54 protein-coding genes, 1 pseudogene and 1 riboswitch (2 of these 56 only partly in view) are annotated in these 57,020 nt (G+C 73.3%); of the genes and pseudogenes, 8 read left to right on the top strand and 47 right to left on the bottom strand.

Going from position 1 to position 57,020, the window contains the following annotated elements; genetic code table 11:
• Both ACN265_RS20145 and ACN265_RS20150 read right to left on the bottom strand, forming a co-directional pair.
• Positions 1-2,055 carry the 5' portion of a hypothetical protein gene (locus ACN265_RS20145; protein WP_421408952.1) on the bottom strand. It extends 228 nt beyond the left edge of the window, so the window shows 2,055 of its 2,283 coding nt (coding positions 1-2,055); its start codon is at positions 2,053-2,055; its stop codon lies off the left edge, out of view.
• Complete coding sequence (locus ACN265_RS20150; RefSeq protein ID WP_421408953.1) at positions 2,052-2,870, bottom strand: hypothetical protein; 819 nt, start codon at positions 2,868-2,870, stop codon at positions 2,052-2,054. The genes ACN265_RS20145 and ACN265_RS20150 overlap by 4 nt, the downstream gene beginning before the upstream one ends.
• 171 nt (positions 2,871-3,041) lie before the next feature.
• On the opposite strand from ACN265_RS20150, the gene ACN265_RS20155 reads away from it, so the two are divergent.
• Positions 3,042-3,920: a Crp/Fnr family transcriptional regulator gene (locus ACN265_RS20155; protein WP_357930629.1), complete on the top strand. Its 879-nt coding sequence runs from the start codon at positions 3,042-3,044 to the stop codon at positions 3,918-3,920.
• A 54-nt stretch (positions 3,921-3,974) separates the two neighbouring features.
• Here ACN265_RS20155 and pheT read toward each other — a convergent pair whose 3' ends face one another.
• From pheT to ACN265_RS20200, 9 genes are all read right to left on the bottom strand, one after another.
• A complete protein-coding gene (gene pheT / locus ACN265_RS20160; protein WP_421408954.1) occupies positions 3,975-6,521 on the bottom strand; it encodes a phenylalanine--tRNA ligase subunit beta in 2,547 nt (848 codons plus the stop codon).
• A gap of 40 nt (positions 6,522-6,561) precedes the next feature.
• The gene (gene pheS / locus ACN265_RS20165) at positions 6,562-7,641 is read right to left on the bottom strand and encodes a phenylalanine--tRNA ligase subunit alpha (protein ID WP_421408955.1); all 1,080 of its coding nucleotides are present in this window, start codon (positions 7,639-7,641) and stop codon (positions 6,562-6,564) included.
• 170 nt (positions 7,642-7,811) lie between these two features.
• Positions 7,812-8,693, bottom strand: a complete 882-nt coding sequence (locus ACN265_RS20170; protein WP_421408956.1) for a TrmH family RNA methyltransferase — start codon at positions 8,691-8,693, stop codon at positions 7,812-7,814.
• Positions 8,694-8,724: 31 nt separating this feature from the next.
• Complete coding sequence (gene rplT, locus ACN265_RS20175; protein ID WP_088645192.1) at positions 8,725-9,117, bottom strand: 50S ribosomal protein L20; 393 nt, start codon at positions 9,115-9,117, stop codon at positions 8,725-8,727.
• Positions 9,118-9,149: 32 nt separating this feature from the next.
• On the bottom strand, positions 9,150-9,344 hold the full coding sequence (gene rpmI / locus ACN265_RS20180) for a 50S ribosomal protein L35 (RefSeq protein WP_026267805.1): 195 nt from the start codon (positions 9,342-9,344) through the stop codon (positions 9,150-9,152).
• Positions 9,345-9,363: 19 nt separating this feature from the next.
• Entirely contained in the window at positions 9,364-10,014 is a 651-nt protein-coding gene (infC, locus tag ACN265_RS20185) for a translation initiation factor IF-3 (protein WP_204927568.1), read from the bottom strand.
• A gap of 475 nt (positions 10,015-10,489) precedes the next feature.
• Positions 10,490-10,960, bottom strand: coding sequence for a PH domain-containing protein (locus ACN265_RS20190; RefSeq protein WP_204927569.1), 471 nt, complete (start codon positions 10,958-10,960; stop codon positions 10,490-10,492).
• 216 nt (positions 10,961-11,176) lie between these two features.
• Positions 11,177-12,022: an ATP phosphoribosyltransferase gene (gene hisG / locus ACN265_RS20195; RefSeq protein ID WP_204927570.1), complete on the bottom strand. Its 846-nt coding sequence runs from the start codon at positions 12,020-12,022 to the stop codon at positions 11,177-11,179.
• 46 nt (positions 12,023-12,068) lie between these two features.
• A complete protein-coding gene (locus ACN265_RS20200; RefSeq protein WP_204927713.1) occupies positions 12,069-12,350 on the bottom strand; it encodes a phosphoribosyl-ATP diphosphatase in 282 nt (93 codons plus the stop codon).
• A gap of 219 nt (positions 12,351-12,569) precedes the next feature.
• On the opposite strand from ACN265_RS20200, the gene ACN265_RS20205 reads away from it, so the two are divergent.
• The 3 genes from ACN265_RS20205 to ACN265_RS20215 are packed head-to-tail and all read left to right on the top strand — an operon-like array spanning position 12,570 to position 15,063.
• Positions 12,570-13,442: an ABC transporter substrate-binding protein gene (locus ACN265_RS20205; RefSeq protein WP_421408957.1), complete on the top strand. Its 873-nt coding sequence runs from the start codon at positions 12,570-12,572 to the stop codon at positions 13,440-13,442.
• A gap of 50 nt (positions 13,443-13,492) precedes the next feature.
• Positions 13,493-14,317, top strand: a complete 825-nt coding sequence (locus ACN265_RS20210) for an amino acid ABC transporter permease (protein WP_204927714.1) — start codon at positions 13,493-13,495, stop codon at positions 14,315-14,317.
• A gap of 2 nt (positions 14,318-14,319) precedes the next feature.
• Entirely contained in the window at positions 14,320-15,063 is a 744-nt protein-coding gene (locus ACN265_RS20215) for an amino acid ABC transporter ATP-binding protein (RefSeq protein ID WP_421408958.1), read from the top strand.
• Positions 15,064-15,154: 91 nt separating this feature from the next.
• On the opposite strand, the gene ribH is transcribed toward ACN265_RS20215, so the two are convergent.
• The 7 genes from ribH to rpe all read right to left on the bottom strand — a co-directional run bounded on the left by ribH (position 15,155) and on the right by rpe (position 21,366).
• On the bottom strand, positions 15,155-15,655 hold the full coding sequence (gene ribH, locus ACN265_RS20220) for a 6,7-dimethyl-8-ribityllumazine synthase (protein ID WP_421411546.1): 501 nt from the start codon (positions 15,653-15,655) through the stop codon (positions 15,155-15,157).
• A 2-nt stretch (positions 15,656-15,657) separates the two neighbouring features.
• Entirely contained in the window at positions 15,658-16,935 is a 1,278-nt protein-coding gene (locus ACN265_RS20225) for a bifunctional 3,4-dihydroxy-2-butanone-4-phosphate synthase/GTP cyclohydrolase II (RefSeq protein WP_421408959.1), read from the bottom strand.
• The gene (pnuC, locus tag ACN265_RS20230; RefSeq protein WP_421408960.1) at positions 16,932-17,627 is read right to left on the bottom strand and encodes a nicotinamide riboside transporter PnuC; all 696 of its coding nucleotides are present in this window, start codon (positions 17,625-17,627) and stop codon (positions 16,932-16,934) included. The genes ACN265_RS20225 and pnuC overlap by 4 nt, the downstream gene beginning before the upstream one ends.
• The gene (locus ACN265_RS20235) at positions 17,624-18,289 is read right to left on the bottom strand and encodes a riboflavin synthase (RefSeq protein WP_421408961.1); all 666 of its coding nucleotides are present in this window, start codon (positions 18,287-18,289) and stop codon (positions 17,624-17,626) included. The genes pnuC and ACN265_RS20235 overlap by 4 nt, the downstream gene beginning before the upstream one ends.
• Before the next feature lies 1 nt (position 18,290).
• Positions 18,291-19,352 (bottom strand): bifunctional diaminohydroxyphosphoribosylaminopyrimidine deaminase/5-amino-6-(5-phosphoribosylamino)uracil reductase RibD, encoded by a 1,062-nt coding sequence (gene ribD, locus ACN265_RS20240; protein WP_145918942.1) that lies wholly within the window; start codon positions 19,350-19,352, stop codon positions 18,291-18,293.
• Positions 19,353-19,491: 139 nt separating this feature from the next.
• Positions 19,492-19,662, bottom strand: a riboswitch (FMN riboswitch).
• A 62-nt stretch (positions 19,663-19,724) separates the two neighbouring features.
• Complete coding sequence (locus tag ACN265_RS20245) at positions 19,725-20,684, bottom strand: response regulator (RefSeq protein WP_088645203.1); 960 nt, start codon at positions 20,682-20,684, stop codon at positions 19,725-19,727.
• Between the two features lies 1 nt (position 20,685).
• Positions 20,686-21,366 carry a ribulose-phosphate 3-epimerase gene (gene rpe / locus ACN265_RS20250; RefSeq protein WP_204927574.1) on the bottom strand — a complete coding sequence of 227 codons (681 nt, stop codon included), beginning with the start codon at positions 21,364-21,366 and terminating at the stop codon, positions 20,686-20,688.
• Between the two features lie 257 nt (positions 21,367-21,623).
• Between rpe and ACN265_RS20255 the strand changes: the two genes are divergently transcribed.
• Positions 21,624-22,514, top strand: a complete 891-nt coding sequence (locus ACN265_RS20255) for a septum formation family protein (protein WP_204927575.1) — start codon at positions 21,624-21,626, stop codon at positions 22,512-22,514.
• A gap of 147 nt (positions 22,515-22,661) precedes the next feature.
• Here ACN265_RS20255 and ACN265_RS20260 read toward each other — a convergent pair whose 3' ends face one another.
• The 18 genes and pseudogenes from ACN265_RS20260 to pyrR form a co-directional block, all read right to left on the bottom strand.
• Positions 22,662-24,188 (bottom strand): RsmB/NOP family class I SAM-dependent RNA methyltransferase, encoded by a 1,527-nt coding sequence (locus tag ACN265_RS20260; RefSeq protein WP_421408962.1) that lies wholly within the window; start codon positions 24,186-24,188, stop codon positions 22,662-22,664.
• Positions 24,185-25,111, bottom strand: a complete 927-nt coding sequence (gene fmt, locus ACN265_RS20265) for a methionyl-tRNA formyltransferase (RefSeq protein ID WP_204927716.1) — start codon at positions 25,109-25,111, stop codon at positions 24,185-24,187. Before fmt ends, ACN265_RS20260 begins: the two co-directional genes overlap by 4 nt.
• Before the next feature lie 8 nt (positions 25,112-25,119).
• The gene (gene def, locus ACN265_RS20270; RefSeq protein WP_421408963.1) at positions 25,120-25,680 is read right to left on the bottom strand and encodes a peptide deformylase; all 561 of its coding nucleotides are present in this window, start codon (positions 25,678-25,680) and stop codon (positions 25,120-25,122) included.
• Positions 25,681-25,790: 110 nt separating this feature from the next.
• A complete protein-coding gene (locus ACN265_RS20275) occupies positions 25,791-26,774 on the bottom strand; it encodes an AAA family ATPase (RefSeq protein ID WP_204927578.1) in 984 nt (327 codons plus the stop codon).
• A 191-nt stretch (positions 26,775-26,965) separates the two neighbouring features.
• Positions 26,966-29,062: a primosomal protein N' gene (locus ACN265_RS20280; protein WP_421411549.1), complete on the bottom strand. Its 2,097-nt coding sequence runs from the start codon at positions 29,060-29,062 to the stop codon at positions 26,966-26,968.
• Positions 29,063-29,133: 71 nt separating this feature from the next.
• Positions 29,134-30,327 carry a methionine adenosyltransferase gene (gene metK / locus ACN265_RS20285; protein WP_421408964.1) on the bottom strand — a complete coding sequence of 398 codons (1,194 nt, stop codon included), beginning with the start codon at positions 30,325-30,327 and terminating at the stop codon, positions 29,134-29,136.
• An 89-nt stretch (positions 30,328-30,416) separates the two neighbouring features.
• Positions 30,417-31,625: a bifunctional phosphopantothenoylcysteine decarboxylase/phosphopantothenate--cysteine ligase CoaBC gene (gene coaBC / locus ACN265_RS20290; protein ID WP_421408965.1), complete on the bottom strand. Its 1,209-nt coding sequence runs from the start codon at positions 31,623-31,625 to the stop codon at positions 30,417-30,419.
• A 14-nt stretch (positions 31,626-31,639) separates the two neighbouring features.
• Positions 31,640-31,903: a DNA-directed RNA polymerase subunit omega gene (gene rpoZ / locus ACN265_RS20295; protein ID WP_007075826.1), complete on the bottom strand. Its 264-nt coding sequence runs from the start codon at positions 31,901-31,903 to the stop codon at positions 31,640-31,642.
• A gap of 60 nt (positions 31,904-31,963) precedes the next feature.
• Positions 31,964-32,495 (bottom strand): annotated as a pseudogene (locus tag ACN265_RS20300) (guanylate kinase); the annotation flags it as partial.
• Positions 32,496-32,520: 25 nt separating this feature from the next.
• Positions 32,521-32,838 (bottom strand): integration host factor, actinobacterial type, encoded by a 318-nt coding sequence (gene mihF / locus ACN265_RS20305; protein ID WP_067309448.1) that lies wholly within the window; start codon positions 32,836-32,838, stop codon positions 32,521-32,523.
• A 174-nt stretch (positions 32,839-33,012) separates the two neighbouring features.
• Complete coding sequence (pyrF, locus tag ACN265_RS20310; RefSeq protein ID WP_204927582.1) at positions 33,013-33,852, bottom strand: orotidine-5'-phosphate decarboxylase; 840 nt, start codon at positions 33,850-33,852, stop codon at positions 33,013-33,015.
• A 72-nt stretch (positions 33,853-33,924) separates the two neighbouring features.
• Entirely contained in the window at positions 33,925-35,199 is a 1,275-nt protein-coding gene (locus ACN265_RS20315; RefSeq protein WP_421408966.1) for an adenosylmethionine--8-amino-7-oxononanoate transaminase, read from the bottom strand.
• A 91-nt stretch (positions 35,200-35,290) separates the two neighbouring features.
• Positions 35,291-36,337, bottom strand: coding sequence for a quinone-dependent dihydroorotate dehydrogenase (locus ACN265_RS20320; RefSeq protein WP_421408967.1), 1,047 nt, complete (start codon positions 36,335-36,337; stop codon positions 35,291-35,293).
• Positions 36,338-36,401: 64 nt separating this feature from the next.
• Positions 36,402-39,797 carry a carbamoyl-phosphate synthase large subunit gene (gene carB / locus ACN265_RS20325; RefSeq protein WP_421408968.1) on the bottom strand — a complete coding sequence of 1,132 codons (3,396 nt, stop codon included), beginning with the start codon at positions 39,795-39,797 and terminating at the stop codon, positions 36,402-36,404.
• Positions 39,790-40,989, bottom strand: coding sequence for a glutamine-hydrolyzing carbamoyl-phosphate synthase small subunit (carA, locus tag ACN265_RS20330; RefSeq protein WP_307826365.1), 1,200 nt, complete (start codon positions 40,987-40,989; stop codon positions 39,790-39,792). Before carA ends, carB begins: the two co-directional genes overlap by 8 nt.
• A gap of 238 nt (positions 40,990-41,227) precedes the next feature.
• Positions 41,228-42,559: a dihydroorotase gene (locus tag ACN265_RS20335; RefSeq protein WP_420119543.1), complete on the bottom strand. Its 1,332-nt coding sequence runs from the start codon at positions 42,557-42,559 to the stop codon at positions 41,228-41,230.
• Positions 42,556-43,509 carry an aspartate carbamoyltransferase catalytic subunit gene (locus ACN265_RS20340; protein WP_204927588.1) on the bottom strand — a complete coding sequence of 318 codons (954 nt, stop codon included), beginning with the start codon at positions 43,507-43,509 and terminating at the stop codon, positions 42,556-42,558. The genes ACN265_RS20335 and ACN265_RS20340 overlap by 4 nt, the downstream gene beginning before the upstream one ends.
• 49 nt (positions 43,510-43,558) lie before the next feature.
• On the bottom strand, positions 43,559-44,140 hold the full coding sequence (pyrR, locus tag ACN265_RS20345) for a bifunctional pyr operon transcriptional regulator/uracil phosphoribosyltransferase PyrR (RefSeq protein WP_145918925.1): 582 nt from the start codon (positions 44,138-44,140) through the stop codon (positions 43,559-43,561).
• Between the two features lie 286 nt (positions 44,141-44,426).
• On the opposite strand from pyrR, the gene ACN265_RS20350 reads away from it, so the two are divergent.
• Positions 44,427-44,915: a transcriptional regulator gene (locus ACN265_RS20350; RefSeq protein ID WP_013285505.1), complete on the top strand. Its 489-nt coding sequence runs from the start codon at positions 44,427-44,429 to the stop codon at positions 44,913-44,915.
• A 102-nt stretch (positions 44,916-45,017) separates the two neighbouring features.
• Here ACN265_RS20350 and nusB read toward each other — a convergent pair whose 3' ends face one another.
• From nusB to aroB, 4 genes are all read right to left on the bottom strand, one after another.
• Positions 45,018-45,428 carry a transcription antitermination factor NusB gene (nusB, locus tag ACN265_RS20355; RefSeq protein ID WP_204927718.1) on the bottom strand — a complete coding sequence of 137 codons (411 nt, stop codon included), beginning with the start codon at positions 45,426-45,428 and terminating at the stop codon, positions 45,018-45,020.
• Positions 45,429-45,451: 23 nt separating this feature from the next.
• Positions 45,452-46,009 (bottom strand): elongation factor P, encoded by a 558-nt coding sequence (gene efp / locus ACN265_RS20360; protein WP_088645221.1) that lies wholly within the window; start codon positions 46,007-46,009, stop codon positions 45,452-45,454.
• Positions 46,010-46,148: 139 nt separating this feature from the next.
• The gene (gene aroQ / locus ACN265_RS20365; RefSeq protein ID WP_421408969.1) at positions 46,149-46,607 is read right to left on the bottom strand and encodes a type II 3-dehydroquinate dehydratase; all 459 of its coding nucleotides are present in this window, start codon (positions 46,605-46,607) and stop codon (positions 46,149-46,151) included.
• Complete coding sequence (gene aroB / locus ACN265_RS20370) at positions 46,604-47,680, bottom strand: 3-dehydroquinate synthase (protein ID WP_204927590.1); 1,077 nt, start codon at positions 47,678-47,680, stop codon at positions 46,604-46,606. Before aroB ends, aroQ begins: the two co-directional genes overlap by 4 nt.
• A gap of 163 nt (positions 47,681-47,843) precedes the next feature.
• Here aroB and ACN265_RS20375 point away from each other — a divergent pair, with 163 nt between their 5' ends.
• Complete coding sequence (locus ACN265_RS20375; RefSeq protein ID WP_204927591.1) at positions 47,844-48,365, top strand: DUF2243 domain-containing protein; 522 nt, start codon at positions 47,844-47,846, stop codon at positions 48,363-48,365.
• Complete coding sequence (locus tag ACN265_RS20380; protein WP_421408970.1) at positions 48,362-49,141, top strand: cytochrome c oxidase assembly protein; 780 nt, start codon at positions 48,362-48,364, stop codon at positions 49,139-49,141. The genes ACN265_RS20375 and ACN265_RS20380 overlap by 4 nt, the downstream gene beginning before the upstream one ends.
• Here the strand turns inward: ACN265_RS20380 and ACN265_RS20385 are convergent.
• The 7 genes from ACN265_RS20385 to ACN265_RS20415 all read right to left on the bottom strand — a co-directional run.
• On the bottom strand, positions 49,131-49,637 hold the full coding sequence (locus ACN265_RS20385; RefSeq protein ID WP_421408971.1) for a shikimate kinase: 507 nt from the start codon (positions 49,635-49,637) through the stop codon (positions 49,131-49,133). The genes ACN265_RS20380 and ACN265_RS20385 overlap by 11 nt on opposite strands.
• 28 nt (positions 49,638-49,665) lie before the next feature.
• Positions 49,666-50,844 (bottom strand): chorismate synthase, encoded by a 1,179-nt coding sequence (gene aroC, locus ACN265_RS20390; protein ID WP_421408972.1) that lies wholly within the window; start codon positions 50,842-50,844, stop codon positions 49,666-49,668.
• A 98-nt stretch (positions 50,845-50,942) separates the two neighbouring features.
• Positions 50,943-51,830 (bottom strand): sulfotransferase family protein, encoded by an 888-nt coding sequence (locus ACN265_RS20395; protein WP_204927595.1) that lies wholly within the window; start codon positions 51,828-51,830, stop codon positions 50,943-50,945.
• A 13-nt stretch (positions 51,831-51,843) separates the two neighbouring features.
• Positions 51,844-53,454 carry a lipopolysaccharide biosynthesis protein gene (locus tag ACN265_RS20400; protein WP_421408973.1) on the bottom strand — a complete coding sequence of 537 codons (1,611 nt, stop codon included), beginning with the start codon at positions 53,452-53,454 and terminating at the stop codon, positions 51,844-51,846.
• Positions 53,451-55,880 (bottom strand): O-antigen ligase family protein, encoded by a 2,430-nt coding sequence (locus tag ACN265_RS20405; protein ID WP_421408974.1) that lies wholly within the window; start codon positions 55,878-55,880, stop codon positions 53,451-53,453. Before ACN265_RS20405 ends, ACN265_RS20400 begins: the two co-directional genes overlap by 4 nt.
• A 7-nt stretch (positions 55,881-55,887) precedes the next feature.
• The gene (locus ACN265_RS20410; protein WP_421408975.1) at positions 55,888-56,817 is read right to left on the bottom strand and encodes a glycosyltransferase family 2 protein; all 930 of its coding nucleotides are present in this window, start codon (positions 56,815-56,817) and stop codon (positions 55,888-55,890) included.
• Positions 56,810-57,020, bottom strand: partial view of a hypothetical protein gene (locus ACN265_RS20415; protein ID WP_421408976.1) — the final stretch only. The gene runs 1,430 nt beyond the window's last position; the window shows 211 of its 1,641 coding nt (coding positions 1,431-1,641); the start codon falls outside the window, past its right edge; its stop codon occupies positions 56,810-56,812. The genes ACN265_RS20410 and ACN265_RS20415 overlap by 8 nt, the downstream gene beginning before the upstream one ends.

The following is a 57,020-nucleotide window of genomic DNA, read 5'->3' on the forward strand; positions in this document are numbered from 1 at the left end:
GGGGAGGCTGAGCGCATTGGCCCAGCAGTCGGCCAGGTCGGTCATCGACACGGTCCCGACCCGGGCCAGATCGAGCAGTTCCGGCCAGTGCTCCCGGGGTGCGGGTGCCCACCGGTCGGCGAGCTGGCGCAACGCCCGTCCGGCGTGCAGCCACACCTCCGGATCCTCCGCGCGGGTCCACTCCGCGAGAGCCGGCAGCACGGTCGCCTGGTGACCGGCGGTGTGCACCTCCACCAGGCCGCGCACCACCGAGTGGTGCCACCGTTGCTTTTGCGCCTGGGCGATCTGCCGCAGATGCAGCAGGGCGGTGTCCGGCCAGATCCGGGCCAGCCCCAACGCGTAGGCGCGGGCCACCGTGTCACGCAGGTGGGCCGGTCCGCTCGACGCCCACCGGTCCAACTCCGTGCGCACCCGTTGCCGCAGCTCCGGCTGCATGGCCATGGCGACCAGCGCGATGGCGGCGGCCTGCCGGACGCCGGCACGGCGCTCCCGGGCCAGCCGGTCCACCGTCTCCAAGGCGACCCGCACCCCGTGCCGGGCCGACCAGCCGACCGCTCCCGCGGCAGCCTCCCGGACACCCGGATTGCCCGTGCGCACCAGGGTGGCGAGCCACCCGAGCAGGTGCTCCGGCAGCCACCAGTCCGACCAGGCGACCTCCAGCAGGCTGGTCCGCAGCTGGTCGTTGCCGGGCGAGAACTCGATCCGCCGCCCGCCGTGGAGCCGGTCGTCGTCGACCAGCACGACGGCCTGCCGCAGCACCGGGCCGAGCAGCAGGTCCACCACCCCGCCCAGGAACCCCACGGGGGCCGGGGACGTCGCACCGTCGTCGCCCGGCACCGGCGCGGCGAGCAGCCGTCCGGCCGCCGCCTGGACCTCGACCACGGACTGCCCGGCCAGGACCGCGCACGACAACCGGAACGCCCGCCGCTGGTCGACGTCCCACCGGGACGCCCCCTCGACGCCGTCGTCCTCGACGGCGAGCACCCGCCTGGCCCGTTCCCGCAACTGCCGGGGGAGCAGCCGTTCCAGCCGCTCGGTCAGGTCGCCGCCGCGCGGCGGGGCCTGGGCGATCAGTTCCGCCAGCCGGACGACCTCAGCGGCGCGCGGGCCGCCGGCCAGGTGGGCCGCGAGCAGCGGATGCGGGACGCACTCCTCCTCGACGTACACGTCGACGCAGTCGCCGGTGCAGCCGTCGACGCACCACCCGACGCACTGCCCCCGCAACAGCCGGCGGAGTTGGGCCCGGAACACCTCCACCGGAGCCGCCGGGCGGTGGGGCACCAGGTGCCCGGCGAACTCCTGTTCCCGGCGCTCGAAGTCACCGACCAGCACCAGGCTGCTTCCGGTGGCTTCCAGCCTCGCCGACAGGCCCACCAGGGTCATGCCGTCCAGGTCCCGGACCGCCTCCTCGCCGAGCGCCAGCGTGTAGCCGTGGCCGGGCCGCACCGGCGCGTCGGCACCCAACAGGTCCGACAGGTGCTCCGCGTCGAGCACGCCCACCCGGTCGTAGCCGTAACGGCGGGCCGAGGCCAGACAGGCTGCGGTGTGCCGGCCCGTACCGTCGGCACCGGTCAGGCAGACCAGGTGACGGAGCTTGAGCTGCCGGTCGAGCCGCTGGTCGCTCGGCGCGGGGGCGTAGCCGTCGGCCAGCTGACGGACCCAGGTACCGCTGAGCGTCTCCGACCAGGTCCGGCCACCGGTCCCCACGGTCGCCGTGGTGATGTTCACGGTGCCGATCGCCGTCGCCCCCGGGCCGGTCGCGTTCTGACCCCGGACCCGTACGTCACCGACCCCGATGCCCGCCGGGACACCGAGCAGCGCGGTGAGGCGGGCCAGGACGGCCGCCGGGTCCGGTGCCTCCTCCGGCTCGTCCACCGGCTCGTCCTCGGGGTGCGGCCCCACCGGGGACGCGTCCGTCGCCGCGGACCACTCGGCCACGTTCTCGTCCGACCACCGTTCCTCGTCTCCGGGAAGGTCCGCCGCCGTGTCGATCGGGCGCGTCTGGTCGCGGCCGTCCGGGTCCGGCGGTTCCCACGAATCCGACGCCCCGGTCACCGGCCGCCGCCCTCGCCGCCGAACACGGCATCGCGTCCGACCGACCCGATGGCCGTGGCGTTCGGGCCGATCGCGTTCTGTCCGCGTACCCGGATGTCGCCGGTGCGGATGCCGGGCCCGGCCGCGCCGGCTCCGGTGTCCGGCCGGGCCGCGCCCGCCCCGGTGTCCGGCCCGGCCGGCGGCGCTCCCCCGGTGGAGGACGACGGCTCCTGCGGCGACGGCCACGACGACATGTCCTCGTCGACCACGTAGAGCCAGGCCGGCTCCCGGAACTCCTTCTCCGGGTGCTCGACCTCGATCCGGCGGAACCGTTCCGGCCGCATCTCCTCCGGGTACTCGCAGACCACGTCGCGGTACATCTCCGTCGAGACCACCAGCGCCACACCAGCGTCGGGGAACGCGGCCAGCGCCTGGCGCACCGGCTTGGCGTCGCAGAGCCGGCAGACGTGCACGACGGCGTGGCCGGGGAAGCCGTTCGCGCCGTCCAGGTGCACCAGCCCCTGGTGTACGGCCACCCGCAGCCGGATCTGCGCGGCGGGCGTCCGGCTGCTGTTGAACGCGCGTAGCCGCCGGTTCAGCTCCGGCACGAACCGGCCGATGACCCGGGACTCCGGCACGTCGCGGGGCAGGATCGCCAGCTCGCCGTCCCCGGCCTGTTGGGTGGCCCAGGTGACCCGGTCCAGACCGACGTCGGTCGCCGCCGCCTGCAGGAGCGTGTGGAAGTTCTGCTGTGCCTCGTACTGCTGAAGATTGCTGCGCCGGCTGTACCGTTCCATGTCCACAGAGATCAGCAGACGCCGTTCGGGATGTCGCATGGGCACACCCTTCGTCGTCAGCCCGCTCGGCGAGCGGGCACCACCGTGCCCATGGAAACCGCCCCGCAGGGCGCAGACCCCCTAGAAGTACGGCATCGCCGGGACTGTCGGTATCCGGTCATCCCATCGTGGACAGATGTCGTGCTAGGCCGGGTCGGTTGTGCTGGGAACATGTGGACGAACCTGACCGAACTGCTCCTGGCGCTCGGGCTCTCCCCGCCCGTGATCCTGGCCCTGGTGGTCGCCGAGACCCTCGCGGTCCGTCGCGGGGCGGTGCGAGCTGTGTCAACCCGGATACGCTTCGGCACCTCTCGTCTGCTGAGGAGGATGCCGGTGCTGATGCGGCAACCCCATGTCCCCACCGACGGCGACTGGCCGTACGGGACCTTCCTGCAACGGCTCGACCGCCCGGTACGGGACGCGTTGCTGGCCACCGGCGTCCGCCGGCAGGTACCGGCCGGGCAGATCCTCATCCAGGAGGGTCGCCACGAGGCGTACCTGGTGCTACTGGAGGACGGCCTGACGAAGGTCACCGCTTCGCTGCCCGACGGGCGGACCGCCCTGCTGTCGTTGCGGGTCGGCGGTGACCTCGTGGGTGAGATGTCGGCGCTCAACGACCATCCCCGGTCGGCGACGGTGACCACCTGCGGCCCCACCCGCTACAGCGTCATCCAGCCGGCACAGTTCAAGACCTTCCTGCGCGACCATCCCGACGCCGCCCTCGAGCTGGCCGCCATGGTCTCCGACCGGCTGCGCTGGTCCAACCGTCGCCGGATCGACTTCTCGTCGTACCCGGTGAAGATCCGGGTGGCCCGGGTGGTGGCCGAGCTGTGCCGCTCGCACGGCCGGCAGGACCGCGACGCCATGGTCATCGACGTCCGGTTGACCCAACCGGAACTCGCCACCATCTGCGGCGCGGCCGAGACCTCCATCCAGAAGGCGCTACGGGAGCTACGCGCCGAGGGGCTGGTGGAGACCGACTACCGGCGGATCACCGTCCGCGACCTTTCGGCCCTGCGTACCTGCGGGGAGATCACCGACGACACGTGACCGCGACGGCCCCGACCCGGTGACCGGGTCGGGGCCGTCGTCGGCTGTCACACCTCAGGCGCCGCGCAGGGTCGCCCCGAACCGCTGGGCGGCCACGGCCACGGCGGCGTCCCGCGCGGCCACCGCCTCCTCCACGGTCAGCGTCCGGTCCGGTGCCCGGAAGGTGAGCTTGTACGCCAGCGACCGGCGACCCGCGCCGAGCGACTCCGACGCGTACACGTCGAAGAGCCGGGCGTGCTCCAGCAGCTCACCCGCGCCCTCGACCAGCGCGGCCCGGACGTCGGCGGCCGGCACCGTGTCGTCCAGCACCAACGCGACGTCGATCAGCGCCGGGGGGAACCCGGACACCGTCGGCGCGGACACCACCGGTGCCACCGGCAGGGCGTCCAGGTCCAGTTCCATGGCGCTGGTCCGGCGGGGCAGTTCCAACGCGGCCAGCACCGCCGGGTGCAGCTCACCGGCGTGACCGACCACCTCCCCGTCGACCAGCAGCGCGGCGCAGCGGCCGGGATGCCAGGGCGCCCGCTCGGCGGCCCGCACCTCGATCCGCTCGGCCGGCAGGTCGGCGGCGGCCAGCACGGCCCGGCCGGCCTCCACCGCGTCGGCCCAGCCGGCGGCGCGGCCGGCACCCCACCAGCCGGCCGGCTCCACGTCACCGGTGAGCACCACCGCGACGTGCCGGGGCTGGGCGGGCACCACCGCGTCGGCGGCGGCGAACTCGGCGTCGGTGGGGCGGCGGTCCACCCCCATGGCCGGCGGCGCACCCACGCCGGGACGCGGGTGGAACACCGCCCCGATCTCGTAGAGCGCCAGGTCACGGTGACCCCGGCCCAGGTTGCGCTTGAGGATGCCCAGCAGCGGGCCGAGCAGGGTCGTGCGCAGCAGCGGCTCCTCCTCGGACAGCGGGTTGGCCAGCCGTACCGCCGGCCGGCGCGGATCGTCGGCGGGCAGCCCGAGCTGGTCGGCCAACTCCGGGGCGACGAACGGCAGGGCCAGCACCTCGACGTAGCCGCGCTCGGCGAGCGAGCGGGCCACCGCCCGACGGCGACGCTGCTGCCAGGTCAGCCCCCGGCCGGGGGGCGCGGTGGGCAGCACCGACGGCACCCGGTCGTACCCGTCGAGGCGGACCACCTCCTCGACCAGGTCGGCCGGGTCGGTGAGGTCGGGCCGCCAGGTCGGCGGGGTGACGGTGAGCACGTCACCGCCACCGGCCGTCGTCGCGACCGTGCCCGCGTCCTCGGCCAGCCGGTCGGCACCCCGGATCACCGTGCAGCCCACCTGCTCCAGCAGGTCGACCACCCGCTGCGGGGAGTAGTCCACCCCGACCCGGCGCGACGGCAGGTCGACCGGGAGGACAACCTGCCGCATCGGCCGGACGTGGTCGAGGTCGAGGATCTCCGCGCCGGCCTCGCCCCCGCCGTGCGCGGTGAGCAGCTCGACGGCACGCTGGAGGGCCACCAGCGGCAGCGCCGGGTCGACGCCCCGCTCCCACCGCTTCGCCGCCTCACTGAACAGCTTGTGCCGGCGGGCCGTACGGCCGACCATCACCGGGTCCCAGTGGGCGGCCTCCAGCAGCACGTTCGTGGTGCCGCCGACCACCTCGCTGGTCTCGCCGCCCATCACCGCGGCCAGCGAGATCGGGCCGGTGTCGTCGCAGATCACCATGTCCTCGGCGGTGAGCGAGCGGACCACACCGTCCAGGGTGGTCACCTTCTCGCCCGCCTCGGCCCGACGCACCACCAGCGAACCGGTGAGCCGGTCGGCGTCGAAGGCATGCATCGGCTGGCCCAGTTCGAGCATCACGTAGTTGGTGACGTCCACCGCCAGGGAGATGCTGCGGACCCCGGCCACGGTCAGCCGCTGCCGCATCCAGCCGGGCGTGGCCGCCGTCGGGTCGACCCCCCGGACCATCCGGGCGGTGAACCGGTCGCAGCCGACCGTGTCGCGCACCTGCACCGGGTACGCCGGCTGCGCCGTACCGGCCGGCGCGGGCACCCGGCCCAGGTCGCGGAAGGCCACCCCGAGGGCGTACGCCAGCTCCCGGGCGATGCCGCGCACGCTCAGCGCGTATCCCCGGTCGGGGGTGATCTCCAACTCGACCACGACGTCGTCGAGGCCCACCACGGGGCGGGCGTCGTCGCCGGGCCGGGCCGGGGTGTCCGGCGGCAGCACGATGATGCCGGAGTGGTCGTCGCCGAGGCCCAGCTCCATCGCCGAGCAGATCATGCCGGCCGACATCCGGCCGTACGTCTTACGCGCGCCGATGGTGAAGTCGCCGGGCAGCACCCCGCCGGGCAGGATCACCACGACCCGGTCGCCGGGGGCGAAGTTACGCGCCCCGCAGACGATCTGCTGCAACTCGCCGGTGCCGTTGGCGGTGCCCACGTCGACCAGGCAGTGCCGGATCGGCTTCTTGAACCCGGTCAGCTCCTCGATCTCGCGGACCTCACCGACGACCAGCGGACCGGTGACCGTGCGGCGCAGGTCCACCACGGACTCGACCTCGATGCCGAGGTCCACCAGGGCCTGTTCCAGGTCCTCGGTGGGCAGGTCGACTGGGAGGTCGACGTACTCCCGCAGCCAACTGACAGAAACTCGCATGACTCAGACCACCGTCTCCGTGACTCGTACCCGCATCGCCCTACGCCCCGGCCCCGAACGCGCGGGTGAACCGCACGTCGCCCTCGGCCATGTCCCGCATGTCGCTGACCCCGTGCCGGAACATCACCGTCCGGTCGATGCCCATGCCGAACGCGAACCCGGAGTAGACCTCGGGGTCGATGCCGCAGGCCCGCAGCACCCTCGGGTTGACCATGCCGCAGCCGCCCCACTCGACCCAGCGCGGGCCGTCGCGGTGCTCGGGGAACCAGACGTCGAACTCCCCCGACGGCTCGGTGAACGGGAAGTAGTGCGGACGCCAGCGGGTCTTGGCCCCCTCGCCGAACATGGCGCGGGCGAAGTGGTCGAGGGTGCCACGCAGGTGCGCCATCGTGATGCCCCGGTCGACCACCAGGCCCTCGACCTGGTGGAAGACGGGCGCGTGGGTGGCGTCCAGCTCGTCGGTGCGGTAGACCCGGCCGGGCACCACCACGTAGATGGGGGGCTTGCGGGTCAGCATGGTACGCGCCTGCACCGGCGAGGTGTGGGTGCGCAGCACCAGGCCGGAGGTGTCCGCGCCGGGCGGGGGTGCGATGTGGAAGGTGTCCATCAGCCCGCGCGCCGGATGGTCGGCGGGGATGTTCAACGCGTCGAAGTTGGTCCACTCCAACTCGACCTCGGGACCCTCGGCCACCTCGTAGCCCATCCCGACGAACAGGTCGCTGATCTGCTCCATCAGGGTCGACAGCGGGTGCCGCGCCCCCCGGGGCCGCCGGTCGTACGGCAGGGTCACGTCGACCCGCTCCTCGACCAGCACCCGGGCGGCCTGCTCGCGGTCGAGCACCTCGGCGCGGGCCGCGTACGCGGACTCGACCGCCCGGCGGGCCTCGTTGACCCGCTTGCCGGCGTCGGACTTCGCGGCCGGCGGCAGCGCGCCGATCTCCCGGCGGGCCAGCGACACCGGGGACCGGTCGCCGAGGTGCGCGGGGCGCAGCGCGGTCAGCGCGTCGGGGTCGGTGGCGGCGGCGAACGCCTTCTCGGCGTCGGCCACGGCCCCGGCCAGGGCGGCCGGGTCGAGCAGGGCGACCTGCTTCGGGTCGTACGGATCGTTGCGGTAACTCATGGCGTACGGGCACTCCCTCACGGCGGCGCCGGCCCTTCCGGGCGGCTAGGCGAGTCTACGGACGCGCGGCGGTGCCGCAGCCCGCCGGTGGGAGTTACGCGCGGAGGAAGGTCAGGCCCACCGCCCGCCGACACCGGCGGGCTGGCTAAACGAACGCCGTGGCGCGTTCCTCACGTGACCGGCTCCCCTGCTGGGTGTGCGCCCGACCGGGGTCGGCGCAGTGCTCGGGCTGAAGCGTACAGGCAGACCGCAGCGGCCGCAGCCAGGTTAAGGCTCTCGGCCCGCCCGTGCAGCGGCACCCGGACCCGGGCGTCGGCGGCGGCGGTCAGCTCCCCGGGCAGGCCGTGCGCCTCGGCACCGAACAGCCAGGCGGTGGGGGCGGCGAGCCGGCCCCGGTCGGCGAGGTCGTCGAGGTCGCTGTCGCCGTACCCGGTGGTGGCGAGGACGGTGAGCCCGGCGGCGCGCAACGTGTCGACCACGGCCCCGGGGTCGCCGGCGCGGACCACGTCGACGTGGAACAGGCTGCCGGCGGAGGCCCGCACGCACTTGCCGTTGTACGGGTCGACGGTGTCGCCGGCGAAGACCACCGCACCCGCGCCGGCCGCGTCGGCGGTGCGCAGCACGGTACCGGCGTTGCCCGGGTCACGGATGCCGGCGAGCACCGCTACCAGGCGGGGACCACGCGCCAGGGCGGCGTCCAGCGGCACGTCGAGATGCCGGCAGACGGCGACCACGCCCTGCGGCGTGACGGTTTCGGTGAGCGCGGCCAGGGCCTCGTCGGTGACCTCGGAGACGGGCAGGTCGACGCGGGCGGCAGCGGCCGCGAGGTCGGCGTGCCGGTCGAGCGCGGCCGGGGTGCCGAACAGCTCCACCACCGTGCCGGTGCGGTCGAGGGCCTCACGGACGGCCTGCGGTCCCTCGGCCAGGAACCGGCCGGTGGCGTCGCGGTCGCGTCGGCGGTGCAGCCGGCGGGCGGCGACCACCCGGGGCGTACGCGGGGTGAACGGGCCGGTGACGGCGTCGAGGCGTCTCCCGCGCGGTGGTGACTGCATGGGAGACGCCTCGATCTGCTGCCGGGGTGGGTCAGGCGGCCTGGGCCGCGGCGCCACCGGTGCCCTCGGCCGCCACGGCGGCGCGGGCCAGCTCGACGATCGCGGCGAACGCCGCGGCGTCGTGGACGGCCAGGTCGGCCAGGATCTTGCGGTCGACCTCGATGCCGGCCAGGCGCAGGCCCTGGATCAGCCGGTTGTAGGTCATGCCGTTGGCCCGGGCGCCAGCGTTGATGCGCTGGATCCAGAGCTGCCGGAAGTCGCCCTTGCGGTCGCGACGGTCCCGGTAGGCGTACTGCATCGAGTGCAGCACCTGCTCCTTGGCCTTGCGGTACAGCCGGGAGCGCTGACCGCGGTAACCGCTCGCGGTCTCCAGCAGGGTACGACGCTTCTTCTGGGCGTTCACAGCCCGCTTGACGCGTGCCATCTCAACTCCTTGTTAGGTAAAGGTGGCGCGCGTCAGCGGCCGAGCAGCTTCTTGATGCGCTTGACGTCGGCCTTGGCCAGCTCGACCGTGCCGGTCAGCCGCCGGGTCTGGGTGGACGGCTTCTTCTCCAGGTTGTGGCGAAGGCCGGCCTGCTGGGCGACGATCTTGCCCTTGCCGGTCACCTTGACCCGCTTGCCCATACCCGTGTGGCTCTTCATCTTCGGCATGTGGAACGTCTTCTCCCTGTTACTGGCCGCTGGTGTCAGCGGTCGGGCCGGTCTCGCCGGCTGCTGCGGTCTCGCCGACCACCGGGGTCGCGCCACCTGCCGGGGCGGCCGATTCCTCCGCGGCCCGGTCCCGGGGGCCCCCACGGGACGCCGTGGCGGCGACCGCGGATGCCTTGACGGCCCGGTGCGGAGCGAGAACCATGATCATGTTACGGCCGTCCTGCTTCGGAGCGGCCTCGACGTATCCCAGGTCCGTGATCTCGGACTCGAGCCGACGCAGGAGCCGGTAACCCAGCTCCGGGCGGCTCTGCTCCCGACCGCGGAACATGATCGTCACCTTGACCTTGTCGCCGGCCTTGAGGAACCGCACCACGTGACCCTTCTTGGTCTCGTAGTCGTGCGGGTCGATCTTCGGCCGGAGCTTCATCTCCTTGATGACGGTCTGCTGCTGGTTACGCCGCGCTTCGCGCGCCTTGAGTGCGCTCTCGTACTTGAACTTGCCGAAGTCCATGAGCTTGCACACAGGCGGGCGCGCCATCGGCGCAACCTCGACCAGGTCCAGGTCGACGTCCGCGGCCAGCTGCAGGGCGCGCTCCAGCGGGACGATGCCCACCTGCTCACCCTCAGGGCCGACCAGTCGGACCTCACGTGCCCGGATCTGCTCGTTCACGCGTGGTTCGACGCTGATGTGGCCTCCTCGAGTCGAGTCTGTTGCGTGGCCGACCCCGCGCGGCCCCCGGGTGGGGGCGACCCGGAAAGCAGAAGGCCCCGGCGCATGCCAGGGCCCGCTCGACCGGTCGGCACGATCACATGATCGCGCATCCGGTGCCGGGACGAACCCGGAACCGGTGACCGGACCCGGCCACCTCAGGGGCGACTCGGGTGGGAGCAGGCGCTCCGCTTCGGGACCACCCACACGCCACAGGCGGGGGCAGTCTGGTCGACGTGGCAACACTACACCCCGGCGCAGCCATCCCCCAAACCGGGCCCGCAGGTCAGCACGGTACGAGAACCCCGGTAGCGGCCCTCCAGACGGTCAACGGGCCAGCGGACCGGCCGGACCGTCAGCGGGCCGGCTGAAGCAGAGCGGCTCCTCGGCCGGAGCTGCCAGCGGGCCGGCGGAGGCGGCTCCCCGGCCGGGACGGTCAGCGGGCCGGGGTGCCGCCGAGGCCGGCCAGGTGGGCCTGGTGCAGCCGGCGCAAGGCGCGGACCCCGTCGACCGCGATCTCCTTGTCGGCGGCCTGGAGCGCCACCATCGGCAGCAGGTCGTCGTCGTGCAGCTCCAGGCTGGCCCAGGGCGCGCCCCGGTCGAAGCGCACCCCCCGGACGACCTCCCACGGCAGCTCGTACGAGCCGAGGATGTTGCGCACCCGGACCCCCCGGGCGTCCGCCTCGACCCGGGGCCGGGTGAACAGCAGGATGCCGAGCGCGCCGAGCACCCCGAGGCCGACCATGGCAACCTGGTCGCCACGCTGGAAGGTGCCGTAGCCCTCGCCGGTCGCCCCGGTCAACGAGGTGGCCACCAGGCTGAAGACCACCAGCAGGGCGATCGCCGAGGCCCAGCAGACGACCCGGATACGACGCGGCCTGAGACGGATCAACTCGGTGTCGCTCACCGCTCCAGTCTGCCACCCGACCCGGACGGCGTCGCGTCGCCACCCACCCCCACCAGCCCCGCCCGGTTCGAGCGGGCCTGGACGGGCTGGGGCAATGGGGCCGATACAGCGGTATCCGTGGGGGATGATGCCGCTGTATCGGCCCCATTGCCGTTGAGCACGAGGGACGTCGAGCACGAGGGCGCGGCGGGTGGTACGGGTCGCCGGGCGGTCGGATCAGAGCCGGCAGGCGTGGATGTTGGTGACCAGGATGGCGCGGGCACCCAGCTCGTACAGCTCGTCCATGATCCGGTGGACGTCGTCGCGGAGCACCATCGCCTGCACGGCGACCCAGCCCTCCCGGTGCAGCGGGGAGACCGTCGGCGACTCGATGCCCGGGGTGAGGCCGCTGGCCCGGTCGAGCAGGCCCGCCGGCACGTCGTAGGCGAGCATCACGTAACGGCGGGCCACCAGCACCCCGTGCAGGCGACGCAGCAACTGTTCCGCCTGCGGGTGGGCCGGCGCGTCGGCCCGGCGGACCAGCACCGCCGAGGACCGCAGCAGCGGCTCCCCGAACACGACCAGTCCGGCCTGGCGCAGCGTCGCGCCGGTCTCCACCACGTCGGCGACGACGTCGGCGACCCCGAGCCGGATGGCGTTCTCCACCGCGCCGTCGAGCCGGATCACGTCGGCCTTGACGCCCAGTTCGGCGAGGTACCGCTCGACCAGCCCCGGGTACGCGGTGGCGATCCGGTGACCGCCCAGCTCCTGTACGTCGCCGACGTCCTCGGGGCGGGCGGCGAAGCGGAAGGTGGCCCGGCCGAAGGCCAGGTCGACCACCTCCTCGGCGGGCGCACCGGAGTCGATCAGCAGGTCCCGGCCGGTGATCCCGACGTCGAGGTCACCCGAGCCGACGTAGGTGGCGATGTCCTTCGGGCGCAGGTAGAAGAACTCGATGTCGTTGGCCTCGTCCGGGCAGACCAGGTCCTTGGGGTCGGTGCGCTGGCGGTAGCCCGCCTCGCGCAGCATCTGGGCGGCCTTCTCGGCCAGGGCCCCCTTGTTGGGTACGGCGACACGCAGCATGACGGAGTGCTCCTTCGATCGGATCAGATCAACGACGCGGGCGCACTCACAGATGTCGGTAGACGTCCTTCAGCTCCAGACCGCTGGCCAGCATCAGCACCTGCACCTGGTAGAGCAGCTGGGAGATCTCCTCGGCGGTGCGCTCCGGGCCCTCGTGCTCGGCGGCCATCCACGACTCGGCCGCCTCCTCGACGACCTTCTTGCCGACGAAGTGCACCCCCTTGGCCAGGGCGTCGACCGTGCCGGAACCCGGCGTGCCGGCGGCTGCCTTGGCCTGGAGCTCGGCGAACAACTCCTCGAACGTCTTCACGGAACCGGATTCTTCCAGCCACCCACCGACGCCGTGCGCTCCGGGTCCGGCCGGGTCGCCCTGCCCACATCCTGTTCCCGCAGGCTGGGACGGGGCCGGAGACGCCGGGCGCTCCGGCCGGTCGGAGCGCGGGTCACCGGCCACCGGCAACGGACCGGACACGTTTGCACATCGATCTCTCATCTACCTGATGGGACACCCTTCGAGGGATCGGCGGTCTTCTCTATCCTGGCGGCCATGGTCAGCAGCAGCTCACGTTCCCGCGCCGCCGCCACCGCCGCCGTGCTCCTCGTCGCCGTGGCCGGATGCGCCCCGCAGGACCCCACGCCCACCACCCCCGACGTCGTCCCCACCGCGGCGTCCTGCGCCAAGGACAGCCTGAAGACCCGGACACCGGGCAAGCTCACCATCGCCACCGACGAGCCCGCGTACGAGCCGTGGTTCAAGGGCGACAAGCCGGACAGCGGCGAGGGTTTCGAGTCCGCCGTCGCGTACGCGGTGGCCGAGAGGCTCGGGTACGCCCGGGGGGACGTCACCTGGACCCGGGTGAAGTTCGACACCGCCATCGCCCCGGGCCCGAAGACCTTCGACTTCGACATCAACCAGTTCTCCATCACCGAGGAACGCAAGCAGGCGGTCGACTTCTCCGCCCCGTACTACCTGGTACGCCAGACCGTCATCGCGCTCAAGTCGTCGAAGATCGCCGGGAAGAAGTCGGTGGCGGACCTGAAGAACGCCAAGCTCGGCGCGCAGGTCGGCACGACCAGCTACCAGGCGATCACCGCCCTGATCAAGCCCTCGGTCAAGCCGCAGGTCTACAACAGCAACGACGACGCCAAGAAGGCCCTGCAGAACGGCCAGATCGACGGGCTGGTGGTCGACCTGCCGACCGCGTTCTACATCACCGGTTCGGAGGTCACCGACGCCACCATCGTCGGCCAGCTGCCGCAGGTGGGTGCGCCGGAGGCGTTCGGACTACTGCTGGACAAGGACTCCCCGCTCACGCTGTGCGTCAGCAAGACCGTCGGGGAACTCGCCGAGGCCGGCACGCTCAAGCAGCTGGAGCAGAAGTGGCTCGCCCAGGTGGCGGGGGCGACCGAACTCCAGTGAGCCGGGTGTCCGCAGGCAACGACGACCCGGCGGTGGACCGGCCGTACCTCCTGTCGGCGGCGCAGCGGCGGCGGGCCGCGTACCGGCGTCGGCAGACGACCCGCAGCGTGCTGGTCGCCGCCGTCTCCACGGCGGTGCTCGGCACGCTGCTGGTCGTCGCGGTCACCGGCGCACCCGGCTGGGACCGGGTCCGCCTGTCGTTCCTCGACCCGCAGATCGCCCGCGACGCCCTGCCGGAGGTGCTCACCGGGCTGTGGCTCAACGTCCGGCTGCTGGTCTGCTGTGCCGTCGGGGCGCTGCTGCTCGGCCTGCTGATCGCGCTGCTGCGGACCCTGCGCGGGCCGGTCTTCTTCCCGGTCCGCGCGCTCGCCGCCGGGTACACGTACACCTTCCGGGGCCTGCCGCTGATCATCGTGCTGTACGTGCTCACCCTCGGCGTGCCCGGCCTGCGGTTGCAGGGGATGCCCCCGGTGCTGGTGCTCGGCGGGCTGGCGCTGGTGCTCACCTACGGCGGTTACCTGGCGGAGGTGTTCCGGGCCGGCATCGAGTCGGTCCACCCGAGCCAGCTCGCGGCGGCCCGCTCGCTGGGGCTGACCTACCGGCAGACCATGCGGCACGTGGTGCTGCCGCAGGCCGTCCGGCGGGTCGCGCCGCCCCTGCTCAACGACGTGGTGGCGTTGCAGAAGGACGTCGGCCTGGTCTCCCTGGCCGGCCCGATCGACGCCGTCCGGGCGGCGCAGATCGCCACCGCGCAGAGCTTCAACTACACCCCGTACATCGTGGCCGGGGTGCTGTTCGTACTGCTCGCCATCCCGCTGATCGCGGTCACCGACTGGGTGACGCTGCGCGCGGCCCGACGCCAGTCCGGAGGCTGACCATGGCCGTGCTGACCTGCCAGGGGGTACGCAAGGAGTTCGGTGGCCGGGTGGTGCTCGACGGGCTCGACCTCACCGTCGAGGAGCACCGGGTGGTCGCCCTGATCGGGGCGTCCGGGTCGGGTAAGTCGACGCTGTTGCGCTGCGTGAACCTGCTGGAGGAACTCGACGACGGGAGCATCACGCTCGACGGCGAGGAGATCTCCGACCCCCGGGTCGACCCGGACCGGGTCCGCCGGCGCATCGGCATGGTGTTCCAGTCGTACAACCTGTTTCCGCACCTGAGCGTGCTGGACAACGTCACCCTCGCGCCGCGCCGGGTGCACCGGCGGGCGCGGGCCGAGGCCGAGGCGCAGGCCCGGGAGCTGCTCGCCCGGGTCGGGTTGGCCGACCGGGCGGACGCCTACCCGGACCGGCTCTCCGGCGGCCAGCAGCAGCGGGTGGCGATCGTCCGGGCACTGGCCAACTCGCCCCGGCTGATGCTGCTCGACGAGGTCACCTCGGCGCTCGACCCGGAGCTGGTCGGCGAGGTGCTGGCGATGATCCGGGACCTGAAGTCCGCCGGGATGACGATGGTGTTGGCCACCCACGAGATGGGGTTCGCCCGGGAGGTCGCCGACCAGGTCTGTTTCCTCGACGCCGGCCGGGTGGTCGAGGCCGGGCCGCCCGCCCAGGTGTTCGGCGAGCCGACCCAGCCCCGAACCCGGCAGTTCCTCAAGCGGATCATCGAGGCCGGCCGGCTGTAGCGCGGGGTGACCCCAAGTGGGGCGATGTTGCGGGGTCGGCGGTCGTGAACCCCGCAACATCGGCCCACCAGGCCAAAGCCCCGACGGGTGGTCAGCCGACGAAGCCGACGCGGTGGCCGTTGGCCGTGGACACGGCCCGGACCGCCAGCGCGGCGTCCAGGGCGGCCACCGTCGCCGACCAGCCCTTGTCCTCGGCGGAGCCGGGCAGCCCGGCGCGGTCCCGGGCCTGGTCGAGGTTCTCCACGGTCAGCACCCCGTGCGCCACCGGCTTGCCCTCGTCCAGGGCGATCCGGGTCAGCCCGTCGGTCACCGACCGGCAGACGTAGTCGAAGTGGGCGGTCGCGCCGCGCACCACCACGCCCAGCGCCACCACCACGTCGCAGCGCCGGGCCAGGGCCTGCGCCACCACCGGCAGCTCCACCGAACCGGCCACCCGGGCCGTCACCACCCGCGCCCCGCACGCCTGCGCGGCGGCCACCGCCCGGTCGAGCATGTGGTCGGTCAGCTCGCCGTGCCAACGCGCCGCCACCACCCCGACGGTCAGCCCGGCGGCATCCACCGGGGTCACTCCGGGTTCACCGAAACCCGCCATCGTCATGCTCCGATCTCGTCGCCGGGGACCGGCCGGCCCATCGGGGCCTCGGTCACCTCGTCCAGCTCGTCCAACAGGTGGCCCATCCGGTCCCGCTTGGTCCGCAGGTAGCGGACGTTCTCCGGGTGCGGCCGGACCGGCAGCCCCTCCCGGCCGGTGACGGTCAGCCCGTACCCCTCCAGCCCGGCCCGCTTGGCCGGGTTGTTGGTGAGCAGCCGCATCGACCGCACCCCCAGGTCGTAGAGGATCTGCGCGCCGGTGCCGTAGTCCCGGGCGTCGGCCGGCAGGCCCAGGTCGAGGTTCGCGTCCACGGTGTCGCGGCCCTGGTCCTGGAGCTGGTACGCCTGCAGCTTGTGCAGCAGGCCGATGCCGCGCCCCTCGTGCCCGCGCACGTAGAGCACCACGCCCCGCCCCTCCCGGGCGACCCGGGCCAGCGAGGCCTGCAACTGCGGCCCGCAGTCGCAGCGCAGCGACCCGAAGACGTCCCCGGTCAGACACTCGGAGTGCACCCGGACCAGCACGTCCTCGCCGTCGCCCAGCTCACCGAAGACCAGCGCGACGTGCTCGGCCGGGTCGTGTTCGGCCCGGTAGCCCAGCGCCCGGAACACCCCGTACGGGGTGGGCATCCGCGCCTGCGCGACCTGCTCCACCTGCTTCTCGTGCCGCCGCCGGTAGGCCACCAGGTCGGCGATGGTGACCAGGGTGAGCGAGTGCTCGGCGCAGAACTTCTCCAGATCCGGCAGGCGCATCATGGTGCCGTCATCGTTGACCAGCTCACACAGCACCCCGGCGGGACGCAGCCCCGCCAGCCGGGTCAGGTCGACCGCCGCCTCGGTGTGCCCGGGGCGGCGCAGCACCCCGCCGGCGCGGGCCCGCAGCGGCACCACGTGGCCGGGGCGGGCCAGGTCCGTCGGGTCGGTGCCGGGGTCGGCGAGCAGCCGGATGGTGTGCGCCCGGTCGGCTGCCGAGATGCCGGTGCTGACCCCCTCCCGGGCGTCCACGGTCACCGTGTAGGCGGTGCCGCGCCGGTCCTGGTTGGTGTGGTGCATCGGCGGCAGGTCCAGCCGGTCGCACTCCGCCTCGGTCAGTGGGACGCAGACGTACCCGGAGGTCCAGCGGACCATGAAGGCGAGCAGCTCCGGGGTGGCCAGCTCGGCGGCGAAGATCAGGTCGCCCTCGTTCTCCCGGTCCTCGTCGTCGACCACCACCACGGGCCGGCCGGCGGCGATCTCCGCCACCGCCTCCTCGATCCGGGCGAAGGTGACCGCCTGGGTGCTCATGCCACGACCTCCGAGTAGGTGGACGGGATCGGTGTCGACGCCGTACGGCTGGTCCGCGAGGTGCGCCACCAGGCGGCGAAGCCCCAGCCGCAGAGCGCGCCGTAGACCAGGTACATCGCCGCCGAGGGGTAGAAGCCGCCGCGCAGCAGCAGCGGTACGCCGACCGCGTCCACCGCGATCCAGACCAGCCAGAACTCCACCCAGCCCCGGGCCATCCCGTAGGTGGCCAGCAGGCTGCCGGTGAGGATCCAGGCGTCCGGCAGTGGCCCCCACGAGCCGAGCGCGGCGAGCAGCGGATAGCCCAGCGCGGTGCCGAGCACGGCGGCCAGCAGCAGGCCGAGCCGTTCCCGGCCGGTGGCCCAGCGGGGGGTGACCGCCGGGGCGTCCCCGCCCTGGCGGCGGTTGCGCGACCACCGCCACCAGCCGTAGACGCTGACCGCGAAGAAGAAGACCTGCCGGCCGGCCTGGCCGTAGAGGTCGTGCGCCTGCGGGGTGGCGAACACCCCGCCGAGGAAGACGGTGAACAGCAGCCCGTTGCCGATCATGCCGACCGGCCAGGCCCAGACCAGCCGGCGCAGCCCGAGCAGCGCCGAGACCAGCCCGAAGGCGTTGCCGACGATCTCCCGGACCAGCACCGGGGAACCGACGACGTGCACCTGCGCGTCGAGCAGCCAGCCGACCGGGCCGCTCACCGTGCCCCTCCGGCGGTGTCGCCGGGCAGCGCCGGGGCGGCGTCGTCGGTCCCGACCGGGCCGCCGGGCAGCCGGGCGTCGAGGAGGCGTTCGACGTACTTGGCCAGCACGTCCACCTCCAGGTTGACCGGCGCGCCGACCCCCCGGCCGCCGAGCGTGGTGAGCTTGAGGGTGGTGGGGATCAGCCCGACGGTGAACCAGTCGTCGCCGACCGCCGCCACCGTCAGCGACACCCCGTCGACGGTGATCGAGCCCTTCTCCACCACGTACCGGGCCAGGGCGGCGGGCAGCCGGAACCGCAGCGTCTCCCACTGCGCGGCCGGTTCCCGGGAGAGCACCTCGCCGACGCCGTCGACGTGGCCCTGCACCAGGTGCCCGCCGAGCCGGCTGTTCAGCGCGGCGGCCCGCTCCAGGTTGACGGGGTCGCCGGGGCGCAGCCCGCCGAGCGCCGAGCGGCGCAGCGTCTCGCCCATCACGTCGGCGGTGAACACCCCGCCGTCGACGTCGACCACGGTCAGGCAGACCCCGTTGACCGCGATGGAGTCGCCGTGCCGGGCGTCAGAGGTGACCAGCGGGCCGCGGATCGCGACCAGCGCCGAGTCACCCCCGGTGTCGGCGATCCGGACGACCTCGCCCAACTCCTCGACGATGCCGGTGAACATCTCAGGCCTCCCTCTTCCGGGGCAGCGCGGTGATCCTCAGGTCGGACCCGACCCGGGTAACGTCGGTGATTTCCAGATCGATGGCGTCGGCGATGGTCGTCACACCCGCGTCGACCAACGCGGTCGGGCCGGCCCCGAGCAGCTTCGGCGCGACGTACCCGACGACCCGGTCGACCAGGCCGGCGGCGAGGAACGCCCCGGCCAGCCGGGGACCGCCCTCCAGCAGCGCGGCGCGTACCCCCCGATGGTGCAGTTCGGCCAGCAGGGCCGGCAGGTCGACCCGGCCGTCCGGGCCGGCGCCGACCTCCGCGACGGTGGCGATCCAGGTCCGGGCGGCGCCGTCGCGGACCCGGGCGTCGGCCGGGGTACGCCCGGCGCTGTCCACCACCACCCGCAACGGCTGGCGGATGGCCAGGGTGCCGTCGCGCAGGTTACGGGCGGTCAGCCGGGGATCGTCGGCGAGCACGGTGCCGACCCCGGCGATGACCGCGTCGACCGTGCCGCGCAACGCGTGCACGTCCATCCGGGCCGCCTCGGAGGTGATCCACATGCTGCTGCCGTCGGCCGCCGCGGACCGGCCGTCGAGGGTGGCGGCGTACTTCCAGATCAGGTACGGCCAGCCGCGCCGCATCGAGGTCAGCCAGGCGACGTTGCCGGCCTCGGCCTCGTCGGCGCGTACCCCGAACTCGACCCGCACCCCGGCGGCGCGCAGGGTGGCGGCGCCGCCCGAGGCGACCGGGTTGGGGTCGGGTACGGCGATGACCACCCGGGCGATGCCGGCGCGGATCAGCGCGTGACTGCACGGGCCGGTGCGACCGGTGTGGTCGCAGGGTTCCAGGGTGACCACCGCGGTGCCGCCCCGGGCCCGCTCACCGGCCTGGGCGAGCGCGACGATCTCGGCGTGCGGCCCGCCGGTGTAGGCGTGGAAGCCCTCCCCGACGACGACGCCGTCCGCGTCGAGCAGCACGCAGCCGACGACCGGATTGGGACTGGTGGTGCCGAGACCCCGCGCGCCCAACTCGATGGCACGACGCATCGCCTCGTCCACGGAGACGCCGCCCATGCCCTGCCCTCTCGCTCGCCGGTCCCCGCGCGGGCGGTACGGGAGCAGGCGGGCAGGCGGCGGCGGAACCGGGAACGGCAGCGCCGCCCCCGGGGAGCCCACGCGGTCGCAAGAGACGCCACGCAGGCCCGCCCCGCCCGCGCGCTGTCTCCCATCCGGACTGTCGGGGGTGCGGACGGACCGCTCCCCCACCGTCGGCCCCGGATTCTCACCAGGTCCACCGGGCGGCACAGCCGTCCGGGTCGCGGGCTTACCACGTCGAGCGTGGATCACCGCCGGTTCGGAATTTCACCGAGCCCCGCCAGCGCGTGGTGGGTACATGCGAAGTCTTACACGTAACCCCGGGGAGTCCGCCACCTCCAGCGTGCTACTTCACACCCCGTCGGCACGTCGCCTGTCGACTGCGACATATGACCCCGGTTGGCTCTTGGCGACCGTTTTCATCTCGCTGGCCACGGCGATCGCCGCCAGCGGGTCGGTGAAGCGCTTGCGGGCATCGGAGAGCGAGACACCGATCGACAGGGTGACCAGGGCCGCCCGCCGGATGTTGCCCCGCCGGTCCTTCAGCTCGACGAAGCCGCGTTCCCGGTCGGTCGGGTCGTAGAGGGTGTCGGCGGTCTTCTCGAAGTCGACCACGGCCCGGGAGGTCAGCGGGCGGATCTGGTCGGGGGCGCAGACGATCACGAAGTCGTCGCCGCCGACATGGCCGAGGAAGGCCGGCGGCAGCCCGATCGCGACCACCGCCCGGTACAGGCTGCGGGCCAGCGCGGAGATGAACTCGTCGCCCCGCACGAAGCCGTACCGGTCGTTGACGCTCTTGAACCGGTCGATGTCGATGTAGCCGACGGCGTAGTCGACGCCGCTGCGGACCCGGTCGCTGATCTCCCGGCGGATCCGGCTGTTGCCGGGCAGGCCGGTCAGCGGGGAGACCTCGCGGAACTCCTTGTTGCGGCGCAGCGTGGAGCTGACCCGGGCCACCAGCTCGGCGGTGTCGAACGGCTTGACCAGGTAGTCGTCGGCGCCGGCGCTGAGCCCGTGCACCTTGTCCACGGTCATGCCCTTGGCGGTCAGCATGATCACCGGCAGCGCCGAGGTGATCGGGTTGGCACGCAGCCGGCGGGTCAGCTCCAGGCCGTCGATGCGCGGCATCATCAGGTCGACCACGGCCAGGTCCGGTTTGTGCTGCTCGATCATGTCGAGCGCCTCCTGGCCGTCCCCGGCGTGCAGCACCTCGAAGCCGTGCAGCCTCAGGTTGAACTCGACGAAGCGGGCGATGTCCTCGTCGTCGTCGACGACCAGGATCACGTCGGGGCGGTCGCCGGTGGGTTCCACCTCAGGCCCCGGCGTTGGCGCGCTCCGCCAGCCCGCGCAGGCGACGGATCGCCTCGGCCGGGTCGTCCGCGCCGTACACGGCGGTGCCGGCGACGAAGGCGTCCGCGCCGGCCGCCGCGGCCTGCTCGATGGTGTCGGCGGCGATTCCGCCGTCGACCTCGATGCGCAGTTCCAGGTGGCCGCTGTCGACGTGCCGGCGGGCCGCCCGCACCTTGTCCAGCAGCTGCGGGATGAAGCGTTGCCCGCCGAAGCCGGCCTTGATCGTCATGATCAGCAGGGTGTCGAAGCTGGGGAGCAGGTCGAGGTACGGCTCGATCGGGGTGTCCCGGTCGATGGCCAGCCCGGCCTTGGCGCCGGCCGAGCGGAGATCCTTGGCCAGGGCGACCGGGTCGTCGCACGCCTCGGCGTGGAAGGTCACGTTGTACGCGCCGGCGTCGGCGTAACCGGGGGCCCACCGCCGCGGGTCGGTGATCATGAGATGCACGTCGAACGGGAGCCGGGTCACCGCCCGCAGGCTCTGCACCACCGGCAGGCCGATGGTCAGGTTGGGCACGAAGTGGTTGTCCATCACGTCGACGTGCAGCCAGTCCGCGGCGTCCTCGACGGCGCGGACTTCATCGGCGAGGCGGGCGAAATCGGCGGCGAGGATGCTGGGCGCGATGATCGACGGCGGTACGGTCACAGGGCAAGTGTACGAACGCGGCCATCCGCCGCGGACAGCACGGCACCATGAGCGACGCCCTGTGATCCAGGCGTGACCCGCGGTGCACCAACGGCTCCTCTTCCCGGGAGTCCGGGACGAATGGCCGGTGCCGACTGGCCGAACGACCCGCAAGACGCAACACTCCATCAGGGACGGTCACGTATGATGCTCGCCCGGCGGCGGGCACGCCGGGTGGGGTACGGCGACGGACCGTCGACCCCCGGAAAGGGCGGACGATGCGACGGTGGCTCGTGGCGCTGGCGCTGGCCGGCACCGTGACGGTGGCGCTCAGCGGCTGCGTACCGCAGCACGGTGCCGACGGCGACCTGCTCGACGACTGGCCGGTGCTGCCGGTCGCCCAGTCGTTCGTGCCCGCCACGGACGCCTGCCTGCCCCGGATCACCCCGGTCGTGCAGGCCGGCACCTACGAGACGGTGGACTGCGCGCGCAGCCACCTGGCCGAGACCATCCACGTCGGCACGTTCACCGGCGCGGTGACCCGGGGTGAGCGGCCCGAGCCGGGTTCCGCCGCGCTGCGTCCCGCCCGTACCGAGTGCGACCAGCGGGCCCGCGACGTCCTCGGTGGCGACTGGCACTCGGCCCGGCTGACGATGAACATCGCGCTGCCGGCCAACTCGGCGTGGAACAGCGGCGCCCGCTGGTTCCGGTGCGACCTCAGCGAGACCGACAGCATCGACAACACCCGGCCGGTCAACCGCGTCGGCAGTCTGCGCGGGGCGATGATCGGCGACAATCCGCTCAGCCACCGCTGCTTCGATCCCAAACTGATCGGCAACAATCTCAACTACATGGCCCCGGTGCTCTGCTCCGAGCCGCACCGCGCCGAGTTCGTCGGCGTCTACCTGGAACGCAGCGACCTGAGCTGGGCCGATTTCGGTCGCGCCAACCAGCGGGTGCACCGGCGGTGCATGGCGCTGATCGCCGGCTTCGCCGAGGTGCCCAACAACAGCGAACTGCCGTACCGGGCCGGGTCGATCTTCTATCCGCCGTCGCAGCGGGAGTGGGAGGAGGGCGACCGGGGCATCCGCTGTTTCCTGTGGAGCGACGACCGGAAGCTGACCCGCTCGATGCGCGGCGCCGGCCCCAAGGGCCTCCCCACCATCTGACCCACCCGCTGCCCGTCCGCCCTCCCGTCGCCGCTTCCCGCTTCGGTGATCAAAAGGTTCGCGTCATCCGGCGACGGATCGTTGACGCAATTCTCTTGATCACCGAGGGCGGGCGGGGCGGCGACGGGAGGGCGGGGCCGGTCAGGTTCAGGTGCGGCGGAGGAGCGCCAGGAACATGGCGTCGGTGCCGTGGCGGTGCGGCCAGAGTTGGACGGTGGGGCCGTCGCCCAAACCGGGCATGCCCGACGGCAGGACCGTCCGGGCGTCGACGAAGTCCGCCGGCACCCCCGCGCGCCGGGCCGCCTCGGTGACCGTCACGTGCGTCTCCACCGTGTGCGGGGAACAGGTGACGTAGGCGACCAGACCACCCGGACGGGCCGCCCGCAGCGCGGCGGAGAGCAGTTCCCGCTGCAACCGGGTCAACGGCGGCAGGTCCGACGGCTGCCGCCGCCAGCGCGACTCGGGCCGGCGGCGCAACGACCCCAGCCCGGTGCACGGGGCGTCGACCAGCACCCGGTCGAAGTGCCCCTCCGGCAGCTTCGGATCCGCCCCGACCGTGCGCCCGTCGGTGTGCAGCACGCTCACCGGCAGACCCCGGGTGGCCTGCTCGACCAGCCGGGCCCGGTGCTCGGAGACCTCCACCGCCGTCAGCCGGGCACCCCGCTGCGCGGCGAGCGCGCCGAGCAGGCCGGCCTTGCCACCGGGGCCGGCGCACAGGTCCAGCCAGCGGCCGTCGTGACCGTCCAGCGGGGCCGTGGCCAGCGCGTTCGCCACCAACTGGGAACCCTCGTCCTGCACGTGCGCCCGGCCGTCGGCCAGCGCCGGCAGGTCACCGGGCGCGCCACCGGGCAGGTAGACCGCGTACGGCGAGAACGCACCAGGAGCGCCACCGACCGCGTCGGCCAGCTCCGCCGGGTCGAGGAGGCCCGGACGGGCGCACAGGTGCACCGGCGGGCGCTCGTTGTCCTCGATCAGCAGCCGGGTCACCTCACCCAGGTCACCGCCGAGAGCGTCGGCGAAGGCCCGGACGATCCACTGCGGGTGGCTGTAGGTCACGGCCAGGTGGCCGATCGGGTCGGCGGCCATCGTCGGGGCGAGCTTGGCCGTCCACGCGTCGACGTCCTGGCCGGCCACCTCGCGCAGCACCGCGTTGGCGAAGCCGGTGGCCCCCTCCCCCACCGTGCGGACCAGGTCGACCGTGGAGGACACGGCGGCGTGCGCCGGGACCCGGGTGTGCAGGAGCTGGTAGGCGCCGAGCCGCAACGCGTCGCGCACCGGCGGGTCGATCCGCGCGACGTCCCGGCCGGCGGCGGCGGTGAGGATCGTGTCGAGGGTGCCGAGCTGCCGCAGGGTGCCGTAGGTCAGCTCGGTGGCGAAGGCGGCGTCCCGCCCGGCCAGCCCCTGCTCGCGCAGGATCGCCGGCAACACCAGATTGGCGTACGCGTCGTCGCGGTGCACCGCCGCGACCGCCTGGTAGGCGGCGTACCGGGGCAGGTCGACGGCCGGGCGGACCGGTCGGCCGGGTCGCCCGCCGCGCCGGTCGGACCCGGCCCGGTCGCCCCACCCGCCGGCTCGGCCGGAGCGGTCGCCCCGGGTGCCGCCGGAGGGCCGCCGGTCGTCGCCGCGCCGGTCGGTGTCGGCCGGACGGTCTCCTCGTGCGGTCGGCTCGGTCACGCGAGTTCCTCCCCGGCGGCGACCCGGACGCCGCGCGCCCAGTCGGTCGCCGGCATGGCCTTCTTGCCCGCCGCGCGCACCTCACCGAGCTGCACCGGCACGGTCGCCGTGCCGGCCAGCACGCGGGACTTCTCCACCAGCAGTTCTCCAGGTTTGAGGGTGGGGCCGTTGCCGACCGGGGTGATCGGGCCGAGCTTGACCCGGTCGCCACGGAAGGTCGTCCACGGGCCCGGGGCGGGGGTGCAGGCGCGCACCCGTCGGTCCACCGCGAACGCGGGGTCGCCCCACCGCACCCGGGCGTCGTCCACGGTCAGTTTCGGAGCCAGCGAGACCCCGTCGGCGGGCTGCGGTTCGGCCCGCGCGGTGCCCGCCGCGATCGCGTCCAGGACGGCGACCAGCAGCCCGGCCCCGGAGTGGGCGAGCCGCTCCAGCAGGTCGCCGGAGGTGTCGGTGGGGCGGATCTCGTCGGTGAGCGTGCCGTAGACCGGGCCGGTGTCCAGCCCCTGCTCCAACTGGAAGACACTGGCCCCGGTCAGCTCGTCGCCGTGCAGCACCGCGTGCTGCACGGGTGCCGCGCCCCGCCAGGCGGGCAGCAGCGAGAAGTGCAGGTTGACCCAGCCGAAGCGGGGGATCTCCAGCGCCGCCGGGGGCACCAGCGCGCCGTAGGCGACCACCGGCACGCAGTCGGGGGCCAGCGTACGGAGCCGGTCGAGGAACTCGGGCTCCCGGGGGCGGGCCGGGGTGAGCACCTCGACGCCGTGCTCGTCGGCCCAGACGCCGACCGGGGACCGCAGCACGCCCCGACCCCGACCGGCGGGCGCGTCGGGGCGGGTCACCACGGCCACCACCTCGTGTCCGGAGGCGTGCACGGCGGCCAGGGCGGGGACGGCGACCGCCGGCGTACCGGCGAAGACCAGACGCATCGGGGCGGTCACCGGCCCAGCCCGAAGGGGTTGCCGGCGGCGTGCGGGCTGACCTTGACCGTCGGCGGGGCGGCCTCGTCGTACCAGTCGGCCTGGCGGATCGCCTTCATCGCCTCCTTGCGCCCGGCCGGGTCCAGCCGGTCGAGGAAGAGCACCCCGTCGAGGTGGTCGGTCTCGTGCTGGACGCAGCGGGCCATCAGCCCGGTGCCGACGATCTGCAACGGGTCGCCGTAGCCGTTGAAGCCCTTGGCGATCACGTTCTGCCGACGCTTGGTGTCGAAGTAGAGCCCGGGGATGGACAGACAGCCCTCCGGGCCGTCCTGCTCCTCGGCGTCGGGGAACTCCAGCACCGGGTTGACCAGGTGGCCGAGCACGTCGTCCACCTCGAAGGTGAACACCCGCAGGCCCACGCCGAGCTGGGGGGCGGCCAGCCCGGCACCGCTGCGGTCACGCATCGTGTCGGTGAGGTCGGCGATGAGCTTACGCAGCTCGACGTCGAAGTCGACGACCGGATCGGCCGGCGTGCGCAGCACCGGGTCCCCGAACAGACGGATGGGCTGGACGGTCACGCGGGGTGGCTCCTTCGTTGGACGGCGTGGTGCCGTACCAGTCTACGGAGTGCGGCGGGGGCACCGGCCGGCGTACCGCGACGGGTGGTGATCGGGGTGGGACGGCCGGGTCAGACGCCGGCGCCCGGTTCGCCGGCCAGCACGGCGTCCCCGCCGAGCAGGGCGTGCGCGGGCAGCGGGAGCCGGGTGCCGTGGGCGGCCTCCCAGTCGTGCACGAGGCTGGGGCGCACGTGGGCGGCGAAGTAGTCGACGGCGCTGGTCTGCCCGACGACCGGCTCGTCCACCTCGGCGACGAGCTGCGCGGGCACCAGCGAGAAACCGTTGCGCAGGGCGGCGCTGAGCCGGCGGTGACCGTCGACGACGAAGAAGTACTCGCCGGTGAACCCGATCCGCAGCGGGGCGAGGGCCCCGTCGCCGGCCGCCGCCAGCTCCCCGACGAGCCCGGACCCGTCGAGCCCGCGCAGGGTGGCGACGTCCTCGGTCGGGTAGACCCGGGCCGGGTCCAGCAGCAGCAACGGCGGGGCGTCACGCAGCACGTCGGCGGCGAGGCGGCCCTCGTACGCGTCGATGATGTGCGTGATGACCTCCTCGGCGGAGGCCCGGGTGGTGTCGCAGACCAGGTCGTAGTTGCGCAGCCGGGCCTTGTCGACGCCGTAGCGGAGGATGAACCGGTTACGCTCGCTGTCGCTGCGTTCGCGCAGCCTGGCCTCGGCCTCGGCCAGCGAGGTGTAGCTCTCGGCCGGCCCGGAGGGGCGTAGCAGCACGCGCCGGGCCGCCTCGGCCGGCTCGGTGATCATGTGCACCTTGAGCGCGTGGGTGAAGAAGTGCCAGGCCAGCCGGGAGTCCATCACCAGCGATTCGCCGGAGGCGGCGATGTCGCGCTGGAGCTGGTCGACGTAGCCGTCGACGGCCTGGTCCAGCTCGGCGTGCAGGTTGAGCTGGAGCGCGGTCATCTGGCGTTCCTGGGCCATCTGCCGGTAGAGGTCACCGACGCTGACCCGGCGCAGGCCCAGCCGCTTGGCGATCTCGACGGAGACGGTGCTCTTGCCGCTGCCGAGGTCACCGTTGAAGACGATCGACTGACGAACGGTCACGACTGGTCCACCCCTGCTCACCGGCTGATTGAGATCATCGATTTGGCGTCGACCCGACGCGTTCCCGCCTTCGTCGCGCCATTCGTGCGCCCGGGCATGAGGGGCGATGCTATCACGCGTACGCCCGCAGCCCGGCGGACCCGGGGTGCGACGGCGGGCTGGCCGGACCCCCGACGGAACTGAGCGACGACTCAGAACAGGGCGAGCGGATCGACCTGGAGGCGAACCGGTTCGGCGGCCCGTCGGGCGCTGCGGACCCCGGCGGCGGTGTGCAGCGCCCCGGCCAGCGCGGCGGCCCGGGACCGGGGCACCCGGACCAGCATCCGCTCCCGGTCCTCGTCGGCGGGGACCGGGCCGAGCACCTCCGCCCCGTCCGGCAGCCGGGCCTGCGCGAGCAGGTCGGCCACCGCCTCCGCTCCCCCGGTGACGCTTGCCATCTTCACCGCCGGTGGGAAGCCCAGCTCGCGCCGCTCGGCCAACTCCCGCGCGGCGAACCAGCCCGGGTCCCAGCGCAGCAACGCCTGCACCGGGGCCAGCGCCCCGTCGGCGACCACCACCACCTTGCCACCGGCCGGGGCGGGACGGGCCAACGCCGCCGCGGACAGCCACCGCCGGAGCGCCTCCTCGCCGGCCCGCAGGTCGGCCCGGGTGAGCAGCGCCCAGGAGTCGAGCAGCAGAACCGCGCCGTACCCCCCGTCGGCCACCGGCTCGGCACCCGGGGTGGCGATGACCAGCGCCGCGCCGCCCGGCACGGTGGTGAGCACCTCGTCGCGACCCGAGGTGCGCACCGGCACCCCGGGGAACGCCCGGCCCAGCTCCTCGGCGGTCCGGCGGGCCCCGGTGACGGCCGCCCGCAGCCGTCGCCCGCCGCACTGCGGGCAGGCGTACGCGGCGGTGACCCGGCCACACCAGCGGCAGGCCGGCGGGGCGTCGGCGGCGCGCAGCGCCAACGGGCCGGCGCAGTGCGGGCAGCGGGCCGGGGTCCGGCAGTCCGCGCAGGAGACCGAGGGCAGGTAACCCCGGCGGGGCACCTGGACCAGCACCGGCGCGTCCGCACGCAGGGTGTCCCGGGCGGTGGTCCAGGCCAGGCTGGGCAGCCGGGCCGTCGCCGCGCCCGGATCACGGGCCAGTTGCGGGTCGTCCCCGGTCGGGGCGACCGCCGGGGTACGCGCCCGCAGGGTCGCCCGGTCCGCCACCACCTCGCGGGCCCAGCCGGTCTCCACCAGCAGTTGCCCCTCGGCGGTCCGGGTCCAGCCGCCGACCAGCGCGGCGGCGTCGGCGAGCCGGGCCCGGGTGAGCAGCACCTCCCGCGCGTGCGGGTAGGGGGCCCGGGGCTCGGCGTGCAGGTCGTCCCCGTCGTCCCAGATCGCCACCAGGCCGAGCCGGTCGACCGGGGCGAACATGGCGGCCCGGGTGCCGATCACCACCGGCACGTCGCCCCGCCGGGCGGCCAGGAAGGCCCGGTAGCGGCGGGCGGGGCCGAGCGCGGCGGAGAGGGTCACGTGCCGTCCGGGGCCGAGCAGGGTGGTCAGCGCCGCGTCGAGACGGTCGAGGTCCCGGGCGTCGGCGACCACCACGACCGCCCCCCGCCCACCGGCGAGGGTGGCGGCGACCGCGTCGGCGTAGCGGGCCGCCCAGTCCTCCCCGGCCAGCGCCGACCAGACCGCCCGGGGGGCCCGCCCGTCGGCGAGCGCCGTCAGGAACGCCGGGCCGGCGGGATAGTCCCGCCAGCCACGCGGGTCGACCCCGACCGCGTCGCGCGGGGCGGAACCGGCCGCACCGGGCGGGGCGGCCCTGTCGGCACCGCGCGGGTCGACCCCGCCAGCGCCATGCGGGGCGGGGCCGTCTCCGGCGGGCGGGGCGGAAAGATCCACGGCGGACGGGGTCGGCCCGTCGTCGCCCGGGTCGGTGCCGGCACGGGCGGGGTCGGCACCGGCGGAGTCGGCACGGGCGGGGTCGACCCGCGCAGGGTCGGCACGGGGTTCCTTCTCGACCCGGGCGTGCCGGGGCGGGACGGCCAGCCGGAGCACGTCGGCGAGGTTGCCGGCGTACCGGTCGGCGACCGCGCGGGCCAGCCGGGCCACCTCGGGGGCCAGCACCGGCTCCGGTGAGACCACCTTCTCCAGGTAGGCCAGCCGGCCGTCGTGCGCGGAGCTGTCGACCCGCTCCAGCAGCCACCCGTCGACCAGTTGACCGGCGAAGCGGACCTTGACCCGCACCCCGGGGACCGCGTCGTCGGCCAGCCCGGCGGGGACCAGGTAGTCGAAGGGACGGTCGAGGTGCGGCAGCGCGACGTCGACGCAAACCCGAGCGACCGGCGACCCGTCAGCGGGTCGCCGGTCGCTGGGCGTGGTGCCGGTCAGGCGCCCGCTACCGACTTCAGGTCGGCGGCCCGGTCGGTGTTCTCCCAGGTCAGCTCCGGCAGCTCCCGGCCGAAGTGCCCGTAGGCCGCGGTCTGCCGGTAGATCGGACGCAACAGATCCAGATCCCGGATGATCGCAGCCGGCCGCAGGTCGAACACCTCACCCACAGCCCGCTCGATCCGCTCCACCGGCACGTTCTCCGTGCCGAAGGTCTCAATGAACAGGCTCACCGGGTGGGCCTTGCCGATCGCGTACGCCACCTGCGCCTCACACCGCTCCGCGAGACCGGCGGCGACCACGTTCTTCGCCACCCACCGCATCGCATACGCCGCCGAACGGTCGACCTTCGACGGATCCTTACCCGAGAACGCACCACCACCGTGCCGGGCATACCCACCGTACGTGTCCACGATGATCTTCCGACCGGTCAGACCGGCATCACCCATCGGACCACCGATCTCGAACCGACCCGTCGGATTCACCAACAGCCGGTAGTCATCGGTGTCCAGACCCAGACTCTCCAACTCCGGGGCGATGACATGATCCCGCACATCCGGGGTCAGCAACGAGTCCAGGGAGATGTCCGCGGCGTGCTGGCTGGACACCACAACAGTGTTCAGCCGTACCGGACGCAACCCCTCGTACTCGATGGTCACCTGCGTCTTACCGTCAGGCCGCAGGTACGGAATCGTGCCGTCCTTCCGCACCGCCGACAACCGCTGAGCCAGCCGATGCGCCAACGCGATCGGCAACGGCATCAACTCGGGCGTCTCAGAACAGGCAAAACCGAACATCATGCCCTGGTCGCCGGCACCCTGCGCGTCCAACGCGCTCTCCGACGCACCCGTCCGCAACTCGAAGGCATTGTCGACACCCTGCGCGATGTCCGGCGACTGCGCACCGATGGAAACACTCACACCACAGGAAGCACCGTCGAAACCCTTCTTCGACGAGTCGTAACCGATACCCAGGATCGTCTCCCGGACGATCGTCGGGATGTCGGCGTACGCCTTGGTGGTCACCTCGCCGGCGACGTGGACCTGACCGGTGGTGATCAGGGTCTCGACCGCCACCCGACTGTGCGGATCCTGAGTCAGCAGGGCATCGAGGATCCCGTCACTGATCTGGTCGGCGATCTTGTCCGGGTGGCCTTCCGTGACCGATTCGGACGTGAAGAGGCGGCGTGTCACGGCACTCCTAAGCTCTTTAGATAATCGTTCCGCAGCAGTCTAGTCACCCTCGCGTACCGCTCACGACCGGGCGAGGCGGCATCCACCGTTCAGGAACGGGCGGGCCACCGATCGCGTACGAGGTCCCAGACCCGGTCGGCCAGATCCTCCTTGGCCTGCTCGGGCAGGCGGTGCACGCTGCCGTCGGCACCGATGACGGTGGCCGCGTTGGTTTCGGCGCCGAAGACCTTGTCGACGCCGACCTCGTTGACGACGACGAGGTCAGCGCGTTTGCGGGCGAGTTTGGCCCGGCCGTTGGCCTCGGCGTCGCCGGTCTCGGCGGCGAACACCACCAGCACCTGCTCCGGTCGACGGCGACGGCCCAGCTCGGCGGCGATGTCCGGGTTGGTGACCAGCGCGATGGTCGGCGCGCTGCCGTCGTCCGACTTCTTGATCTTTCCGGTCGCGTAGGTCGCCGGCCGGAAGTCCGACGGTGCCGCCGCCATCACCACCGCGTCGGCGTCGGCGGCGGCAGCCAGGGTCGCGGTGCGCAGTTCCTCGGTGGTACCCACCCGGACCAGGTCGACCCCGGCGGGGTCGGGCAGCGAGACGTTGGCGGCGATCAGCGTGACCCGGGCGCCCCGGGCGACGGCGGCCCGGGCGAACGCGTAGCCCTGCTTGCCGGAGGACCGGTTGCCGAGGAAACGGACCGGATCGAGGGGTTCGCGGGTGCCGCCGGCGGTGACCACCAGGTGCCGGCCGGCCAGATCGGCGGGGGCGTCGATGCCCCGGGCGAGGGCCCGGCGGGCGACGGCGAAGATCTCGGCCGGGTCGGGTAGCCGACCCTTGCCGCTGTCGGCGCCGGTGAGCCGGCCGACGGCGGGCTCGATCACCCGTACCCCCCGGGAGCGCAGGGTGGCCACGTTGGCGACGGTGGCGGGGTGCTCCCACATCTCGGTGTGCATCGCCGGGGCGAGCACCACCGGACAGCGGGCGGTGAGCAGGGTGTTGGTGAGCAGGTCGTCGGCGAGGCCGTGGGCGGCCCGGGCGAGCAGGTCCGCCGTGGCCGGCGCGACGACCACCAGGTCGGCCTGCTGGCCGAGCCGCACGTGGGGCACCTCGTGCACCGCGGACCAGACGTCGTCGGCGACCGGCTGGCCGGACAGCGCCGCCCAGGTCGGCGCCCCGACGAAGCGGAGCGCCGACGCGGTCGGCACGACCCGGACCCGGTGGCCCGACTCCATGAACAGCCGCAGCAGCTCGCACGCCTTGTAGGCGGCGATGCCACCGCCGACTCCGAGCACGATCTCGGCGGACATCGGGGGTACGGGGGTTACGGCTGGTCGGTCGGCTCGGCGGTGAGCAGGCCCGCGTTGATCTCGCGCATCGCGATGGAGAGCGGCTTCTCCTGCGGGGTGGTCTCCACGAGCGGGCCGACGTACTCGAGCAGGCCCTCGCCGAGCTGGCTGTAGTAGGCGTTGACCTGACGCGCCCGCTTGGCGGCGAAGATCACCAGCGCGTACTTCGAGGTGGTCTTCTCGAGCAGCTCGTCGATCGGCGGGTTGGTGATGCCCTCGGGGTTGGCGATGGATCCCACGAAATACCTCTGCCTCTGAAGTGGCTGGTCGCTCGGCCGCGCTGGGCGGCCGGTCGCCCGACCACGATTATGCGGTCGGACGGGAGCCAGATTAGGACGAACCGAGCAAGCCTACCAGCTCAGCGGCGGCGCGCTCGGTGTGGTCGTGGTGGACGGCGCGCGCGGCGAGGGCCGCCAGGGCCGGGTCCGGGCGGTGTCCCGGCGGCAGCAGCAGCACCAGCCTGCTCTGCGGCAGGGCCGCGCGGACGACCAGCGCCCCGGGCGGGTCCAGCGGCAAAAGCACCGGCCGGCCCCGCGTCAGGCACTCGGTCAGCGGGGCGCGCGGCGTGCCCCGGCGGTACGGCCCGGCCCGGGACCACTCCAGCAGCTCGCCCGCGGCGATCATCCGGTCGAACTCGGCCGGCTCCCGGAAGAGCCGGTCGACGCCGTCGGACTCGCCGGTGCGAGGTGCCCGGGTGGTCACCGGGACCGGCACCCACACGGCGGGAGAACGCGCCCGGACCGCCTCGACCACACCGCCCCGGCCGGCACCCGAAGGTCCGGTCAGGACGGTGAGCCGTGCCGCCGGGCACGCCTCCTCATCCGTGCTCACCGCTTGTTTGTACCTGCTGCGGCGGTCAGTTGGCGGCGAACTCTCCAAGCAGCGCCTTGCGCTGCTGCTCGCCCAGGCCACGCAGGCGGCGGCTGTCGGCGATCTTGAGCTTCTCCATGATCTGGGTGGCCCGGATCTTGCCGATACCCGGCATCGCCTGCAGCACGGCCGACACCTTGAGCTTGCCGACGACGTCGTCGGACTCGGCTCGCGCAAGGACGGCGGCCAGGGTGGTCTTGCCCTGCTTGAGCTGCTCCTTCAGCTCAGCACGGGCCTTGCGGATCTCCGCGGCCTTTTCCAGCGCGGCAGCGCGCTGCTCGGGGGTCAGTGACGGGAGCGGCACCAGTTCTCCTCAGGTCCCTATCGCGACGGGCGGAACGCACCGCCGCTCTGTGAAACGTGGTGTCGCTGGCAACCAAAGGGGTCCGTGGTTCCCAGCGCGGGGAAAACTAGCGTTCGACGGAGTTTTCGGCAACGTGGACGCGCGATGATCAACGTAAAGTGACCGAGCCGTCAGTCAGTGTCCGGAAGCCAGAATGCGCCGGCAGTCGGCCGCCACCCGGGCCGCCGCGGCCCGCAACGCGTCGGCGTCCGGACCCGCGTTGAGCACCTCCCGGGAGTACGACGGCAACACTGCGGACAGGTTCGGACCGAACACGGTGGGTAGATCGGCGGCCGTCGCACCCTGCGCTCCGAGGCCCGGAGCGAGCAGTGGGCCATTGACCCGGGACAGGTCGTGACCGGTGGCGCCGATGGTCGCGCCGACCACCAATCCGAAGCTGCCCAGCGGCTCGGCACCCCTGTTGAGCTGGGAAATCTCATCGATAACAAGCTGTGCGACGGTACGCCCACCGGAGGTGACGGCACGCTGCACCTCCGCCCCCTCGGGGTTCGAGGTGAGCGCTAACACGAAGACCCCGCCACCGTGCGCGGCGGCCGTCTCGAACATCGGGGCCAGCGAACCTACTCCCAGGTAGGGGCTCGCCGTGAGCGCGTCGACATACATCGGGCTGGATGGATCAAGGTACGCGGAGGCGTACGCGGCGACCGTCGAACCGATGTCGCCACGCTTGGCGTCGAGAAGAACGAGCGCGCCAACATCACGTAACTGTCGGATAGTTGACTCAAGAATCGCCACCCCGCGGCTCCCGAATCGCTCGAAGAAGGCCGACTGAGGCTTGAACACCGCAACCCGGTCACCGAGCGCTTCCGCGACGGTCCGGACGAACCGTTCCAGACCGTCGACGTCGTCCTCAAGGCCCCATCGGGCCAGCAGACCCGGATGCGGATCGATGCCCACACAGAGCGGCCCGCGTTCGGCCACCGCCCGGTGCAGACGGGTTCCGAAGGTCTCCATCCGTTACTCCCTCTCGTCTCGCGCTTCCCTGCCACGGGGCGACGTTCGCCGCCCCGGTTGCGCCCCCGGTGCTCAGCCGGCCGCCACGGCGGCGGCGATCCCGGCCGCGATCCGGGCCACGTCGTCGTCCCCGGTCACGTACGGCGGCATCGTGTACACCAGGTCCCGGAAGGGACGCAGCCACACGCCCCGCTCCACCGCGGCGGCCGTCGCCGCCGCCAGGTCCACCTCGTGGTCGAGCTGCACCACACCGATCGCGCCCAGCACCCGGACGTCCGCCACCCCCGGCGCGCCCCGCAACGGCTCCAGACCGGCCCGTAGCCCCGCACCCACCCGCGCCACCCCGGCCGCCCAGTCGCCGGCCCGCAGCAGCCCCAGGGAGGCGTTGGCGACGGCACAGGCCAACGGGTTGCCCATGAACGTCGGCCCGTGGGCCAGCACCCCGTCGGCGGAGATGCCCCGGGCCACCTCCGGCGTGCACAACGCCGCCGCCAGGGTGAGGTAGCCGCCGGTGAGCGCCTTGCCCACGCAGAGCACGTCCGGGGTCACCCCGGCGTGCCCGGCGGCGAACATCGACCCGGTCCGGCCGAACCCGGTGGCGATCTCGTCGAAGATCAGCAGCACCCCGTGCGCCCGGGTCACCTCGCGCAGCACCCGCAGGTACCCGGGATGGTGGAACCGCATCCCGCCGGCCCCCTGCACCACCGGCTCGACGATCACCGCCGCCAACTCGTCGGCGTGCCGGGCGACCGCGTCGGTCAACGCCGTCACGTACGCCGGGTCGGGCGGGTCGGCGAAGCCACCGGGCGGCACCGGCGCGAAGACCTGCCGGGGCAGCACGTCACCCCAGAGGTGGTGCATGCCGCCCTCCGGGTCGCAGACGCTCATCGGGTGGAACGTGTCGCCGTGGTAACCGCCCCGCCAGGTGCCCAGCCGACGACGCCGCGGCCGACCGGTGGCCCGCTGGTACTGCAGGCACATCTTGATCGCCACCTCGACCGACACCGAACCCGAGTCGGCCAGGAAGACGTGTTCCAGGCCGTCCGGGGCCAACTCGACGAGCGTCTCGGCCAACCGGACCGCCGGCTCGTGGGTGAGCCCGCCGAACATCACGTGACTCATCCGGCCGAGCTGGTCGGTGACGGCCGCGTCCAGCACCGGATGCCGGTACCCGTGGATCGCCGCCCACCACGACGACATCCCGTCGACCAGTTCCCGGCCGTCGGCCAACCGCAGCCGGACACCCTGCGCGCTGTGCACCACGTACGGCGGGTGGGCCGGCGGCAGCGCCGCGTACGGGTGCCAGACGCGAGCCCGGTCGACGGTCAGGATCTCCTCGGGCGTCACGCGTGCTCCTCCGTACCCTCGTCGGTGGCGGCGCCGGGGCGGACGGGCGCTCCGGACGGGCACGACCGGAACCCCGGACGCGCCCGCCGGCTCACCGGCCGCTCACCGCCCGGTCACCCGCCGGAACCCCGACCGGAACCCGGGCGGCGGCCCGCACCAGGGCCGGCCCCCGGTAGATGAACCCGGTGTAGAGCTGGACCAGGCTGGCCCCCGCGTCGAACATCCGGGCCGCGTCGTCCGGGTCGAGGATCCCGCCGACCCCGATCACCGGGAGCCGCCCCCCGGTCTCCCGGTGCACGAACGCGACCATCTCCCGGGCCCGCCCGGTCAGCGGACGGCCGGACAGGCCCCCGGTCTCCACGCCCCGGTCCCGGTCGGCGGGGGCGAGCCCGTCGCGGGCCAGCGTGGTGTTGGTGGCGATCACGCCGGCCGCACCCCGGGCCAGGCACACCTCCAGCAGCTCCGCCACGGCCGGCTCGGTGAGGTCCGGGGCGATCTTCACCAGCACCGGCTTCTCCCCCACCAGGGCGGCCAGCAGGGCGTCCAGGTGCGCCTTGTCCTGCAACGAGCGCAGCCCCGGGGTGTTCGGCGAGGAGACGTTGACCGCGAAGTAGTCGCCGTAACCGCGCAACGCCCGGTACGAGGTGAGGTAGTCCTCGACCGCGTCCTCCAGCGGGGTCACCTTGGACTTGCCCAGCGAGATGCCCAGCGGCACCCCCAGCGGGCGGGGCGCGGCGGCCAGCCGGTCGGCCAGGGCCTGCGCCCCGGCGTTGTTGAAGCCCATCCGGTTGATCACGGCCGCGCTGTCGGGCAGCCGGAACAGCCGGGGGCGGGGGTTGCCCGGCTGGGCGTGCGCGGTGACCGTGCCCACCTCGACGAAGCCGAACCCGAGCGCCGGCCAGGCCGGCAGGGCCACCCCGTTCTTGTCCATCCCCGCCGCCAGGCCCACCGGGTTGGGGAACTCCACCCCGAACACCGTCCGGGGCGCCCGGTGCAGGTTGCGGGCCCGCAGCAGCGCCAGCGCCGCCGGTCGCCGGGACAGGGTCGCCAACCGGCGCAGCGTCCAGTCGTGCGCCGCCTCCGCGTCGCCGCCGCCGATCCGGAACAGCGCCCGCCGTACACCCCGCTCGAACATCATGTTCCCTCCCGGCCGACGCCCTCGAGCGGGGGGTGCGGGGTGAGCGGGGGGTGGGGGTCGGGGGTCACTGGGCGGCCCGGAGGGCGGCGTGGAGCTCCTGCAGGGGGCGCACCCGCATGTCGCCCCGGATGCGGGCCTCGATGCCCATCACCGCCGCCGCCACCCCCGGCACGGTGGTGATGCACGGGATGTCGGCCGTGACGGCGGCGCTGCGGATCTCGTAGCCGTCCGAGCGGGCGCTCGCGCCCGAACCCTGCGGGGTGTTCACCACCAGGGCCACGTCGCCGGCGAGGATCATCGACACCGCGTCCGCGCCCTCACCGCTCTGGTAGTGCTTGCGGATCTGCTCACAGGCGATGCCGTGCCGGCGCAGCAGCTCGGCGGTACCCGTGGTGGCGACGATCTCGAAGCCCAGGTCGGCCAACCGCTTGATCGGGAAGATCATGGCCCGCTTGTCCCGGTTGGCCACCGAGACGAAGATCCTCCCGGTGGTCGGCAGCGAGCCGTACGCGGCGGACTGGCTCTTGGCGAACGCGTGCCCGAAGCTGGTGTCGATGCCCATCACCTCGCCGGTGGACTTCATCTCCGGGCCGAGCAGCGAGTCGACGCCCTTGCCGGTCGGGGTGCGGAACCGCTTGAACGGCAGCACCGCCTCCTTCACCGCGATCGGGGCGTCCGGCGGCAGCTCGCCGCCGTCGCCGGTCGCCGGAAGCAGCCCCTCGGCGCGCAGCTCGGCGATGGTCCCGCCGAGCGCGATCCGGGCCGCCGCCTTGGCCAGCGGCACGGCGGTGGCCTTCGACACGAACGGGACCGTCCGGGACGCCCGCGGGTTCGCCTCCAGCACGTAGAGCATGTCGTCCTTGAGGGCGTACTGGACGTTGAGCAGCCCACGCACCCCCACGCCCCGGGCGATCGCCTCGGTGTAGCGGCGCACCTCGCTCAGGTGCGAGCCGGCCAGCGTGATCGGCGGCAGCGCGCACGACGAGTCGCCAGAGTGGATGCCGGCCTCCTCGATGTGCTCCATCACCCCACCGAGGTAGACCTCGCCGTCGGCGTCGCAGAGCGCGTCGACGTCGATCTCGATGGCGTCGTCGAGGAACCGGTCGACCAGCACCGGGTGGTCCGGGGAGATGTCGGTGGCCCGGCCGATGTAGTCGCGCAGCGTGGCGTCGTCGTAGACGATCTCCATGCCCCGCCCGCCGAGCACGTACGACGGGCGCACCAGCACCGGGTAGCCGATCTCGTCGGCGATCGCCTTCGCCTCGTCGTACGAGGTGGCCATGCCGTGTGCCGGGGCGCGCAGGCCGGCCCGGGCCAGCACCAGGCCGAACGCGCCGCGCTCCTCGGCCAGGTGGATCGACTCCGGGGAGGTGCCCACCACCGGCACCCCGGCGTCCTTGAGCCGCTGCGCCAGCCCCAGCGGGGTCTGCCCGCCGAGCTGAACGATCACCCCGACCACGCCGGGGCCGCCGGCCGCCCGGCCGGACGAGTCCTCGGCGTGCCAGACCTCCAGCACGTCCTCGAAGGTCAACGGCTCGAAGTAGAGCCGGTCGGCGGTGTCGTAGTCGGTGGAGACCGTCTCCGGGTTGCAGTTGACCATCACGGTCTCGTAGCCGACGGAACCGGCCGCGTCCGCCGCGACGGCGCCCGCCGTACCGCGCGGGGCGGTCCGCAGCGCCTGGACGGCGTGCACGCAGGAGTAGTCGAACTCGATGCCCTGGCCGATCCGGTTAGGCCCGGACCCCAGGATCAGCACCTTGGGCCGGTCCGACGCGGCGACCTCGGTCTCCTCGTCGTACGTGGAGTAGTGGTACGGGGTGGTCGCCTCGAACTCGGCGGCGCAGGTGTCCACCGTCTTGTAGACCGGCCGCACGTCGAGCCGGTGCCGCAGGGTGCGTACCCCGTCCTCGGCGGCCAGCTCCGGGCGCAGCGCGGCGAGCTGCCGGTCGGACAGCCCGGCCCGCTTGGCCCGGCGCAACAGCCCGGCGTCGAGCACCGGGGCGGCCACGATCTCGGCCCGCAGCTCGACCAGACCGGCGATCTGGTCCAGGAACCACGGGTCGATCCCGCAGGAGGCCGCCGAGACCTCGGCGACCGACGCGCCCAGCCGCAGCGCCCGCTCGACGGTGTAGAGCCGGCCGTCGTGCGGCATCCCCAGCGCGGCGAGGGTGTTCTCCCGCGTCGCGCCCTGCGGGTCCGGGGTGGTCCAGAAACCCGACGACTTGGTTTCCATCGACCGCATCGCCTTGTTGAGCGCCTCGGTGAAGTTCCGGCCCAGGCTCATCGCCTCGCCTACCGACTTCATCGTGGTGGTCAGCTCCGGGTCCGCGCCCGGGAACTTCTCGAACGCGAACCGGGGGATCTTCACCACCACGTAGTCCAGCGTCGGCTCGAACGCGGCGGGCGTCTTCAACGTGATGTCGTTGGGGATCTCGTCGAGGGTGTAGCCGATGGCCAACTTCGCGGCGATCTTGGCGATCGGGAAGCCGGTGGCCTTCGACGCCAGCGCCGACGACCGGGACACCCGGGGGTTCATCTCGATCACCACGATCCGGCCGTCGGCCGGGTTCACCGCGAACTGGATGTTGCAGCCGCCGGTGTCCACCCCGACCTCGCGCAGCACCGCGATGCCCAGGTCACGCAGGTTCTGGTACTCCCGGTCGGTGAGCGTCATCGCCGGGGCGACCGTGACGCTGTCGCCGGTGTGCACGCCCATCGGGTCGACGTTCTCGATCGAGCAGACCACCACCACGTTGTCGTGCCGGTCGCGCATCAGTTCGAGCTCGTACTCCTTCCAACCGAGCACGCTCTCCTCGATGAGCACCTCGTGCACCGGGCTGGCGGCCAGGCCGGCCCCGGCGATGCGGTCCAGGTCCTCGTCGGTGTGCGCCATGCCCGAACCCAGGCCACCCATGGTGAACGACGGCCGGATCACCACCGGCAGGCCCAGCTCGGCGACCGTCTCGCGGACCTCGTCCATCGAGTGGCAGACCCGCGAGCGGGGCACCAGCGCGTCCGGGTCGGGCAGCCCCAGCCGGACGCCGGCCTTGGCGACGATCTCCTTGAACAGCTGGCGGTCCTCACCCCGGTTGATCGCCTCGATGTTCGCGCCGATCAGCTCGACGCCGTACTTGTCGAGCACCCCGGCCGCGTGCAGGGCAACCGCCGTGTTCAACGCGGTCTGCCCGCCCAGGGTGGGCAGCAGGGCGTCGGGCCGCTCCTTGGCGATGACCAGCTCGACGAACTCCGGGGTGATCGGCTCGACGTAGGTGGCGTCGGCGAACTCCGGGTCGGTCATGATGGTCGCCGGATTGGAGTTGACCAGGCTGACCCGGATCCCCTCGCTGCGCAGCACCCGGCAGGCCTGGGTGCCGGAGTAGTCGAACTCGCAGGCCTGTCCGATCACGATCGGCCCGGAGCCGATCACCAGGATGTGCTTGAGATCGTCGCGCTTAGGCATTCGTGCGCCCCTCGCTGTGGTTCCGGCCCGCGCCGGGCTGCCCGTCGGGGCCACGGCCCTCGATCAGCTCGGCGAAACGGTCGAAGAGGTAGTCGGCGTCGTGCGGGCCGGCTGCCGCCTCCGGGTGGTACTGGACGGTGAAGGCGGGCACGTCCACGGCCCGCAGCCCCTCGACGACGTTGTCGTTGAGGCAGACGTGCGACACCTGCACGCCACCGAACTCGGTCTCGATGACCTGGTCGGGGACGACCGCACCGGCCGGCCCGTCGCCGCGGCCCGGCCAGGCCACCGCGAAGCCGTGGTTGTGGCTGGTCACCTCGACCTTGCCGGTGGCCCGGTCGAGCACCGGCTGGTTGATGCCCCGGTGGCCGTAGCCGAGCTTGTAGGTGCCGAAGCCGAGCGCCCGGCCGAGGATCTGACTGCCGAAGCAGATGCCGAACAGCGGAATCCGCCGGCTCAGCACCTCCCGGGCCAGCGCCACCGGCCCGTCGGCGGTGGCCGGGTCACCCGGGCCGGGCGAGAAGAAGACCGCGTCCGCGCCGGTGGCCAGCAGGTCGTCGATGGTGGAGCCGGCGGGCAGCACGTGGGTGGTGACCCCCCGGGCGGCCAGCCGCCGCGGCACGTTGCGCTTGATGCCCAGGTCCAGCGCGGCGACGGTGTACCGGTGCTCACCCTCCGCCTCGACCACGTACGGCGCGGCGGTGCTCACCTCGGCGGACAGGTCCGCGCCGACCATCTGCGGGGACTGCCGGACCCGCTCCAGCAGGGCACGCGGGTCGTCCTCGACGCTGGAGATGCCGACCCGCATCGCGCCCCGTTCCCGCAGGTGCCGGGTGAGCGCCCGGGTGTCCACCCCGGCGATGCCCACCACGCCCTCCACACCGAGCCGGTCCTCCAGCCCGCCGGTGGCCCGCCAGTTGGAGCCGATCCGGGCCGGGTCACGGACCACGTACCCGGCGACCCAGATCCGGTCGGACTCGTCGTCCTCGCCGTTGACCCCGGTGTTGCCGATGTGCGGGGCGGTCTGCACCACCACCTGCCGGTGGTAGGACGGGTCGGTCAGGGTCTCCTGGTAGCCGGTCATCCCGGTGTTGAAGACCGCCTCGCCGAAGGTCTCCCCGACACTGCCGTACGACTCACCGTGGAAGGTGCGCCCGTCCTCCAGCACGAGGATCGCGGACCTACGTTTCACCATGCTGCGTCTCCTCCGATCCGGACTGCGGGACTCCGCTTCGCTACGTTCCTCGCTCGGATCATGCGTCCCCTCCGATCCGGACTGCGGGACTCCGCTTCGCTACGTTCCTCGCTCGGATCATGCGTCCCCTCCGATCCGGACTGCGGGACTCCGCTTCGCTACGTTCCTCGCTCGGATCATGCGTCCCCTCCGATCCGGACTGCGGGACTCCGCTTCGCTACGTTCCTCGCTCGGATCACTTGACAGCCTTTCCGTCCAGGACCGTCGGCTCGCCGCGCAGGAAGGTCGCCACGATGCGACCCGGCAGCGTCATGCGGGCGTACGGGGTGTTGCGACTGCGGCTGGCCAGCTCCGCGGGCTCGACCACCCGGCGGGCGGCCGGGTCGACCAGGGTCAGGTTCGCCGGCACCCCGGGCGCCGGGTCGAGGCCGTGGTCGTCGAGGCCGGCGATCCGGGCCGGGGTCCGGGACATCCGGTCGGCGATCAGGTCCCACCGGGGGCCGAGCACGTCGAGGGCGATGGACAGCGCCGTCTCCAGGCCGAGCATGCCCGGCCTGGCGTACGCCCACTCGCACTCCTTGTCCTCCACGGCGTGCGGGGCGTGGTCGGTGGCGACGACGTCGATGACGCCCTCGGCGAGCGCGGCGCGCAGCGCGGCGACGTCGGTGCCGGTGCGCAGCGGCGGGTTGACCTTGAACACCGGGTCGTAGCTGGCCGTCGGGCTCCAGTCGGCCCCGAGCGCGGGGCTGGCCAGGGTGCCGCGCCCGGCCACCACCTCGTCGGTGAGCAGCAGGTGGTGCGGGGTGACCTCGGCGGTGACCCGTACCCCGCGCGCCTTGGCCTGGCGCAGCACCTCGACGCTGCCGGCGGTCGAGACGTGGCAGACGTGCAGCCGGCTGCCGACGTGCTCGGCGAGCAGCACGTCCCGGGCGATGATCGCCTCCTCGGCGACGGCCGGCCAGCCGGTCAGCCCGAGCCGGGTGGAGACCTCACCCTCGTGCATCTGCGCGCCCTCGGTGAGCCGGGGCTCCTCGGCGTGCTGGGCGATGATCCCGTCGAACGCCTTGACGTACTCCAGGGCCCGGCGCATCAGCTTCGGGTCGGCGACGCAGTGCCCGTCGTCGGAGAAGATCCGTACCCGGGCCGGCGAGTCGGCCATCGCACCCAGCTCGGCCAGCCGCTCGCCGGCCAGGCCGACGGTGACCGCGCCGATCGGCTGCACGTCGACCAGCCCGGCCTGCCGGCCGAGCCGCCACACCTGCTCGACGACGCCGGCGGTGTCGGCGACCGGCGAGGTGTTCGCCATCGCGCAGACCGCGGTGTAGCCGCCGAGCGCCGCCGCCCGGGAGCCGGACTCCACGGTCTCGGCGTCCTCCCGGCCGGGTTCGCGCAGGTGGGTGTGCAGGTCGACCAGGCCGGGCAGGGCGACCAGCCCGGTGCCGTCGACGACGGCGGCGTCCGGCGCGTCCAGCCCGGTGCCGGTCTCGGCCACGACGCCGTCGCGGATCAGCAGGTCGGTCGGCGCGCCGCCGACGACGCTCACGTTCTTGATCAGGTACGCGGTCACCGGTTGTTCCCTCCGAGCAGCAGGTAGAGCACGGCCATCCGCACGGAGACCCCGTTGGCGACCTGTTCGACGATGGTGGAGCGGGGCGAGTCGGCGACCTCGGGGGTGATCTCCATCCCCCGGTTCATCGGCCCGGGGTGCATGACGATCGCGTGCTCGGGCAGCCGGCGCAGGCGCGGGCCGTCCAGCCCGTAGCGGCGGGCGTACTCGCGGGCCGAGGGGAAGTAGGAGTCGTTCATCCGTTCCCGCTGCACCCGCAGCATCATCACCACGTCCACCCCGGGCAGCACCGCGTCGAGGTCGTAGCAGACGTCGGTGCCGGGGTCGGCGTCGGTCGCCACGGATCCGACGCCGGCGCGGGCGGCCCAGTCGACCGGGATCAGCGTCGGGGGGCCGACCAGGGTGACCTTGGCGCCGAGGGTGCTCAGCAGCAGCACGTTGGAGCGGGCCACCCGGGAGTGCAGCACGTCGCCGACGATCGCCACGTGCAGGCCGGCGAGCCGGCCCAGCCGGGCCCGCATGGTGTACGCGTCGAGCAGTGCCTGGGTCGGGTGCTCGTGCGTGCCGTCACCGGCGTTGACCACCGAGCCGTCCACCCAGTTGGCCAGCCGGTGCGGGGCCCCGGAGGCGGGGTGCCGGACGACCACCGCGTCGGCCCCCATCGCCTGGAGGGTCAGCGCGGTGTCCTTCAGGCTCTCGCCCTTGGTGACGCTGGAACCCTTGGCGGAAAAGTTGATCACGTCGGCGCTGAGCCGCTTGGCGGCGGCCTCGAACGAGATCCGGGTCCGGGTGGAGTCCTCGTAGAAGAGGTTCACCACCGTCCGGCCGCGCAGCGCCGGCAGCTTCTTGACCTCCCGGCCGGCGACCGTGGCCATCTCGGCGGCGGTGTCGAGGATCTCGGTGGCGGTGCCGGCGTCCAGGTCGCCCCCGGAGAGCAGGTGTCTGATCATGAGCGGGGCCGCCTCTCGTTCGGGCCTGCCGGGTGGCGTCGGGTCGCGGTCACCGGGTCCCCCCGCAGAGCCGGACCTCGTCGGCGCCGTCGGTCTCGACGAGGGTGACCTTGACGCTCTCGGCGAGCGCGGTCGGGATGTTCTTGCCGACGTAGTCGGCGCGGATCGGCAGCTCCCGGTGGCCCCGGTCGACCAGCACGGCGAGCTGCACCGAGGCGGGCCGGCCGACGTCGTTGAGGGCGTCGAGGGCGGCCCGGACGGTACGGCCGGAGAAGAGCACGTCGTCGACGAGGACGACCCGCTTGCCGTCGATGCCGCCGGGGGGAAGCTGGGTCGGGCCGACCGCGCGGGTGGCGTGCCGGCGCAGGTCGTCGCGGTAGAGGGTGATGTCGAGCACCCCGACCGGGACGTCGACGTCCTCGAAGGTGCTGATCCGGGCGGCGAGCCGCCGGGCCAGCGGGGCGCCCCGGGTGGGGATGCCCAGCAGGACGGTGTCGGCGGCGCCCTGGGTCTTCTCCAGGATCTGGTGGGCGATCCGGTCGACGACGCGCTGGACGTCGGCGCTGGCGAGGATCACCTTCACCGAGGGTTGCCGCTCGGGCGACGGGTCGGCAGCCGGTGGGCAGGCCACGGCGGACCTCCTTCCCCGCCTCACGGGACGGGTCGTTAAAGGATGTCGGGGGTGTCCGGTCGGGTCGTGGGGGCCCGACCGGGGCTGGCGGCCACGTTACCAGCGGTCACCTGGCCGTTCGCCGCGACCCACTGATCCCCGGATCAGGACGGTGAAATGCGGACAACTCACCCGCTATCTCCGATGGGAATGTCACGAGCACTTGACCACGTGTCGCAATCCCCGTACCGTCACGCTCCGTAGCGATCGCGGGGAGAACCCCAAGCACAGCACTGGGAGTGTCCGAATGCCCTCTGAATACGCCAAGTCGCTGGGCGCCCGCCTGCGCTCCATCCGCCAGCAGCAGGGCCTGTCCCTGCAGGGGGTGGAGGAGAAGTCGAACGGACGCTGGAAGGCGGTGGTGGTCGGCTCGTACGAGCGCGGCGACCGGGCCGTCACCGTGTCCCGACTGGCGGAGCTGGCCGACTTCTACCGCGTTCCCGTCTCGGAGCTGTTGCCCGACGGCAGCGGGGTACGGCACGAGCCCACCAGCAAGATCGTCCTCGACCTGGAGCGGCTGTACGACGAGGCCTCCGAGGACCTCGCCTACGTCGCCCGCTACGCCCGTGCCATCCAGCAGCAGCGTGGCGACTACAACGGCCGGGTGCTCTCCATCCGCGCCGACGACCTGCGCGCCCTGGCGATCGTCTACGACGCCTCGCCGTCCGGTCTGATCGAACGGCTCACCGAGCACGGTGTGCTGGTCGCCGACCCGCGGGCGTTCTTCGCCTCCTGATCCGCGGTCACGCAACGAGAAGGGCCCGTGCCGTCCGGCACGGGCCCTTCTCGTCACAGCGTGCGGGTCCGCCCACGCCACGCAGGGCACGGGCGACCACGCTCAGCGGGTGGCGTACTCGGCGATCCGGCCGAGGATGCCGTTGAGGAAACGCGGCGAATCGTCGGTGGACATCTGCCGGGCCAGTTCCACCGCCTCGCTGATCGCCACCGCGTCGTCGATCTCGTCGACGTAGAGCAGCTCGTAGACGGCGATCCGGGCCAGGTTGCGGTCGACCGCCGGCATCCGGTCCAGGGTCCAGCCCTCGGCGTAGCTGGCGATCACCTCGTCGATCCGGTCGAGATGCCCGGCGACCCCCTCGACCAGACCGATCGCGTAGTCCAGGTGTTCCGGACGCGGCTTCTCGATCCGCTCGACGTAGCCGGCGAGCACCTCGACCGGGGGCCGGTCCCGCAGGTCGGCCTCGAAGAGCACGTCCAGCGCCCGCTTGCGCGCCTTGCGGCGCGCCGGCATCTGCTGCTTGGCGCCCTCGGCCATCAGGCTCGGCCGAGGTAACGGCCGTCGCGGGTGTCGACCTTGATCTTCTCGTCGGTGGTGATGAACAGCGGCACCTGCACGGTCGCACCGGTCTCGACGGTGGCCGGCTTGTTGCCGCCGGTCGACCGGTCGCCCTGCAGACCCGGCTCGGTGTAGGTGACCTGGAGCACCACGCTGGTGGGCAGCTCGATGTAGAGCGGCACACCCTCGTGGGTGGCGACGGTCGCCTCGGCCTCGGGGAGGAGGTAGTTGGCGGCCTCGCCGACGGTGCCGCCGGGGACGGTGATCTGGTCGAACGTCTCCAGATCCATGAAGACGTAGTCCTCACCGTCGGCGTACAGGTACTGCATGGTGCGCTTGTCGACGGTGGCGGTCTCGACCTTGGTGCCCGCGTTGAAGGTCTTGTCGACGACCTTGCCGGACAGCACGTTCTTCAGCGTCGTGCGGACGAACGCCCCACCCTTACCGGGCTTGACGTGCTGGAACTCGACGACGGACCACAGCTCCCCGTCGAGGTTGAGTACCAGGCCGTTCTTGAGGTCGTTGGTGGATGCCATTTCCTGCCTTGATCATCAATTGGCGGACAGACCTGACAAGTCTACTAGCTGCGTCTAATCGGCGGCGGGGCCGTCAACGGAGGCCCGCCACACCCCCCACGGACCGGGCCGACAATCACACAGAGTAACGGGCGGTGGTTCAGTCGGCCCCGGCGAGCCGGGTGGCGAGGTGCCGCAGCGCGAGCCGGTAGCCGTCCACGCCCAGGCCGCAGATCACCCCGGTGGCCACCGCCGACACCACCGAGTGGTGCCGGAACTCCTCCCGGGCGTGGATGTTGGAGATGTGCACCTCGACCAGGGGGGCACGCAGCAACGCGCAGGCGTCGCGGACCGCGATCGAGTAGTGCGACCAGGCGGCCGGGTTGAGCACCACCGACGCGCCCTCGTCCGCCGCCCCGTGCAGCCAGCCGACGAGTTCGTGTTCCGCCTCGGTCTGCCGCACCACCACGTCCAACCCCAGCTCACGGCCCGTCTCGACGCAGAGCGTCACCAGGTCGGCATAGCTGGTCACGCCGTACACGTCGACCTGGCGGGTGCCCAGCCGGCCCAGGTTCGGCCCGTTGAGCACGTACACCCGGGGGGTGTCGGGGCCGGTCACCGGCTGACCTCCCGGTAGGCGGCGTGCAGCAGTTCGTCGTCCGGGCCGTCCAGGATCGCCGGACGGGCCAGACCGTCGAGCACCACGAACCGCAACCGGCTCCCCCGGGCCTTCTTGTCCACCCGCATCGCCGCCAGCAGGTCCGGCCAGGCGTCCGCCGGGTAGCTGGTCGGCAGGTCCAGCGCGGACAGCACCCGGCGGTGCCGCTCGGCGGTCGCCGCGTCGAGCCGCCCGGCCAGCCGGGCGAGCGTGCCGGCATACACGGTGCCGACGGAGACCGCGTGCCCGTGCCGCCAGCGGTACCCCTCGACCTTCTCGATCGCGTGCGCCAGCGTGTGCCCGTAGTTGAGCACCTCCCGCACCCCCGACTCGCGCAGGTCGCCGGAGACCACGTCGGCCTTCACCCGGATCGCCCGCTCGATCAGCTCCCGGGCCACCGGGCCGGTCGGGTCGACGGCGGCCGCCGGGTCCGCCTCGACCAGGTCCAGGATCACCGGGTCGGCGATGAAACCGCACTTGACCACCTCGGCCAGCCCGGCGGCCAGGTCGGCCGGCGGGAGGCTGTCCAGCGTGCCCAGGTCGGCCAGCACCCCGACCGGCGGGTGGAAGGACCCCACCAGGTTCTTGCCGGCCGCCGTGTTCACCCCGGTCTTGCCGCCGACGGCGGCGTCGACCATGCCGAGCAGCGAGGTCGCCACCGGCACCCACCGCACCCCGCGCAACCAGCAGGCCGCGACGAAGCCGGCCAGGTCGGTCACCGCACCGCCGCCCACCCCGACCACCGCATCGGTACGGGTGAAGCCGGCCGCCCCGAGCTGCTCCCAGCAGTCGGCGGCCACCTCGACCCGCTTGCCCGCCTCGGCGTCGGGCACCTCGATCGCCAGCGGGGTGATCCCCGCCCCGGCCAACCGCTCGCCGATCTCCTCGGCCAACGCCCGCAGGGGCGGCGCGTACAGCACCGCCGTCCGGGTCGCGTCGGGCAGCAACGCGGGCAGCTCGGCCAGCAGGCCCCGCCCGACCAGTACGTCGTACGGCCGTTCGCCGCCGACCGGAATCCGGGTCACCTCGTCCATCGCCGGCAGCCTAGTCCAGCGTCGGCTCCGGCACGGGGAGTGTCCACCTGATGGCGGCCCACCCCGGCGTGACCCGGGAGCCGGGCCGGCGTTTAGCCCCACGGGACCCGGGCACCGGGGACGGGACCGACCGAACGTGCCGACCCGAACGTGGAGGAACCCCATGGGCAGCACCACCGTCGACGGCGCGGACATCCGGCTCCCGGCCATCGTCCTCGGCGTCGGCCTCGGCGGCTTCGTCGACGGCATCGTCCTGCACCAGGTGCTCCAGTGGCACCACATGCTCAGCAGCACCGGCAGCGACAACGTCGGGATCAGGGCGTACCCGGTGGACACCGTGCCCGGGTTGCAGATGAACACCCTGTGGGACGGGCTGTTCCACGTGGTGACCTGGGTGGCGGTGCTCACCGGGCTGGCCCTGCTCTACTCCCGGGTCACCCGGTCCCGGGGCCGGCTGTGGCGCTCCGGCGCACTCTGGGGCTGGGCGCTGGTCGGGTGGGGACTGTTCAACCTGGTCGAGGGGATCGTCGACCACCACCTGCTCGGCATCCACCACGTGCACGGCGGCCCGCACCAGACCGCCTGGGACGTCGGCTTCCTGCTGCTCGGGGCGGCACTGGTGGCCCTCGGCTGGGCGGTGCAGCGCCGGGCCACGGCCGTGGACACCTGCGCCGGGCGGCGATGACCGGGACACACGGCGGCGGGGTGGGGCTGCTGCTGCTCGTACCCCCGGTGGTGTTCTGGGGTTACCTGGCCGCCGCGCTGCGCCAACGCGACCCGGGACGGGGCGGGTGGAGCCACTGGCGCACGGCCAGCTTCGGCGCGGGCACCGCACTGCTCGCGGTGGCCCTGCTGCCCGCGCACGACCTGGTCGGGCACATGTGGCAGCACCTGCTGGTCGGCATGCTCGCGCCGCTCGGGCTGGTGCTCGGCGCACCCGGCACGCTGGCGCTGCGCAGCGTCACACCCCGCACCGGCCGGGCCGCCCTGCGGCTGCTGCGCCGGCCGGCCGTGACGGTCGCCAGCCATCCGGTCACCGGGCTGCTGCTCACCGCCGGCGGCCTCTACCTGCTGCACCTGACGCCGCTGTACCGGGTCACCCTGACCCATCCCGGCCTGCACCCGGTGCTGCTGCTGCACTTCCTGGTCAGCGGGTACGTCTTCACCTGGTCGATCGCCGGCCCCGACCCCGGACCGCACCGCCCCGGCGTGCCGGTACGCCTGGTGGTGCTGGGCCTCTCCGTCGCCGCCCACGCCACCCTCGCCCAGCTGATGTACGCCGGCCTGGTCGACGCCGCCGCCCCGGCCGCCCAGCTCAGGACTGCGGCGACCCTGATGTACTACGTCGGCGACCTGGCCGAGATCCTGCTCGCCCTGGCCCTGCTGGCGACCTGGCGGCCCGAACCCCGTCGGAACGGGTCGACGCCGGTCCGGCGTCGGGTGGGGGCGGTCAGGGCTTGAGCAGGGCGACGATCTCGGCGGCGATCCCCTCCGGCGCACGGCCGTCGGTGACCACCGTAGCGGTCGCGACCTCCGCGTAGAGCGGCCGACGCTGGTCCATCAGGTGCTTCAGGGTGGCGCGCGGGTTGACCGACAGCAACGGCCGGCCGGCGCCGAGCCCGACCCGCTTCACCGCGTCGGTCAACTCCACCGACAGGTGCACCACGGTGTGCCCGACCAGCGCGGCCCGGTTCTCCTCGGCGAGGATCGCCCCGCCTCCCAGGGCGAGCACCCCGGCGTGCGACGTCAACGCCGCCAGCACCGCGGCCCGCTCCAGGGCCCGGAAGTGCGCCTCACCCTCGTCGATGAAGATCTCCGGAATGGGCTTGCCCGCCATCTGCTCGATGTCGGTGTCGGTGTCCCGGAACGCCACCCCGAGCAGGGTGGCCAACTCCGCGCCGACGGTGCTCTTGCCGGAACCGGGCGCCCCGACCAGCACACAGACAGGCTTCGTCATCGGGTTGGCCTTTCTTGACAGCCGGCGCTCACCGGATGATCAGGCTGTCGAGGTAGCCGGTCAGGTTACGGCGGATCTCGGCCACCGAATCACCACCGAACTTCTCCACCGCGGCCTCCGCCAGCACCAACGCCACCATCGCCTCCGCGACCACCGCCGCAGCGGGAACGGCACACACGTCGCTGCGCTGGTTGATCGCCGTCGCCGGCTCACCCGTGGTCACATCCACCGTGGCCAGGGCCCGGTTCAACGACGAGATCGGCTTCATCGCCGCCCGCACCCGCACCGGCTCACCTGTGGTGATCCCACCCTCCAAACCACCGGCCCGGTCGGTGACCCGACGGACCCCGGTCGCGGTGGGCATGATCTCGTCGTGCGCCTCCGACCCCCGCGACCGCGCCTGCAACCACCCGTCCCCGATCTCCACACCCTTGATCGCCTGAATCGACATCAACGCGGTGGCCAACCGGGCATCGAGCTTGCGGTCCCACTGCACGTGACTACCCAGACCCGGCGGCACCCCGTACGCCAACACCTCCACCACCCCACCAAGGGTGTCCGCGGCCTTCTTCGCCGCGTCGACCTCCGCGACCATCCGCGCGCTCGCGTCCGGGTCGAGACACCGCAACGGGTCCGCGTCGATCCGCTCAGCGTCCTCGGGCGTCGGCCGCAAACCGGACTTCACCGCCACCGACCCGAGTTCCACCACGTGCGACACGATCTCGATACCGAGGGCCTGCTTCACCAGCGCCTTCGCCACGGCGCCCACGGCCACCCGGGCCGCCGTCTCCCGAGCACTGGCCCGCTCCAGGATCGGCCGCGCATCCGTGTGGCCGTACTTCTGCATCCCGGCCAGATCAGCATGACCCGGACGCGGACGCGTCAACGGGGCGTTACGCGCCTGACTCGCCAACTCGTCCGCATCGACCGGGTCGGCGGCCATCACCGTCCGCCACTTCGGCCACTCCGAGTTCCCCACCCGGATCGCCACCGGACTACCCAACGTCAACCCGTGCCGCAGGCCACCGACGACCTCGACCTCATCCTGCTCGAACGCCATCCGCGCACCCCGGCCATAACCCAACCGACGACGCGCCAACTCGCCCGCGATGTCACCGGAAGTCACCGCCACCCCGGCGGGAACCCCCTCCAACAACGCCACCAGAGCCGGACCATGCGATTCACCTGCAGTCAGCCAACGCAACACCGCGTCAGTCTGTCACGCCCGGTCCCGGCGAGGGCACCGTGCCCGGCCCGTCCCGCCCTGCGGACGACGAGGTCCACCCGGCCCGGCACCGGCACCGGTCACGACCAGTCGAAGCGCATCCCCAACCGCTGTTCCAGCGCCGCGTTGTGCGGGGCGAAGTGGGCGCTCAGCTCGGCCCGGACCTGATCCGGCATGGCGCTGCTGCGCCGGTGGTTGTGCGCCTCGTACGCGGCGAGCTGGTGCGGGGGCAGGCCGAGGAAGTCCAGCACCCGGGCGTACGTGGCGGCCGGCTCGGCGTACAGCGTCTCGCTGGGCAGGATCAGCAGCTGGGAGCGGTCGAACCGGTCCAGCCACGGCGTCAGGTGCTCCAGGTAGCGGCCCCGGGCGCGGTAGGTGTACCAGTCGTACGCCTCGCTGAAGTACGTCGGGTCGGCGATCAGCTTCTCCCGCTCCCCCGCCGTCCGTTCCTCCTCCCGGGCCAGCGCCTCGGCGAAGTCCAGCGGCTCCCTGCCCTCGGTACGCCGCTCCTTCCAGTGCGAGTACGCCCGCTCCACCGGGTCCCGGAGCAGGAAGATCAACCGGACGTCGGGCATCAGCTCCGCGACCCGCTGCGCGGCGAGCGGGTGGAACATGTACAGCGGCGCGGCCTCACCGACACGGACCGGCCCACCGTGCCGGCGTTCCAGGGCCTGCCGGTGCCGGACCGTCGGAAAGTGCGACCGGTACCACGCCTCACCCCGGCCCCAGTTCTCCTCGAAGTAGTGCGAGGTCTTGGTGTTCCAGGCCGGGAAAAGCCGGGGCACCAGGGGGTGCGCCAGCAGGTAACGCCACAGCGAGGTGGTGCCGCCCCGCTTGGTGCCGGTGATCAGGAAGTCCGGCAGCGGTCGGCGGTCGCTGGTGCGTTCGCCGTACCGGACCAGCGAGCTGCGCACCTGGTGGGTGACCTGGTGCGGGACCACACCCTTGAGGCGGTCGCGGATCGTCATCGTCTCCCTCTCGTCACGCCGGTTTCGGCCTGAGCATCGTCACGGCGGCCCGGACCGTACGCCGGACCCGCCGGTCCAGCAGCAGCCCGACGGCGACGACCGCCAGCACCACCAGGGCCAGCGCCAGGCCGGCCACACCCCGGCCGGCGACCAGCGCGCTGAGCACCGCCACCACGGCCGCGCCGCCGCCGGCCCCGAGCGCCGCCCAGCCCACCGAGCGGGTGAGCAGCGGCTCGCCGATCGCCACCCGGGCCGCCACCGCGGCCAGCACGTTCTCGGCGACCACGCCGGCCGTCCAGGCGTACGCCGCGCCGAGCGCGCCGTGGTCGGGGATGAGCAGGAAGCCCAGCCCGACGGTGAGCGCCAGCCCGACCACGGTGGCCTGGAGGTGGCGGGCGCTGTTGCCGCTCATCAGCAGCATCGTCTGCACGATGCCCACCCCCGAGTTGACCAGCATCGCACCGGCGAGCACCGCCAGCGGGGCGGCCCCGACGGTGAACCCGTCGCCGAAGAGGCTGAGGAACCCGGGTGCGAACACCGCCAGCAGCAGGTACGCCGGCCAGGACAGCAGGATGATCACGACGGTGACCCGCCGGTAGACCAGCGCCGCGTCGGCGGTGCGCCCCTGCCCGAGCAGCCGGGACAACTGGGGTGCGACGGCCACCCGCAACCCCTGCATGATCAGCAGCCCGGCCAGGGCGTACCGGCCGACCGCACCGAAGACACCCGACTCGTCCGCACCGGCCAACGCCGAGGTGAGCAGCACCCCGACCCACATGCTGCTGGCGTCGATGGCCGCCGACACCGCCCGGGGCAACGCGAAGCCCCAGAGGGTACGCCAGTCCGCGCCGTCCGGCCGCAGCCGCGCCCCGGCGAGCAGGCCGAGGGGCCGCAGCAGCAGGACGGCGGCGGCGACCACGGCCAACGCCACCGGCAGCAGCCAACCGCCGAAGCCGACGGCCACCCCGGCACCGGTGGCGACGGTCGCCAGCAGCAGGACGGGCCGGGCCAGCGGCACCAGCACGTACTGGATGCCGACCACGGCGGTCACCGGCCGGACCGCCCGGACGGCGGCGAGCAGCACGGTCATCGCCACGGTCACCGGCAGGGCGAGGAACGCCAGCCGCAGCAGTGTCGGCCCGTCCGACCGCTCGAAGAAGACCGGGGCGAGCCGGTCGGCGGTGAGCGCGCCCACCGCCGCCACGACCCCGGTGAGCAGGAGCACCGGCAGCAACGCGACCGGCAGCAGCCGGGCGGCGTCGCCGTCGACGCCGATCCGGCGTCGGGGCAGCGCCCAGACCATGGCGGTGTCCGCACCGGCGCAGCAGACCGCGCCCAGGATGGAGACCACGCCGATGGCGGTGAAGAGCGCACCGGAGCCGTCGGTGCCGAAGCCGCGCACGATGACCACGGTGAGCAGGAAACCCAACGCGCCGTTGACCGCAGCGCCGACCAACCCGACCGCACCGCTGCGGGCGCTGCGCCGTACCTCGCCGGCACCGCCCGTCGCGTCGGTCCCGTCGGTGGCCGCCGGGCCGGTCGACGGGTGCGCCCCCGGTTCGGCGGAGCGGCGGTCGAGCTGCCGGGGCACCGCCGGAGTGGTTCCGGTTCCCGGTCGTCTCATGCCTGCTCCCTGCCGTCGTCGGTGCGGGTCTGGTCCCCGGTGTCGCGCTGGTCCCGGGCGTGGGGACGGTCGTCGGCCGCAGCGCCGGGCGGGGTGTCGCCGCCGGTGCGGGCGGGTTGCACCACCGTCGGCGCGTCCACCCCGCCGGCCGGCCGGGGACCGCTGACAGATGTCGCCGCCGGAGGCCGGGCGGGAACCGGGGCCGAGGTCTGAGCCGGGGCCGAGGTCTGAACCGGGGCCGGAGCCGGAGCCGAAGCCGGAGCCGGAGCCGGAGCCGGAGCCGGAGACACGATCCGGGCCGGGGCCGGCCGGGCAGCCGGGGCGGCCGTCGGAGACGGCGCGGGGGACGGCGTCGCAGAGGCGGTCGGGGACGACGGCTGGTCGGGAACCGGCGGTCGGGCCGGCCCGGGAAGGGGGATCGCGGTCCGGCGGGGCATCGGGTCGGGAACCTGCCCGGCTGTCGGGGGCGGGGGCGCGACCGGAGGCGGGGTCGGCGACGCTCCCCGGCTCGACGCCGGGGCGGGTGCGCAGGGGCGGGCCGGGGCCTGAGCCGGGGGCCAGGACGGAACCGGAGACGGGGCCGCTGGCCGGCCCGGAGCCGACGGCGGGACCGGGGGCGCGGCCGGGGACGTCGTCGCGGACGACGCCGGGGGTCGGGGTGCGGGCGTGGATGCCGCCGCAGGTGGGGCCGGAGTTGCCGGCGGGACCGGGTTTGCCCTCACCGGCGAATCCGGGGCGAGGGGCGGGGCCGGGGTTGCCGTCACGGGCGACACCGGGACGCGGGGCGGGACCGGGGACGCCGCCACAGGTGGAGTCGGGGATCGGGGCGGGGCACCGGGTGCCGGCGCGGGCGAAGCGGGGGGTGGCGCGGCAGCGGTGGCCCGGGTCGACCGGGGTGGCACGGTGGCGGCGGCCCGGGTCGGCGGGGTCGGGACGGTGGCCGACGCCCGGGCCGGCACGGCAGCCGTTCCGGTCGCCGTGGCCGCACCGCCCGGGGCCGCACGGCCGGTCGCCGTACCGCCGGACGCCGTACCGCCGGACGCCGTGCTGCCGGACGCCGTACCGCCGGACGCCGTGCTGCCGGACGCCACGGTGCCGGCAGGCGAGGACGGCATGCCGGCGCCGGCCGTCGCGGCGCGGGACGTGCGGGCGTCGACGACCCCGGGCGCGAGGGTGACCGTGCGGTTCACCGGCCCGCTGACCGCCGCCAGTCCGGCCCCGACGGCGAAGAAGATGACCGACATGTTCGGGTCGATGTAGGCGTACACCGGGATCACCACCAGGGCGATCACCGGGATGGTGCTCAGCCACTGCCCGGCCGGGGAGACCGCGCCGGCCAGCCGCTTGGCGATCAGCGCCAGCCAGCCCAGGAAGGCGATCAGGGCCGGGATGCCGTGGCTGTAGAGCACCTGCCAGATCATCCCCTGGGTGCCCAGGGGTTCCTCGGCGAGCGTGGTGTCGACGCTGTTCGGTGCGCCGTACCCGAGCAGGGGCGAGCGCTCGACGGCCTGGAGGGTACGGACGTAGAGGTCCATCCGGTCGACGTTGGTGTCGGTGCTGCTGACCCGGTTGTCGATCAGTTCCTGCACGGGCACCACCAGGCTGACCACCCAGACGAGCAGCACCAGTCCACCGATCGAGGCGATCAGCTTGGCGTTGCCGCGTACCAGCGCCCGCAGGCCCAGGTAGGTCAGCCCGGCACCGAGGCCGAGGAACATGCCCCGGTTGAGGGTCATGAACGCCGGCACCATCGACAGCGGCAACGACACCAGCAGCGCCACCCGGAACTTGCCGGTACGCACCGAGGTCAGGTACGCCAGCACGCACGGCACCAGCAGCGCGTACGCCGTACCCCAGTTGTTGGTGTACGGGTAGGGCGCGGCGGTCCGGTAGATCGGGGCCCGGGAGACCGGGTTGAACTCGTTGGCCCGCACGTGGGTCAGCGCCTGGATGAACCGCTCCCCCGACATGCTGCCCGGCAGCAGCATCTCCACCGGGGTGGTGAGCTGGAACCTGGGTGCCAGCACGGCCAGCCAGCCGAGGGCGACCACGCCCAGCCAGTACCAGCCGAGCGGGCGGAGCACCTGCTCCCAGGGGACGCCGTCGCGGACCAGGTTGTAGACGTAGACGCAGACGATCAGCGCGGTCAGCATGAAGCCGAAGCGCAGCCCGGAGGTGAGGTAGGCGGTGGCCCGCTCGAGCCGGGTGAAGCTGAGCAGCACCAGGGCGAGCAGCACCAGCCAGCAGGCGGTGCCGGCGGGCAGCGCCACCCGACCCCGGGTGACCATCAGGCCCAGCAGCACCACCCCGAACACCGACCAGCCCAGGTAGAAGCCGCCGAGCATCCACCAGAGCGGGACCAGCCCGAACATGGCCAGTAGCGGCCAGGTGGGCAGCGGCGGCGGCCCGGCGAGTGATCCGGGCACCCGCCGGTCAGACACCCCGGCCCCGGCGCTGGGCGAGCTGCAGCACCCGCTCCCCCGACAGCAGCCCGAGCACCACCGGGACGGTCACCAGCACCCGCTTCTCCCGGGGGTTGAGCCGGATAACCCGGCCGAGTTCCCGCACCGCTTCGCCGCGCCGCCGGCCGGAGGCGAGGGCGAACGCGATCTGTCCGTGCAGCCGGGCCAGCCCGGTACGGCTGCCGGCCAGCTCGGGGTGCTTGTCGAGCAGGTAGCGGGTGGCCTCGACGATGGTCGCCCAGCGGCCGAAGAAGAACGACCCGCCGTGCCAGTCGACCACCACCAGCACCTCGGGCACGATCACCACCGGGCCGTGCCCGGCGATGCGCAGCAGCCACTCGTAGTCCTCGCCGTAGCCGCCGGGCAGTTCCTCGTCGACCGGGCCGATGGCCTCCCAGGTGGTGCGCCGGATGAGGATGGTGCTGGAGTGCACCTCCATGATCCGGTCCTCGACGAAGTCGGGCAGGCCGACCTCGGCCCGGTCGAGCTGCCGTTCCTTGGCGATGCCCGGCCCTTCCAGCCGGATGCCGCAGCTCGCGGCGGCGGCGTCGGGCCGCTGCGCCAGCAGCTCCACCTGCCGGCGCAGCTTCGCCGGCAGCCAGTGGTCGTCGTCGTCGCAGAAGGCGATCAGGTCGGCGGTGGCGGTGTCGAAGCCGGTGTTCCGGCCGCCGGGCAGCCCCCGCCGGTGGGTGTTGTGGACGTACCGCAGGGTGCGCCCGGCCGGCACGTCGACGTGCAGTTCCCGCAGGTCGGTGTGGTCGTAGACGACGACGCACTCCACCGGCCCGGGGTAGTCCTGGTCGAGCACCGCGCGCACGGCCCGTTCCAGCAGGCCGGGCCGATCCCGGGTGGCGATCACCACGGTCACCGGCGGGTACGCGGTGGTGGTCGGCTCAGTCACGCTTCTCTCCCGTCACCACGAACCCGACCGGTTCGACGCCCACCGAGCGCAGCCGGTCCACCAGTTGACCCAGCCGGCCGGTGCGGGTCTTGTCGCGGGCGGCGACCAGCACGGCCCGTCCCTCCCGGGCGGCCCGGACACCCCGTTCGTCGTGCAGGGCGGGTGGGGCGTCGATCACGGTGACCCCGGCGGCCACCGGGGCC

This window comes from Micromonospora sp. WMMD730, from assembly GCF_049178955.1.
In the GTDB taxonomy this organism is placed as follows: Bacteria; Actinomycetota; Actinomycetes; order Mycobacteriales; family Micromonosporaceae; genus Micromonospora; species Micromonospora wenchangensis.

Bases quoted from the DNA above. Each gene is read 5' to 3' on its own strand.
- ACN265_RS20150 (WP_421408953.1), bottom strand. From the start codon at position 2,870: ATGCGACATCCCGAACGGCGTCTGCTGATCTCTGTGGACATGGAACGG.
- ACN265_RS20155 (WP_357930629.1), top strand. From the start codon at position 3,042: ATGTGGACGAACCTGACCGAACTGCTCCTGGCGCTCGGGCTCTCCCCG.
- pheT (WP_421408954.1), bottom strand. From the start codon at position 6,521: ATGCGAGTTTCTGTCAGTTGGCTGCGGGAGTACGTCGACCTCCCAGTC.
- pheS (WP_421408955.1), bottom strand. From the start codon at position 7,641: ATGAGTTACCGCAACGATCCGTACGACCCGAAGCAGGTCGCCCTGCTC.
- ACN265_RS20170 (WP_421408956.1), bottom strand. From the start codon at position 8,693: ATGCAGTCACCACCGCGCGGGAGACGCCTCGACGCCGTCACCGGCCCG.
- rplT (WP_088645192.1), bottom strand. From the start codon at position 9,117: ATGGCACGCGTCAAGCGGGCTGTGAACGCCCAGAAGAAGCGTCGTACC.
- rpmI (WP_026267805.1), bottom strand. From the start codon at position 9,344: ATGCCGAAGATGAAGAGCCACACGGGTATGGGCAAGCGGGTCAAGGTG.
- hisG (WP_204927570.1), bottom strand. From the start codon at position 12,022: ATGCTGCGTGTCGCCGTACCCAACAAGGGGGCCCTGGCCGAGAAGGCC.
- ACN265_RS20205 (WP_421408957.1), top strand. From the start codon at position 12,570: ATGGTCAGCAGCAGCTCACGTTCCCGCGCCGCCGCCACCGCCGCCGTG.
- ACN265_RS20215 (WP_421408958.1), top strand. From the start codon at position 14,320: ATGGCCGTGCTGACCTGCCAGGGGGTACGCAAGGAGTTCGGTGGCCGG.
- ribH (WP_421411546.1), bottom strand. From the start codon at position 15,655: ATGGCGGGTTTCGGTGAACCCGGAGTGACCCCGGTGGATGCCGCCGGG.
- ACN265_RS20225 (WP_421408959.1), bottom strand. From the start codon at position 16,935: ATGAGCACCCAGGCGGTCACCTTCGCCCGGATCGAGGAGGCGGTGGCG.
- ACN265_RS20235 (WP_421408961.1), bottom strand. From the start codon at position 18,289: ATGTTCACCGGCATCGTCGAGGAGTTGGGCGAGGTCGTCCGGATCGCC.
- ribD (WP_145918942.1), bottom strand. From the start codon at position 19,352: ATGGGCGGCGTCTCCGTGGACGAGGCGATGCGTCGTGCCATCGAGTTG.
- ACN265_RS20255 (WP_204927575.1), top strand. From the start codon at position 21,624: ATGCGACGGTGGCTCGTGGCGCTGGCGCTGGCCGGCACCGTGACGGTG.
- fmt (WP_204927716.1), bottom strand. From the start codon at position 25,111: ATGCGTCTGGTCTTCGCCGGTACGCCGGCGGTCGCCGTCCCCGCCCTG.
- coaBC (WP_421408965.1), bottom strand. From the start codon at position 31,625: ATGTCCGCCGAGATCGTGCTCGGAGTCGGCGGTGGCATCGCCGCCTAC.
- pyrF (WP_204927582.1), bottom strand. From the start codon at position 33,852: ATGGAGACCTTCGGAACCCGTCTGCACCGGGCGGTGGCCGAACGCGGG.
- ACN265_RS20320 (WP_421408967.1), bottom strand. From the start codon at position 36,337: ATGATGTTCGAGCGGGGTGTACGGCGGGCGCTGTTCCGGATCGGCGGC.
- carB (WP_421408968.1), bottom strand. From the start codon at position 39,797: ATGCCTAAGCGCGACGATCTCAAGCACATCCTGGTGATCGGCTCCGGG.
- ACN265_RS20340 (WP_204927588.1), bottom strand. From the start codon at position 43,509: ATGATCAGACACCTGCTCTCCGGGGGCGACCTGGACGCCGGCACCGCC.
- ACN265_RS20350 (WP_013285505.1), top strand. From the start codon at position 44,427: ATGCCCTCTGAATACGCCAAGTCGCTGGGCGCCCGCCTGCGCTCCATC.
- nusB (WP_204927718.1), bottom strand. From the start codon at position 45,428: ATGCCGGCGCGCCGCAAGGCGCGCAAGCGGGCGCTGGACGTGCTCTTC.
- efp (WP_088645221.1), bottom strand. From the start codon at position 46,009: ATGGCATCCACCAACGACCTCAAGAACGGCCTGGTACTCAACCTCGAC.
- aroB (WP_204927590.1), bottom strand. From the start codon at position 47,680: ATGGACGAGGTGACCCGGATTCCGGTCGGCGGCGAACGGCCGTACGAC.
- ACN265_RS20375 (WP_204927591.1), top strand. From the start codon at position 47,844: ATGGGCAGCACCACCGTCGACGGCGCGGACATCCGGCTCCCGGCCATC.
- ACN265_RS20380 (WP_421408970.1), top strand. From the start codon at position 48,362: ATGACCGGGACACACGGCGGCGGGGTGGGGCTGCTGCTGCTCGTACCC.
- ACN265_RS20385 (WP_421408971.1), bottom strand. From the start codon at position 49,637: ATGACGAAGCCTGTCTGTGTGCTGGTCGGGGCGCCCGGTTCCGGCAAG.
- ACN265_RS20395 (WP_204927595.1), bottom strand. From the start codon at position 51,830: ATGACGATCCGCGACCGCCTCAAGGGTGTGGTCCCGCACCAGGTCACC.
- ACN265_RS20400 (WP_421408973.1), bottom strand. From the start codon at position 53,454: ATGAGACGACCGGGAACCGGAACCACTCCGGCGGTGCCCCGGCAGCTC.